The 57,671-nt window shown below is 66.7% G+C and carries 46 protein-coding genes, 2 pseudogenes and 2 riboswitches (1 of these 50 cut by a window edge); of the genes and pseudogenes, 34 read left to right on the top strand and 14 right to left on the bottom strand.

Annotated features, from left to right (window positions below):
- Complete coding sequence (locus K307_RS25010) at nt 1-942, bottom strand: LysR substrate-binding domain-containing protein (protein ID WP_042883565.1); 942 nt, start codon at nt 940-942, stop codon at nt 1-3.
- Nucleotides 943-1,080: 138 nt separating this feature from the next.
- Here K307_RS25010 and K307_RS25005 point away from each other — a divergent pair, with 138 nt between their 5' ends.
- From K307_RS25005 to K307_RS24890, 24 genes are all read left to right on the top strand, one after another.
- Nucleotides 1,081-2,076 carry a tripartite tricarboxylate transporter substrate binding protein BugE gene (locus K307_RS25005; RefSeq protein ID WP_042883564.1) on the top strand — a complete coding sequence of 332 codons (996 nt, stop codon included), beginning with the start codon at nt 1,081-1,083 and terminating at the stop codon, nt 2,074-2,076.
- A 3-nt stretch (nt 2,077-2,079) separates the two neighbouring features.
- The gene (locus K307_RS25000; RefSeq protein WP_042883563.1) at nt 2,080-2,964 is read left to right on the top strand and encodes an N-formylglutamate amidohydrolase; all 885 of its coding nucleotides are present in this window, start codon (nt 2,080-2,082) and stop codon (nt 2,962-2,964) included.
- Nucleotides 2,965-3,174: 210 nt separating this feature from the next.
- A complete protein-coding gene (gene mnmG / locus K307_RS24995; protein WP_042883562.1) occupies nt 3,175-5,160 on the top strand; it encodes a tRNA uridine-5-carboxymethylaminomethyl(34) synthesis enzyme MnmG in 1,986 nt (661 codons plus the stop codon).
- 21 nt (nt 5,161-5,181) lie between these two features.
- Complete coding sequence (rsmG, locus tag K307_RS24990; RefSeq protein ID WP_051975175.1) at nt 5,182-5,868, top strand: 16S rRNA (guanine(527)-N(7))-methyltransferase RsmG; 687 nt, start codon at nt 5,182-5,184, stop codon at nt 5,866-5,868.
- A gap of 101 nt (nt 5,869-5,969) precedes the next feature.
- The gene (locus K307_RS24985; RefSeq protein WP_042883560.1) at nt 5,970-6,743 is read left to right on the top strand and encodes a ParA family protein; all 774 of its coding nucleotides are present in this window, start codon (nt 5,970-5,972) and stop codon (nt 6,741-6,743) included.
- A 14-nt stretch (nt 6,744-6,757) separates the two neighbouring features.
- Entirely contained in the window at nt 6,758-7,660 is a 903-nt protein-coding gene (locus tag K307_RS24980; RefSeq protein WP_042883559.1) for a ParB/RepB/Spo0J family partition protein, read from the top strand.
- Nucleotides 7,661-8,018: 358 nt separating this feature from the next.
- Nucleotides 8,019-8,522: an ATP synthase subunit I gene (locus K307_RS24975; RefSeq protein WP_042883558.1), complete on the top strand. Its 504-nt coding sequence runs from the start codon at nt 8,019-8,021 to the stop codon at nt 8,520-8,522.
- A 233-nt stretch (nt 8,523-8,755) separates the two neighbouring features.
- A complete protein-coding gene (atpB, locus tag K307_RS24970; protein ID WP_042887385.1) occupies nt 8,756-9,622 on the top strand; it encodes a F0F1 ATP synthase subunit A in 867 nt (288 codons plus the stop codon).
- Between the two features lie 61 nt (nt 9,623-9,683).
- Entirely contained in the window at nt 9,684-9,950 is a 267-nt protein-coding gene (gene atpE / locus K307_RS24965) for a F0F1 ATP synthase subunit C (protein WP_013958389.1), read from the top strand.
- A 99-nt stretch (nt 9,951-10,049) separates the two neighbouring features.
- A complete protein-coding gene (locus K307_RS24960) occupies nt 10,050-10,520 on the top strand; it encodes a F0F1 ATP synthase subunit B (protein WP_042883557.1) in 471 nt (156 codons plus the stop codon).
- 2 nt (nt 10,521-10,522) lie between these two features.
- Nucleotides 10,523-11,065: a F0F1 ATP synthase subunit delta gene (locus tag K307_RS24955; RefSeq protein WP_042883556.1), complete on the top strand. Its 543-nt coding sequence runs from the start codon at nt 10,523-10,525 to the stop codon at nt 11,063-11,065.
- Nucleotides 11,066-11,104: 39 nt separating this feature from the next.
- Nucleotides 11,105-12,646: a F0F1 ATP synthase subunit alpha gene (gene atpA / locus K307_RS24950; protein WP_042883555.1), complete on the top strand. Its 1,542-nt coding sequence runs from the start codon at nt 11,105-11,107 to the stop codon at nt 12,644-12,646.
- A 73-nt stretch (nt 12,647-12,719) separates the two neighbouring features.
- Nucleotides 12,720-13,595, top strand: a complete 876-nt coding sequence (gene atpG / locus K307_RS24945) for a F0F1 ATP synthase subunit gamma (RefSeq protein WP_042883553.1) — start codon at nt 12,720-12,722, stop codon at nt 13,593-13,595.
- Nucleotides 13,596-13,628: 33 nt separating this feature from the next.
- Nucleotides 13,629-15,032 carry a F0F1 ATP synthase subunit beta gene (gene atpD / locus K307_RS24940; protein WP_042883552.1) on the top strand — a complete coding sequence of 468 codons (1,404 nt, stop codon included), beginning with the start codon at nt 13,629-13,631 and terminating at the stop codon, nt 15,030-15,032.
- A 97-nt stretch (nt 15,033-15,129) separates the two neighbouring features.
- Nucleotides 15,130-15,546, top strand: coding sequence for a F0F1 ATP synthase subunit epsilon (locus K307_RS24935; RefSeq protein ID WP_042883551.1), 417 nt, complete (start codon nt 15,130-15,132; stop codon nt 15,544-15,546).
- Nucleotides 15,547-16,248: 702 nt separating this feature from the next.
- Complete coding sequence (locus K307_RS24930) at nt 16,249-16,689, top strand: CoA-binding protein (protein WP_042883550.1); 441 nt, start codon at nt 16,249-16,251, stop codon at nt 16,687-16,689.
- A 66-nt stretch (nt 16,690-16,755) separates the two neighbouring features.
- Nucleotides 16,756-17,706: an alpha/beta hydrolase gene (locus K307_RS24925; RefSeq protein ID WP_042883549.1), complete on the top strand. Its 951-nt coding sequence runs from the start codon at nt 16,756-16,758 to the stop codon at nt 17,704-17,706.
- 90 nt (nt 17,707-17,796) lie between these two features.
- Nucleotides 17,797-18,888, top strand: coding sequence for a uroporphyrinogen decarboxylase (hemE, locus tag K307_RS24920; protein ID WP_042887384.1), 1,092 nt, complete (start codon nt 17,797-17,799; stop codon nt 18,886-18,888).
- Between the two features lie 524 nt (nt 18,889-19,412).
- Nucleotides 19,413-21,740: a primosomal protein N' gene (locus tag K307_RS24915; protein ID WP_051975174.1), complete on the top strand. Its 2,328-nt coding sequence runs from the start codon at nt 19,413-19,415 to the stop codon at nt 21,738-21,740.
- Nucleotides 21,741-21,926: 186 nt separating this feature from the next.
- Entirely contained in the window at nt 21,927-25,904 is a 3,978-nt protein-coding gene (gene putA, locus K307_RS24910) for a trifunctional transcriptional regulator/proline dehydrogenase/L-glutamate gamma-semialdehyde dehydrogenase (RefSeq protein ID WP_042883548.1), read from the top strand.
- Nucleotides 25,905-26,060: 156 nt separating this feature from the next.
- Nucleotides 26,061-27,212, top strand: a complete 1,152-nt coding sequence (locus K307_RS24905) for a branched-chain amino acid ABC transporter substrate-binding protein (RefSeq protein WP_042883547.1) — start codon at nt 26,061-26,063, stop codon at nt 27,210-27,212.
- Nucleotides 27,213-27,372: 160 nt separating this feature from the next.
- Entirely contained in the window at nt 27,373-29,337 is a 1,965-nt protein-coding gene (locus K307_RS24900) for a tetratricopeptide repeat protein (protein WP_042883546.1), read from the top strand.
- Nucleotides 29,338-29,496: 159 nt separating this feature from the next.
- Nucleotides 29,497-30,720: a cation:proton antiporter gene (locus K307_RS24895; RefSeq protein ID WP_042883545.1), complete on the top strand. Its 1,224-nt coding sequence runs from the start codon at nt 29,497-29,499 to the stop codon at nt 30,718-30,720.
- Entirely contained in the window at nt 30,720-31,835 is a 1,116-nt protein-coding gene (locus K307_RS24890) for a YbdK family carboxylate-amine ligase (RefSeq protein WP_042883544.1), read from the top strand. The genes K307_RS24895 and K307_RS24890 overlap by 1 nt, the downstream gene beginning before the upstream one ends.
- 721 nt (nt 31,836-32,556) lie before the next feature.
- Here K307_RS24890 and K307_RS46565 read toward each other — a convergent pair.
- Nucleotides 32,557-32,670, bottom strand: a pseudogene (locus tag K307_RS46565) (two pore domain potassium channel family protein); the annotation flags it as partial.
- A 331-nt stretch (nt 32,671-33,001) separates the two neighbouring features.
- Between K307_RS46565 and K307_RS24885 the strand changes: the two are divergent.
- The 6 genes from K307_RS24885 to K307_RS24865 all read left to right on the top strand — a co-directional run bounded on the left by K307_RS24885 (nt 33,002) and on the right by K307_RS24865 (nt 39,327).
- Nucleotides 33,002-33,904 (top strand): patatin-like phospholipase family protein, encoded by a 903-nt coding sequence (locus K307_RS24885; protein ID WP_230626100.1) that lies wholly within the window; start codon nt 33,002-33,004, stop codon nt 33,902-33,904.
- A 2-nt stretch (nt 33,905-33,906) separates the two neighbouring features.
- The gene (locus tag K307_RS24880) at nt 33,907-34,347 is read left to right on the top strand and encodes a hypothetical protein (protein WP_042883543.1); all 441 of its coding nucleotides are present in this window, start codon (nt 33,907-33,909) and stop codon (nt 34,345-34,347) included.
- A complete protein-coding gene (locus K307_RS48045; protein WP_155301279.1) occupies nt 34,344-34,874 on the top strand; it encodes a hypothetical protein in 531 nt (176 codons plus the stop codon). Before K307_RS24880 ends, K307_RS48045 begins: the two co-directional genes overlap by 4 nt.
- A gap of 300 nt (nt 34,875-35,174) precedes the next feature.
- Nucleotides 35,175-35,867: an HNH endonuclease gene (locus K307_RS46560; RefSeq protein ID WP_230626098.1), complete on the top strand. Its 693-nt coding sequence runs from the start codon at nt 35,175-35,177 to the stop codon at nt 35,865-35,867.
- A gap of 322 nt (nt 35,868-36,189) precedes the next feature.
- On the top strand, nt 36,190-37,806 hold the full coding sequence (locus K307_RS24870) for an MFS transporter (RefSeq protein ID WP_042883541.1): 1,617 nt from the start codon (nt 36,190-36,192) through the stop codon (nt 37,804-37,806).
- A gap of 411 nt (nt 37,807-38,217) precedes the next feature.
- The gene (locus tag K307_RS24865; RefSeq protein WP_042883540.1) at nt 38,218-39,327 is read left to right on the top strand and encodes an aromatic ring-hydroxylating oxygenase subunit alpha; all 1,110 of its coding nucleotides are present in this window, start codon (nt 38,218-38,220) and stop codon (nt 39,325-39,327) included.
- Between the two features lie 385 nt (nt 39,328-39,712).
- Here K307_RS24865 and K307_RS24860 read toward each other — a convergent pair whose 3' ends face one another.
- From K307_RS24860 to K307_RS24820, 9 genes are all read right to left on the bottom strand, one after another.
- A complete protein-coding gene (locus K307_RS24860) occupies nt 39,713-40,561 on the bottom strand; it encodes an alpha/beta hydrolase (protein ID WP_080745221.1) in 849 nt (282 codons plus the stop codon).
- A gap of 10 nt (nt 40,562-40,571) precedes the next feature.
- Nucleotides 40,572-41,045 (bottom strand): OsmC family protein, encoded by a 474-nt coding sequence (locus K307_RS24855; RefSeq protein ID WP_042883538.1) that lies wholly within the window; start codon nt 41,043-41,045, stop codon nt 40,572-40,574.
- Nucleotides 41,046-41,072: 27 nt separating this feature from the next.
- Entirely contained in the window at nt 41,073-41,810 is a 738-nt protein-coding gene (locus K307_RS24850) for an MBL fold metallo-hydrolase (protein WP_042887381.1), read from the bottom strand.
- 79 nt (nt 41,811-41,889) lie between these two features.
- A complete protein-coding gene (locus K307_RS24845; protein WP_042883537.1) occupies nt 41,890-43,266 on the bottom strand; it encodes an L-serine ammonia-lyase in 1,377 nt (458 codons plus the stop codon).
- Nucleotides 43,267-43,315: 49 nt separating this feature from the next.
- On the bottom strand, nt 43,316-43,867 hold the full coding sequence (locus K307_RS24840) for a DUF421 domain-containing protein (protein WP_042883536.1): 552 nt from the start codon (nt 43,865-43,867) through the stop codon (nt 43,316-43,318).
- Nucleotides 43,868-43,971: 104 nt separating this feature from the next.
- Nucleotides 43,972-46,902: an aminomethyl-transferring glycine dehydrogenase gene (gene gcvP / locus K307_RS24835; protein ID WP_042883535.1), complete on the bottom strand. Its 2,931-nt coding sequence runs from the start codon at nt 46,900-46,902 to the stop codon at nt 43,972-43,974.
- A 98-nt stretch (nt 46,903-47,000) separates the two neighbouring features.
- Complete coding sequence (gcvH, locus tag K307_RS24830) at nt 47,001-47,381, bottom strand: glycine cleavage system protein GcvH (protein ID WP_011299457.1); 381 nt, start codon at nt 47,379-47,381, stop codon at nt 47,001-47,003.
- Nucleotides 47,382-47,480: 99 nt separating this feature from the next.
- Nucleotides 47,481-48,608, bottom strand: coding sequence for a glycine cleavage system aminomethyltransferase GcvT (gene gcvT, locus K307_RS24825; protein WP_042887380.1), 1,128 nt, complete (start codon nt 48,606-48,608; stop codon nt 47,481-47,483).
- Nucleotides 48,609-48,708: 100 nt separating this feature from the next.
- Nucleotides 48,709-48,833, bottom strand: a riboswitch (glycine riboswitch).
- Nucleotides 48,834-48,854: 21 nt separating this feature from the next.
- A riboswitch (glycine riboswitch) is annotated at nt 48,855-48,941 on the bottom strand.
- Between the two features lie 96 nt (nt 48,942-49,037).
- The gene (locus K307_RS24820) at nt 49,038-49,265 is read right to left on the bottom strand and encodes a glycine zipper 2TM domain-containing protein (protein WP_042883534.1); all 228 of its coding nucleotides are present in this window, start codon (nt 49,263-49,265) and stop codon (nt 49,038-49,040) included.
- A 273-nt stretch (nt 49,266-49,538) separates the two neighbouring features.
- On the opposite strand from K307_RS24820, the gene K307_RS24815 reads away from it, so the two are divergent.
- Nucleotides 49,539-51,635, top strand: a complete 2,097-nt coding sequence (locus tag K307_RS24815) for a UvrD-helicase domain-containing protein (RefSeq protein WP_042883533.1) — start codon at nt 49,539-49,541, stop codon at nt 51,633-51,635.
- 231 nt (nt 51,636-51,866) lie between these two features.
- Here the strand turns inward: K307_RS24815 and K307_RS24810 are convergent, their stop codons facing one another.
- Entirely contained in the window at nt 51,867-52,373 is a 507-nt protein-coding gene (locus tag K307_RS24810) for a Spy/CpxP family protein refolding chaperone (RefSeq protein ID WP_042883532.1), read from the bottom strand.
- A 249-nt stretch (nt 52,374-52,622) separates the two neighbouring features.
- Between K307_RS24810 and K307_RS24805 the strand changes: the two genes are divergently transcribed.
- Together K307_RS24805 and K307_RS24800 are read left to right on the top strand one after the other, a co-directional pair.
- Nucleotides 52,623-53,360 carry a response regulator gene (locus K307_RS24805; protein WP_155301277.1) on the top strand — a complete coding sequence of 246 codons (738 nt, stop codon included), beginning with the start codon at nt 52,623-52,625 and terminating at the stop codon, nt 53,358-53,360.
- Nucleotides 53,357-54,490 (top strand): ATP-binding protein, encoded by a 1,134-nt coding sequence (locus K307_RS24800; RefSeq protein ID WP_042883530.1) that lies wholly within the window; start codon nt 53,357-53,359, stop codon nt 54,488-54,490. The genes K307_RS24805 and K307_RS24800 overlap by 4 nt, the downstream gene beginning before the upstream one ends.
- Here K307_RS24800 and K307_RS24795 read toward each other — a convergent pair.
- Entirely contained in the window at nt 54,476-55,609 is a 1,134-nt protein-coding gene (locus tag K307_RS24795; RefSeq protein ID WP_042883529.1) for an ABC transporter substrate-binding protein, read from the bottom strand. The genes K307_RS24800 and K307_RS24795 overlap by 15 nt on opposite strands.
- 206 nt (nt 55,610-55,815) lie before the next feature.
- Between K307_RS24795 and hemN the strand changes: the two genes are divergently transcribed.
- Entirely contained in the window at nt 55,816-57,294 is a 1,479-nt protein-coding gene (gene hemN / locus K307_RS24790) for an oxygen-independent coproporphyrinogen III oxidase (RefSeq protein WP_042883528.1), read from the top strand.
- A gap of 55 nt (nt 57,295-57,349) precedes the next feature.
- On the opposite strand, the pseudogene K307_RS24785 reads toward hemN, so the two are convergent.
- Nucleotides 57,350-57,671, bottom strand: a pseudogene (locus tag K307_RS24785) (transposase); its annotated part runs 62 nt beyond the window's last position; the annotation flags it as partial.

Raw genomic sequence — 57,671 nt, 5'->3', positions numbered from 1 at the left:
TCAGTGATCCGCTGCATATTTTCCCGGGTCGACGTCGGTATCTTGCTTCGCCGTCTCCAACAGCCACTCCCGAAAGCGGTTCAGCGCCGGATGATCGCGCCGTTCTTTGGGGGCACACAGGAAATAGCCGCGCATCAGCGTAATTGGCAGATCGAACGGTGCCACCACGCGGCCGGCGGCGAGTTCATCGCGCACCAGGCAGCGCTGCAGCACTGCCACGCCCATATCCGCGCGCACGGCCTGGATCAGGATCGAAACCTGGTCGAAACCTGTGGATAACGTCGTCGGCGCAGCGTTGGGTACGCCTGCCGCGTGCAGCCAGTTCTGCCAGTTCGCCGGCGCGGTGGTGTGGTAGAGCAGGGGCTCCTGCAGCAACTCAGCCGGCGACTGCCAATGGCCTGCCGCGCGACGCGCGCGAGCGCGGTCCGGGTGGCAAACTGGGACCAGTTCACGTCCAACCACATAGTCGACCAACAGGCCCGGCCACTTGCCGGCTTCGCCCGCCAGGATGGCGGCATCTGGCGCCGGGCCGGAGAAGTCCTCATCGCGCTCGTATGGCACGAAGTCGAGTCTGATGTCCGGATGGCGGCGGTGGAAGTCAGGCAGCCGCGGCACCAGCCAGACACTGGCCAGTGTCGGCACGACCGACAGTGTCAGGTGGTGCCGTCGGTCGCCGGCGAGCAGGGCGGCGCTGGCGTTCTCGATCGCGGCCAGCGGCTCGGCCACGGCGTCCAGCAGTTGCTTGCCGGCGTCGGTCAGCAGCAGCCGGTGGGCATTGCGCTGGAGCAGCGGCTGGCCAAAATGCGTTTCGAGCCTGGCGATGGCGCGGCTGATGGCCCCTTGCGTCACGCACAGCAGTTCGGCCGCACGGGTGAAGCTGCCCAGCCGTGCCGCGGCGGCGAAGGCATGCAACTCGGACATCGATGGGGAACGCAGCCGCATGGCGGGGCAGGGCAGCCAAGGCTGGCTGCGCAGGATGATCTTTGGTAATGCAAACGTGCAATATAGTCGTTTGTGCCGACCCGGTAAACGGCTGACACTCGCCCGGTTCATTGCACAAAACCAACAGGAGAAATCCCCATGATCCGAGCCAGGATAACCCGCCGCCAGCTGCTGCTGTCCGGTACCGCGGCCGCTGCCACGCTGGCGTTTGCCGGCAGCGCTTTCGCGCAGGCCAACTACCCGACGCGCCCGATCCGCCTGATCGTGCCGTTCGCGGCAGGTGGCTCCACCGACCTGTCGGCGCGCCTGGTGGCCGAGTTTGCCGGGCGCGAGCTGGGCCAGTCCATCGTGGTCGAGAACAAGGGCGGCGCCGGCGGCTCGCTGGGCATGGAGCAGGTGGCCAATGCCGCGCCGGACGGCTACACCATCGGCATGGCCACGGTCAGCACGCACGGCTCCAACCCCGCGGTGTACCCCAGGCTGAAGTACGACCCGGTCAAGGACTTCGCCCCGGTCACCAACGTGGTGGCGATCCCCAGCGTGTTCGCGGTGCATCCCAGTGTGCCGGCCAAGACCATGCAGGAGTTCGTTGCCTTGGCCAAGGCCAACCCGGGCAAGTACAGCTTTGCTTCGCCCGGCGCCGGCTCGCTGGGCCACGTCAACATCGAGAACTTCATGATGCTGGCCAAGATCGACCTGCTGCATGTGCCGTACAAGGGCGCCGGCCTGGCGCTGAATGATGCCGTGGCAGGGCAGGTCAATGCCATCACCGACAACCTGTCGTCCACGCTGCCCCACGTGAAATCGGGCAAGCTGCGCGCGCTGGCGGTGCTGGGTGCGTCGCGCTCTGCACAGTTGCCTGGCGTGCCGACCTATGCCGAACTGGGCTTCAAGGATATGGGCGATGGCGGCTGGTTCGGCATCGTGGCGCCGGCGAATACGCCGCCTGCGATCGTCGCCAGGCTGAACCAGGCCATCCACAAGGCCATGCAGAACCCGGAGTTCAAGCGCAAGGTCGAGGAGTCGGGCGGCACGCTGGTGCCGACCACGCCCGAGCAGTTCAAGGCGCAGATCCAGCAGGCCATGGCGCGCTATGCCCGCGTGGCCAAGGCGGCGGATATCAAGCTGGACTGACGCATGGCTGAAGCGACGAACCTGACGACCAACGAGACCGCCGCGCTGCCCCCGGTGATCGTGCGCCTGCCGGAAGGGGAGGCGCTGCCGCTGGTGTGCGACTCGCCGCACAGCGGTACCGCGTACCCGGCGGACTTCGGTGCCGCCATCCCGGCGGCCCGCCTGCGTGGCGGCGAGGATACGCACGTCGATGCGTTATGGGATGCCGTGCCGGCCGCAGGCGGTACGCTGCTGGCGGCGACGTTCCCGCGCGTCTATATCGATCCCAACCGGATGGCCGACGACATCGACCCGGACCTGCTCGACGGCCCCTGGCCGACGGCGCTGGCCCCGGGCCCGAAGACGCAGCTGGGCTATGGCCTGATCTGGAGCCGGGTCGATGCGGGCACGCCGATCTACGACCGCCGCCTGTCCGTGGCCGAAGTGCAGGCCCGTATCGACCGCTACTACCGGCCGTACCACGCTGCGCTGGCCGAAGCGGTGGAGAGTGCCTGGCAGCGTTTCGGCACGGTGTGGCACCTGAACCTGCACTCGATGCCGAACAACGCCTATGAGCGGCTCAAAATCGACAGCCCGCATCCGCTGGCGGACTTTGTGCTCGGCGACCGGGACGGCACCACATGCGAGCCGGGACTGGTCGACCTGATAGCAGGGGAGTTGCGCGGCATGGGCTACACGGTGGCCTGCAATGATCCCTACAAAGGCGTGCAGCTGATTGCCCAGATCGGGCGGCCAGCCGAGCGGCGCAACAGCCTGCAGATCGAAATCCGGCGTCCGCTATACATGGACGAGGTTGGCCGGGAGCGCAATGGCGGGTTCGCCACGCTGCAACGCGACCTTGGCAAGCTGACCGGGCAGGTTGCGGCCTATATCCGCGCCCAACTCTGAGGCGCTTGTTCCACGTGAAACATCAGCCGGGCCTTGTGCCCGGCCTTTTTGTTTCACGTGGAACATAGCGTGGTTTCGGAGCGACTCCCCAGGTACCGCCGACGCCATGTTTCACGTGAAACATGGTTACCATCGAAAAGCCTCCAGTCGATTGCCGCTATAATTCGGCATTCCCGAATTTTCCCGCCAGCCTCCCGGAGGAGGTGTCCCATGCTTTACCCAACAGAGTTCGATGTCATCGTCGTCGGTGGTGGTCACGCCGGCACTGAAGCTGCACTCGCGGCTGCCCGCATGGGCTGCCAGACGCTGCTGCTGACCCATAACATCGAGACGCTGGGCCAGATGAGCTGCAACCCGTCCATCGGCGGCATCGGCAAGGGGCACCTGGTCAAGGAAGTGGATGCGATGGGCGGCGCCATGGCTGCCGCCACCGACGAGGCCGGCATCCAGTTCCGCATCCTCAACTCCAGCAAGGGCCCGGCCGTGCGCGCCACGCGCGCCCAGGCTGACCGCGTGCTGTACCGCAAGGCGATCCGTACGCGGCTGGAGAACCAGCCGAACCTGATGCTGTTCCAGCAGGCGGTGGACGACCTGATGGTCGAGGGCGACCGCGTGGTCGGTGCCATGACCCAGGTCGGCATTGCCTTCCGCGCCCGCGCGGTGGTGCTGACCGCCGGTACCTTCCTGGACGGCAAGATCCACGTGGGGCTGGACAACTACACCGGCGGCCGCGCCGGCGACCCGGCTGCGGTGTCGCTGTCGGCGCGCCTGAAGGACCTGAAGCTACCGCAAGGGCGCCTGAAGACTGGCACGCCGCCGCGCATCGACGGCCGCACCATCGACTTCTCGGTGATGGAAGAGCAGCCCGGCGACCTGGATCCGGTGCCGGTGTTCTCCTTCCTGGGCCGCCCGGAGCAGCACCCGCAGCAACTGCCGTGCTGGATCACCCACACCAACAGCCGCACCCACGACATCATCCGCGGCGGGCTGGACCGCTCGCCAATGTACACCGGCGTGATCGAAGGGGTAGGGCCGCGCTACTGCCCGAGTATCGAGGACAAGATCCATCGCTTTGCCAGCAAGGAAAGCCACCAGATCTTCCTGGAACCCGAGGGCCTGACCACCAACGAGTTCTACCCGAACGGGATCTCGACCAGCCTGCCGTTCGACGTGCAGCTGGAGCTGGTGCACTCGATCCGCGGGCTGGAGAACGCGCACATCCTGCGCCCCGGCTATGCGATCGAGTATGACTACTTCGACCCGCGTGGCCTGAAGGCCTCGCTGGAGAGCAAGGCAATCCGCGGCCTGTTCTTTGCCGGCCAGATCAACGGCACTACCGGCTATGAGGAAGCCGCCGCGCAGGGCCTGCTGGCGGGTATCAATGCCGGCTGCTACGTGCGCGAACGTGACGCCTGGACGCCACGCCGCGACCAGGCCTATCTGGGCGTGCTGGTCGACGACCTGATCACCCGTGGTGTGACCGAACCGTACCGGATGTTTACCAGCCGCGCGGAATTCCGCCTGAGCCTGCGGGAAGACAATGCCGATATGCGCCTGACCGAGGTCGGTCGCGAACTGGGCGTGGTCGACGATGCGCGCTGGGATGCCTTCAACCGCAAGCGCGACGCTGTTTCACGTGAAACAGAGCGCCTGAAGAGCACGTGGGTGAACCCGGCGATGCTGCCGGCTGAAGACGCCGTGCCGCTCCTGGGCAAGCCGATCGAGCGCGAGTACAGCCTGGCCGACCTGCTGCGCCGGCCGGAGGTCCGCTATGCGTCGCTGATGGCACTGCAGGGCGGCCGCCATGCGCCGGAGACGCCGCTGGACGCTGACGTCATGCTGGCCGAGCAGATCCGCGAACAGATCGAAATCGGCATCAAGTACCACGGCTATATCGCCCGCCAGGCAGCCGAGGTCGACAAGCTGGAAGCCAATGAATCGACGCGCCTGCCGGAAGGGCTGGATTACACCGAGGTGCGCGGCCTGGGCTTCGAGGTCAGCCAGAAGCTGAACCAGCACCGTCCGGAAACGCTGGGTCAGGCCTCGCGCATCTCCGGCGTGACACCGGCTGCTATCTCGCTGCTGTTGGTACACCTGAAGAAGAAGGGCCTGGGTCGCGCGCGCGCCGAGGCGGTTGCAGGTACTGGCACTGAGGCGGGTACCGATGCTGGCAGCAACTCGCAAGAGGCAGCCTGAGTGGCCGGTCCGCGACACACCATGACCGACGACGCCGCCCAGCGTCGTCGCCTCGAGGCCGGTCTGGAATCGATCGGCCTGGCCCTGGCGCCGGCCCAGATCGACAAGCTGTTCGACTACCTGGCACTGCTGCGAAAGTGGAACAGCGTCTACAACCTGACCGCGATCCGCCATCCTGATGAGATGCTTACGCATCACATGCTGGATTCGCTCGCCGCGGTGCCCGCGCTGGCCGAAGCCGCGCGCGCCGCAGCGCCAGGCACGCCGGCGTGGGGCAGGGTGCTGGACGTTGGTTCGGGCGGCGGCATGCCCGGCCTGCCGCTGGCGATCGCCTGCCCGGACCTGTCGGTGCTGATGGTCGACATCGTGCAGAAGAAGACCGCCTTCTTGACCCAGTGCCGTGCCCAGCTCGGACTAGCCAATGCCGCCGCGCACTGGGGGCCGGTGGAAAAGCTGGAAGACGCAGACGGCTATGCCGTGATCACGTCGCGCGCGTTCGCCGAACTGACAGACTTTGTGAACCTGTCGGGCCATCTGCTGGCACCGCACGGCAAGCTGATTGCCATGAAGGGTGTTTATCCACAGGCCGAGCTCGACCGCATGGAAGCGGCCGGCCTGATGACGCAATGGCAGGTCGATGCCGTGCCCCGGCTCACCGTGCCGGAGCTGGACGCCGAGCGCCACCTGGTGGTGTTGTCGCGGCGCTGAAGCGCGCAAGCAGGACCTACGCCGCGACGCTGCAACGGCAGCGCCGCGAACTGCCAGCCCCGGGCTGGCCGGATGAATTGAAGCAGGAGCCGCAGGAGCTTATGGCCAAGGTATTCGTGATCGCAAACCAGAAGGGCGGGGTAGGCAAGACCACCACCACGGTGAACCTCGCCGCCGGCCTGGCCGCGCAGGACCAGCGCGTGCTGCTGGTCGACCTGGACCCGCAGGGCAATGCCTCGATGGGCTCCGGCATCGACAAGCAGGCGCTGGAACACAGCGTGTATCAGGTGCTGGTTGGCCTGGCCAGCGTCACGCAGGCGCGCCAGCGTTCCGAGACCGGCAGGTACGACGTGCTGCCCGCCAACCGCGAACTGGCCGGCGCCGAAGTGGAGCTGGTCGAGCTCGACCAGCGCGAACGCCGGCTCAAGCAAGCCATCGACGAAGTCGACGACCAGTATGACTTCGTGCTGATCGACTGCCCGCCGTCGCTGTCGCTGCTGACGCTGAATGGCCTGTGTGCGGCACACGGCGTGATCGTGCCGATGCAGTGCGAGTACTTTGCGCTGGAAGGGCTGTCGGACCTGGTCAACACCATCAAGCAGGTACACGCCAACCTGAACCGCGAGCTGAAGGTGATCGGCCTGTTGCGCGTCATGTTCGATCCGCGCGTCACGCTGCAGCAGCAAGTGTCGGCGCAGCTCGAATCGCACTTCGGCGACAAGGTCTTCAAGACCATGATCCCGCGCAATGTGCGCCTGGCCGAGGCGCCGTCTTATGGCATGCCGGGCGTGGCATTCGATCCGTCGTCCAAGGGCGCCAAGGCGTACCTGGACTTCGGCGCCGAGATGATCGCGCGCGTCAGGCAGCTGGGCTGAAGGGGAGGGTGAGCATGAGCACGGTAAAGAAGAAGGGCTTGGGCCGCGGCCTCGAAGCGCTGCTGGGCGGGCCCGCGGAGATCGTGGAATCGGTCAAGCAGGAGGGCGCGCCCACCGTGCTGCGCCTGGACCAGCTGCAGCCGGGCAAGTACCAGCCGCGCACGCGCATGGACGAAGGCGCGCTGCAGGAGCTGGCAGCGAGCATCCGCGCACAAGGCCTGATGCAGCCGATCCTGGTACGCCGCGTCGCCGAACCGGATCGTTACGAGATCATCGCCGGCGAACGCCGCTTCCGCGCCTCGAAGCTGGCGGGCCTGGACAAGGTGCCGGTGCTGGTCAAGGACGTGGCCGACGAAGCCGCCGCCGCGATGGCGCTGATCGAGAACATCCAGCGCGAAGACCTGAACCCGCTGGAAGAAGCGCAGGGCATCATGCGCCTGATCCGCGAATTCAAGTTTACGCATGAGCAGGCGGCGGAGTCGGTCGGGCGCTCGCGCAGCGCGGTATCGAATCTGCTGCGGCTGCTGAACCTGGCCGCGCCGGTACAGACCATGCTGATGGCGGGTGATCTCGACATGGGCCATGCGCGCGCGCTGCTGGCCGTCGACGGCGCCAACCAGATCACGCTCGCGAACCAGATCGTCAACAAGCGGCTGTCTGTGCGCGAGACCGAAAAACTGGTGACGTCAACGCTCAAGCCGTTCGACCTGAAGTCGCTCAAGCAGAAGGGCGTCAATAACATTCGCGACGTAGCGCGGCTGGAAGAAGAACTGTCGGATGAGTTGGGGCTGGCGGTGCAGATCCGGGTGGGCGCGCGCGGCAAGGGCCAGCTCACCATCCACTTCAACGACAACGACGCGCTCGAAGGCGTGCTCGCGCGCTTGCGCGAGTCGCGGGCAGGGCAGCGGGTTGCCTGATTTTTAATCAGGCAATTCCCAGAGCATTTCCACACGCAATTCGGTGCGATAAACGGCCATCGCCGCGATGACTGTTGCGTGCACGCCGCAGTGGAAAATTCAACGGCCGGTATACGTACCGCGTGCCCGTTAATCCACCATCATGCGCAGGGTTCGCTGCGCAATCCAATTACGTCAAACATTATTGCTGCGCAATTTTTACGCAGCCATCATGCAATCGTGATGGCAACCGTTGTGCGCAATGCACTGCAAGCTAACTGTAAGCAGATTGACGCGCATCAGTAGTTCCCCTTAAAATCGTGCGGTTTGAATTCTGGCCGGGCCGAAAAGTTCCGGTCTGGAATGAGGCAGGAAGGTAGTGGTTCGAGACCGTCAGCAGCGAAGCGCCGGGTCCCGTCACGAGGATGACTGGGACGACTGGAAAGAGGGCGCAGACCGAGAGGAAGAGGCGGTCGATCCGCTGACGCGCGCCGACGCGGAAAGGCTGTTTGGCGAGCGCGCGCTGCATCCGTCGCGCATGACCCCGGGCAAGGTTGTCCTGGCGCAGGTGATCGTCACCTTGCTGTCGGCACTGTGCTGGGCGCTGTTCGCGAAAGAGCCAGGCCCGTACGGCTGGTCGGCGCTGTTCGGCGGCGTGGTGTGCTTCGTGCCGAGCGGGTTCTTCGCGTTCCGGCTGTGGCTGGCGCGCGACCGGGCTTCGATCGGCGGGCTGGTCCTGGGTGAGGCGATCAAGGTCTTTGCCACGGCGGCACTGCTGGTGCTGGTGGTGGTGCTGTACCGGGATCTGCGTTGGGTGCCGATGCTGGTCACGTTCCTGCTAGCGCTCAAGACATATTGGGTGGTGGCCCTGGTGATCCGCTAAGGCCGGCCGCTCGAAGACGGTGCTTCCTCGGGAAGTGGGGCACCAAGACGGAATATCAAGAGTTTCCCGTGACGGTTTCACAGTGGTGACACCGGACACGGCCAAGGTTGGACCCCGCTTGCATCGCGGTGACCGGCGAATCCGCCGAAGGCGATGCAAGACGCGTACCGGGCGTTGGCCACAGAGTGGCGGCGCACGGCCTGAAGATTTCGCAATATACCGTTCGTATCGACATGTCTGATGCTACCCAAGGCGCCGAACACGCGCTGACACCCTCCGGCTATATCGCCGAACACTTGCAGAACTTGAACTCGGTCGGCGGCAAGCAGGCGTCGGTGGTCGATTTCTCCGTGATCAACTACGACACGGTGTTCTGGTCCGTCCTGTGCGGCGCCATCGCCTTGCTGGTCCTGTACTTTGCCGCGCGCCGCGTCACCGCCGGCGTGCCGGGCCGCTTCCAGGCCTTCGTCGAGATGATCGTCGAGATGGTCGACGACCAGGCCAAGGGCATCATCCATGGCGACCGTTCGTGGATCGCGCCGCTGGCGCTGATGGTGTTCTGCTGGATCACCATGATGAACGCGATCGACCTGATCCCGGTGGACTGGGTCAACGGCCTGAATCACGTCCTCGGCATCTTCCACCTGCATATCCCCCACCACCGCGCAGTGGCCACGGCCGACCTGAACGGCACCCTGGGCATGTCGTGCTCGGTGCTGGTGCTGATGATCTACTACAGCTTCAAGATCAAGGGCACGGGCGGCTTCATGCACGAGCTGTTCTCGGCCCCGTTCGGCGCCAAGTGGTACCTGGCCCCGTTCAACCTGGTCCTGAACCTTATCGAATTCCTGGCCAAGGCCGTTTCGCTCGGCATGCGGTTGTTCGGCAACATGTACGCCGGCGAACTCGTGTTCCTGCTGATCGCGCTGCTGGGTTCCATCTGGACGTTCAGCGCCGACCTGTCCGCGCTGGGTTTTGTCGGTCACGTGCTGGCCGGCGCAGTCTGGGCGATCTTCCACATCCTGATCGTCCTGCTCCAGGCCTTCATTTTCATGATGCTGACGCTCGTGTACATCGGCCAGGCTCACGATCACCACTGATTTCCGGTTTTTGGTTTTTTGGTTTTTTGGTTCTAAGTCTCTCTAAATTAAAGGAGTCATCATGCAAGCATTTCTCGCCAACATCCAGGGTCTGACCGCCATCGGTATCGGCATCATCATCGGCCTGGGCGCTATCGGCGCCTGCCTGGGTATCGCCCTGATGGGTGGCAAGTACATCGAAGCCTGCGCACGTCAGCCTGAGCTGATGAACCCGCTGCAAACCAAGATGTTCCTGCTGGCTGGCCTGATCGACGCGGCATTCCTGATCGGCGTGGGTGTTGCAATGCTGTTCGCCTTCGCCAACCCGCTGCTGGCTGTCATCAAGTAATTCTTTTCGGTCTGCATGATGCTGACGGGCGGCGCGGGCCACCAGCCTGGCCGCCTTTTGTGCATTTATCTGTAGTTTGATTACCGAAAGGAACACACCATGAATCTGAACGCAACGTTTTTTGCGCAGATGGTCGTGTTCTTCATCCTGTGGTGGGTTGTTGCCAAATTCATTTGGCCGCCGCTGGTGAAGGCGCTCGACGAACGCGCAACGAAGATCGCCGATGGCCTCGCCGCTGCCGAGAAGGGCAAGGCCGAGCTCGAACTCGCCAACAAGCGTGTGGACCAGGCCCTGGCCGAAGCCCGCACCGAAGGTGCCCAACGCGTCGCTGACGCCGAGAAGCGCGCCCAGCTGACGGCAGACGAGATCAAGCAGCACGCCCAGGCAGAAGCCGCACGCATCATTGCCCAGGCCAAGGCCGAAGCCGATCAACAGGTTACCCGCGCGCGCGAATCCCTGCGCGACCAGGTTGCCGTGCTGGCCGTCAAGGGTGCCGAGCAGATCCTCAAGCGTGAAGTGAACGCGCAGGTCCACGCCGACCTGCTCAATCAACTCAAGGCTGAGCTCTAATCATGGCAGAAACCGCAACCATTGCCCGTCCCTACGCTGAGGCGCTGTTCCGCGTCGCCAGCGAGTCGAGCGCAGGCAATCTGGGTGCATGGTCCGAACTGGTGTCGGAAATGGGGCAGGTTGCCGCCAATCCCGACATGAAGGCGATCGCCGGCGATCCGAACGTTCCCGGCGAAAAGCTGGCCGAACTGTTCCTGTCGGTGCAGAAGTCCCCGCTGAATGACGAGGCTCGCCGCTTCGTCAGGCTGCTGGTGGATAACGGCCGCCTGACGGTGATGCCGGAAATCGCCGAGCAGTTCCATGTGCTCAAGAACGCCCGCGAGGGGTCGTCGGATGTCGAGATCACCAGCGCATTCCCGCTGGAAGGTCCGCAGTTGAACGACCTGGTCGCTGCACTCGAACGCAAGTTCGGCCGCAAGCTGTACGCGAAGGTGGCGGTGGACCCGTCCCTGATCGGCGGCGTGAGCGTCAAGGTCGGCGACGAAGTGCTCGACACTTCCGTGCGTTCGCGCCTGGCTGCCATGCAAGCCACGCTGACCGCCTGACCGCCCCGGCCGACGGATTGAAGAATTAGGAGCATTGTGATGCAACTGAACCCCTCAGAAATCAGCGAGCTGATCAAGACCCGCATCTCGGGCCTTGGCGCTGAAGCTGAAGTGCGCAACACCGGCACGGTGATTTCCGTGACCGATGGCATCTGCCGCGTGCATGGCCTGTCTGGCGTGATGCAGGGCGAGATGCTGGAATTCCCCGGCAACACCTTCGGCCTCGCGCTGAACCTCGAGCGCGACTCGGTCGGCACCGTGGTGCTGGGTGACTACGAACACATTTCCGAAGGCGACACGGTCAAGTGCACCGGCCGCATTCTGGAAGTGCCGGTAGGCAAGGAACTGCTGGGCCGCGTGGTCAACACGCTGGGCCAGCCGATCGACGGCAAGGGCCCGATCAACGCCAAGGAAACGGACGTGATCGAGAAGGTCGCCCCGGGCGTGATCGCGCGTCAGTCGGTGAGCCAGCCGGTGCAGACCGGCCTGAAGTCGATCGACTCAATGGTGCCGATCGGCCGTGGCCAGCGTGAGCTGATCATTGGCGACCGCCAGACCGGCAAGACCGCCGTGGCCGTCGACACGATCATCAACCAGAAGGGCAAGGGCATGTACTGCGTGTACGTCGCCATTGGCCAGAAGGCTTCGACGATCTCCAACGTGGTGCGCAAGCTGGAAGAGCACGGCGCGATGGAATACACCGTCGTCGTGGCCGCCGCCGCTTCGGATTCGGCCGCCATGCAGTACCTGGCTGCCTACGCCGGCTGCACGATGGGCGAATACTTCCGCGACCGCGGTGAAGACGCGCTGATCGTCTACGACGACCTGACCAAGCAAGCCTGGGCCTATCGCCAGGTGTCGCTGCTGCTGCGCCGCCCGCCGGGCCGCGAAGCCTACCCCGGCGACGTGTTCTACCTGCACTCGCGCCTGCTGGAGCGCGCTGCCCGCGTGAACGCCGACTACGTCGAGAAGTTCACCAACGGCGCGGTCAAGGGCCAGACGGGTTCGCTGACCGCGCTGCCGGTGATCGAAACGCAGGCCGGCGACGTGTCCGCATTCGTTCCGACCAACGTGATCTCGATTACCGACGGTCAGATCTTCCTGGAAACCGACCTGTTCAACGCCGGTATCCGTCCCGCTATCAATGCCGGTATCTCGGTGTCGCGCGTGGGTGGTGCCGCCCAGACCAAGGCGATCAAGAGCCTGTCCGGTGGTATCCGTACCGACCTGGCCCAGTACCGTGAACTGGCTGCGTTCGCGCAGTTCGCTTCGGACCTGGACGATGCCACCCGCAAGCAGCTCGAGCGCGGCCGCCGCGTGACCGAACTGCTCAAGCAGCCGCAATACCAGCCGCAGCAGGTGTGGCAGCTGGCAGCATCGCTGTTCGCCGCCAACAATGGCTTCCTCGACAACGTGGAAGTGAAGGACATTCTGCCGTTCGAGAAGGGCCTGCACGACCACCTGAAGACCAAGTTCGCCGACCTCGTCAACCGCATCGAAGACTCGAAGCAGCTTTCGAAGGAAGATGAGCCCGCCCTGCGTGCCGCGATCGAGGATTTCAGGAAGTCCGCCGCGTTCTAACCGCGAGATTCCCCGACACCGCCGCCGCGCCTGCTGATGCCGGCGCGGCGATGGTGCGGATGGAGAGGAAGATATGGCCGGAACGAAAGAGATTCGAACCAAGATCAAGAGCGTGCAAAACACGCGCAAGATCACCAAGGCGATGGAGATGGTCGCCGCGTCCAAGATGCGCAAGGCGCAGGAGCGGATGCGCACTGCCCGTCCCTATGCCGAGAAAGTACGCAACGTCGCGGCGCACCTGGCTACGGCCAACCCCGAATTCAAGCACCCTTTCATGCAGGAGCGCGAAGTCAAGCGCGTCGGCATGATCGTGGTCACGACCGACAAGGGGCTGTGCGGCGGTCTGAACACGAACGTGCTGCGCGCGGTCACCAACGAGCTGAAGAGCCTGCAAGGCCGCGGCGTGGACGTGCACGCGACCGCCATCGGTACCAAGGGCATGCAGTTCCTGGGCCGTATCGGCGCCAAGGTGGTTTCGCATGTGGTGCAGCTCGGAGACACCCCGCATCTGGAAAAGCTGATCGGTGCGGTCAAGGTCCAGCTCGACGCGTTTGCCAACGGTGAAGTCGATGCGGTGTACCTGGCGTACACCAAGTTCATCAATACGATGAAGCAGGAACCGATGGTCGAGCAGCTGCTGCCGCTCGCCGCCGACAAGCTGGCCCAGACCGAAGAGGAAAAGCGCGCCTACTCGTGGGATTACATCTATGAGCCCGACGCCCAGACCGTGGTGGAAGAACTGTTGGTCCGTTATGTCGAAGCACTGATATTCCAGGCCGTGGCCGAAAACATGGCGTCCGAGCAGTCGGCGCGCATGGTGGCCATGAAGTCGGCATCCGACAACGCCAAGAACGTGATCGGTGAACTGCAGCTGGACTACAACAAGACCCGGCAGGCGGCGATCACCAAGGAACTGTCGGAAATCGTCGGCGGTGCGGCAGCCGTCTAAGGCGTCAAGAATTCAAGCTATCGGAGATACGAAATGAGTATCGGAAATATTGTGCAGTGTATTGGCGCCGTGGTGGACATCGAGTTCCCCCGCGACGCGCTGCCGAAGGTGCACGACGCGTTGGTGCTGGAAGACAGCAGCGAAGCCTCGTTCGCCGAGAAGGGCCTGACCTTCGAAGTGCAGCAACAGCTGGGTGACGGCGTGGTGCGTACCATTGCCCTCGGTTCGTCCGACGGCCTGCGCCGCGGCATGAGCGTGAAGAGTACCGGTGCGCCGATCTCGGTGCCGGTGGGCATCGGCACGCTGGGCCGCATCATGGACGTGCTCGGCCGTCCCATCGACGATGCCGGCCCGATCGATTCGAGCGAGAAGCGCGCGATCCACCAGAAGGCCCCGAAGTTCGACGAACTGTCGCCGTCGGTTGACCTGCTGGAAACCGGCATCAAGGTGATCGACCTGGTCTGCCCGTTCGCAAAGGGCGGCAAGGTGGGTCTGTTCGGTGGTGCAGGCGTGGGCAAGACCGTCAACATGATGGAGCTCATCAACAACATCGCCAAGCAGCACAGCGGTCTGTCGGTGTTTGCCGGCGTGGGCGAGCGTACCCGTGAAGGGAACGACTTCTACCACGAAATGAAGGACTCCAACGTGCTCGACAAGGTGGCCATGGTGTTCGGCCAGATGAACGAGCCGCCGGGCAACCGTCTGCGCGTGGCGCTGACCGGCCTGACCATGGCCGAGCGCTTCCGTGACGAAGGCCGTGACATCCTGTTCTTCGTAGACAACATCTACCGTTACACGCTGGCCGGTACCGAAGTGTCCGCGCTGCTGGGCCGTATGCCTTCCGCAGTGGGCTACCAGCCGACGCTGGCCGAGGAAATGGGTAAGCTGCAAGAGCGTATTACCTCGACCAAGACCGGCTCGATTACGTCGATCCAGGCCGTGTACGTGCCTGCGGATGACTTGACCGACCCGTCGCCTGCTACCACCTTCCTGCACCTGGACTCGACCGTGGTGCTGTCGCGTGACATCGCTGCGCTCGGTATCTACCCCGCCATCGACCCGCTCGACTCGACCTCGCGCCAGCTGGACCCGCAGATCGTCGGTACGGAACACTACGAGGTGGCCCGCCGCATTCAGCAGACCCTGCAGCGCTACAAGGAACTGCGCGACATCATCGCGATTCTGGGCATGGACGAACTGTCGCCGGAAGACAAGCTGGCAGTGAACCGCGCCCGTAAGATCCAGCGTTTCCTGTCGCAACCGTTCCACGTGGCAGAAGTGTTCACGGGTTCGCCGGGCAAGTACGTGCCGCTGAAGGAAACCATCCGCGGCTTCAAGATGCTGGTCGAAGGCGAGTGCGATCACCTGCCCGAGCAGGCGTTCTACATGGTCGGCTCGATCGACGAAGCCTTCGAAAAGGCCAAGAAGCTCCAGTAAGCCTTGCTTTGTTGCTCCTGCCTCGCGGCAGGGGTGACGGCTGGCCGCCATGTGCGTCCGGCCGTCTGAAGCGAAGGTGTTGGAGAAAGGATCTGATATGGCAACCATTCTTGTAGACGTCGTCAGCGCGGAAGCGTCGATCTTCTCCGGCCAGGCGAAGTTCGTGGCGCTGCCGGGCGAGTCGGGTGAGCTGGGCATCCTGCCGGGTCACACGCCGCTGATCACGCGCATCCAGCCGGGTGCGGTGCGGATCGAGAAGGAAGACGGCAGCGAAGAGTTCGTGTTCGTTGCCGGCGGCATTCTCGAAGTCCAGCCCAAGCACGTCACCGTGCTGGCCGACACCGCCATCCGCGGTGGCGACCTGGACGAAGCCAAGGCCCAGCAAGCCAAGCGTGCAGCCGAGGAGCTGATGCAGAACCGGAGCAGCGACCTGGACCTGGCCCGCGCCCAGAGCGAACTGGCCGTGGCCGCCGCACAGCTGGCTGCCATCGCCCGCCTGCGTCGTAAGAAGTAAGAACAGAGCAGCACCGTCGCATTGTTGTTTTTTCGATGCGACATTTAAAAAAGGCAGCCGCGAGGCTGCCTTTTTTGTGGGCACAGCGATATGCTTTCGACTCGCCTGGACAAAAAAAAGCGCGCGGGCCGGGGAGGCTCCGCGCGGACGGGAAAATCCCTTCGAGGGGTCAATTCGAAGGAACGGGTTCGGTCCAGGTCGACAATCAAGGCGCAACGGATACTCAATATCCGCACACAGGCCGCAAAGGCCACGCGCTGCAACGGTCTTCCTGGTGCTCCGGTCCAGCGGCATCTTTGCTGGATCGGAAAATCGGGTTACTGCTACAAAAAGGCTTTCTTCACCACGCCCCTTTAGGTCTGCACAGCCTTTGTTTGCCGGGGCGCCGCACCCGGACAGCGGGTGTGTCAATGCATTGTGGGGGAAACTCCCCGGCATGGCAGTAACAAAATGTATCGTTTTGCAAGAAGTTGAAAGCTGGCGGTGTCAAGATCCGGCGCGTTCGCCACATTTTTGCACGTTGTCGCCACGTTCGACGCCGTAACGTGCAGCTACCTTATCAATCCCGGCAGGTTTTCCGTGTTCGATCTCGCACCATCCCCTGCGTGACGATTCGCGGTTACGATTCGATACGTCGTGCCCGATGCTGCCCACGCCGGCCGCATCCGGTGCTAGCCGACTTGTCCACATGCCGGAGACGCAATGCCCCCCGAGATGCAGCAAGCGATACAAGCCATGCTGGCGATGAAGACCGTGGCCGTGGTCGGCCTGTCCGACCGTCCGGAGCGCCCCAGTCACGAAGTGGCCGAATTCCTGCAGGGCCACGGCTTCCGAATCGTGCCGGTCAATCCGCGCCACGCCGGCGAGCGCATCCTGGGGGAGACCTGTTACGCCACGCTGCGTGAAGCGGCCGACGCTGCGGCTGCGGCGGGGGCACCCATCGAGTGGGTCGATATCTTCCGCCGGGCCGAGGATACGCCGCCCGTGGTCGACGAGGCCATCGCCATCGGCGCGCGCGGGGTCTGGCTGCAACTGGGCATCGTCAACGACCAAGCCGTGCGCCGTGCCGCCGACGCCGGCCTGCTGGCGGTACAGGACTGCTGCAGCAAGATCGAGCTGACACGCCGGCTTGGCCTGGACTGAAGCGAGCCGGGCAAGTTATCCACAATCCTGTCCCACCTTTTTACCGATTTTCCCCCGCCACCTACCATGGCCATCGATCCGCAACTGCTCGCCTACTACCGCCGCCTCGCTGACCGCTACGCCGGGGAGCCGGTCCCGGCCGACATCCCCGCGCACCGCGCCCGCTTTGCCGAGATCGCGGCCGCGTCGCTGCTGCCGGACCCGGAGGGCATCGCGGTGCAGGACCTGGAGCTCGCGCTGGCAGGCCGCACACTGGGGGCGCGGCTGTTCCGCCCACAAGGCGTGGCGGCGCCGCGGCTGATCGTCTACTTCCATGGCGGCGGCTGGGTGATCGGCTCGGTGCAGACGCACCACACCGTGGCCGCCTTGCTGGCCGCCGATACCGGCTGCGCGGTAGCCAGCGTCGACTACCGGCTCGCGCCGGAGCACCCTTACCCGGCACCCAGCGACGACGCCGCCGACGCGGTGCTGTGGCTCGCCGGCCAGCGCCAGGCGCTCGGCCTGGCACCGGACTTCCTGGCGGTGGCGGGCGACAGCGCCGGCGGCCACCTGGCCGCGCAGGCCGCCCAGCAGCTAAACGGGGGCGACGCGGTGCGGGTCGACGCCCAGTTGCTGATCTACCCGGTGACGGCGCCGGTACTCAGTTCCGAAAGCTACCGCGCTTTCGCCGAAGGCCCGGGCCTGACGCGCGACGAGATGGCGTGGTTCTGGACCCAGTTCATCGGCACCGAGGCCCTGGCCCAGGGCGCCGCGCACCCAGACCCGCGCGTGCACCTGATGGCCGCGCCGCCGGTGCGCCCGCCCGCGACCGTGGTGGTGGTGGCCGCGCACGACGTGCTGCGCGACGACGGCCTCGCCTATGCCGATTTCCTGGTGCGCCATGACGCCCCGGTGATCACCATCGAGGCCGGCGGTATGTCCCACGGCTTCGCGCGCCTGCAGCCCGAGGCCGAACGCGCGCGCGCATGGATGCGGCGCGCCGCCGCCGCCTTTGCCGACCTGCTGGACGACGCCTGAGCGAATTCCCGCGGATTCCCGGACAGGCGGCCCGCAAAGCCCCGGCGCGGTGCGGCCATCCCTTAGAATGGCGGTCTTACGAGGATGACCATGACCGCACTGCAGAACGATACCTTCCTGCGCGCGCTGCGCTGCCAGCCCACCGAATACACGCCGCTGTGGCTGATGCGCCAGGCAGGCCGCTACCTGCCCGAATACAACGCCACGCGCGCCCGCGCCGGCAGCTTCCTCGGGCTGGCCAAGAACCCGGCCTACGCCACCGAGGTCACCCTGCAGCCGCTGGACCGCTATCCGCTGGACGCGGCCATCCTGTTCTCCGACATCCTGACCGTGCCTGACGCGATGGGCCTGGGCCTGTCGTTCGCGCAGGGCGAGGGCCCGCGCTTTGCGCACCCGCTGCGCACCGAGGCCGACGTGCAGAAGCTGGCCGTGCCCGACATGACGTCGCTGCAGTACGTCTTCGACGCCGTCAGCGAGATCCGCCGCGCGCTGGTGCAGGACGGGCGCCAGCGCGTGCCGCTGATCGGCTTCTCCGGCAGCCCGTGGACGCTGGCCTGCTATATGGTCGAAGGCGGCGGTTCGGACGATTTCCGCACGGTCAAGGCGATGATGTACGGCCGCCCGGACCTGATGCATCGCATCCTCGAGATCAATGCCGAAGCCGTCACCGCCTACCTGAACGCGCAGATCGAAGCTGGGGCGCAGGCCGTGATGATCTTCGACACCTGGGGCGGGGCGCTGGCCGACGGCATGTACCAGGCCTTCTCGCTGGCCTATATGCGCCGCGTGCTGGCCGGCCTGAAGCGCGAGCACGACGGCGAGCAGGTACCCGCGATCGTCTTCACCAAGGGCGGCGGCCTGTGGCTGGAGGCGCTGGCCGACACCGGTGCCGATGCGATCGGGCTGGACTGGACCGTCAACCTGGCCCAGGCGCGCCAGCGCACTGGCGGCCGCGTGGCGCTGCAGGGCAATATCGATCCCACCGTGCTGTTCGCCCCGGAAGCGGCGATCCGCGAGCAGGTGCGCGGCGTGCTCGACAGCTACGCCGCCGGCGGCGGCAGCGACGGCCATGTGTTCAACCTCGGCCACGGCATCTCGCAGTTCACGCCGCCCGAGAACGTCACCGTCCTGGTCGATGAAGTGCATCGCCACAGCCGCAAGTTGCGCGTCGCGCAGAAGTGACGGTGCCGGTGTGCGTGGGGGCAAGCCATTGCTGACGCGCCCCGCGCTGCAACGAACCGGCGCGCTGCTGTGCCCGGTGCTGCCGGAGGCGCGCCGCTACTGCTGTCAAGTAAACTTTTTCGCCAGCATTCGCCAAAAAGGTGCTCGGAGTTGATTGGCGGCACTTGACTTATGCACACCGATAGGTTTGCCGCAGTGCAAGACGAAGCCACCCTCTAACCTATCCGGGGGATGTTTGCAAGGTCTTGATTTTTAAGGATTTGGAAGATTTTCAAAGCATGGGGCGATGCCGGTGAATTCCCTTGTTTTGCGGGGCTTTCGGGTTCCCCGGCGCGACTTTTCAACAAAGTTATCCACAGGGGCGGTGGAATTAGTGGAAAACCAGTCATCTATCATCGACTTAGGGCCACATTTGAAGTTTTACTTTAAGTTGATGTTGCGCCGCACACAAAAACCCCCCGCCCACGCCCTGCGCCGCTCTCTGCACAGCGTGTGGGCAAAGGCGGTGCACCAGGAATGGACGCATGGCGCACGCTAGCGGCGCCATCCCTCTCCTTGAGCTCGACACGGCACCCGCCGGGGCCGTGGCGCCGGCTGCCGGCGCTCAGTCCATCGTCCGGGTCGCGCTGGACACACCCGCCGACGACTGCTTCGACTACCTCGCCACGCCCGACATCGCCCTTGGAGACGTGGTGGTGGTGGCATTCGGCCGCCGCAGCCTGGTGGGCGTGGCCGTGGCGCGCGCCGATGGCTCCGATGTGCCGGCCGAGCGCCTGCGCCCGGTGGCGCAGCGGCTGGACTGGATGCCGCCGCTGCCGCCCGACTGGATCGAGCTGGCCGCCTTTGCCGCGCGCTACTACCAGCGCCGGCTGGGCGAGGTGATGCTGCCGGCCCTGCCGCCGGCGTTGCGCGAGGCCGAGAGCTGGCCTGGCCTGGGCCAGCGTGCCCGCACCGACGAATACCGCCTGCTCCCCGGCCGCGCCGATGACCTGCTGGCCGCCGTGCCGCCGCGTGCACGCAGCGTGCGCGCGCTGGCGCAGGCACTGGCCGACCGCGCCGCCACCACCGGCGAGCCGCTGGCGCTCGCCGACGCACGCGTGCTGTGCGCGGCCGCGCCGGCCCGGCTGGCCGAATGGCAGGCCGCCGGCTGGGTCGAGGCCAGCCGTACCGCACGCCCGCTGCTATCGGTCGACCCGGGGCAGCCGCCATCCGTGGCGCCCGCGCTGCACGACGAGCAGCGCGCTGCTGTCCAGGCTATCGCCGAGGCCGAAGCCTTTGCCCCGTTCCTGTTGCACGGCGTCACCGGCAGCGGCAAGACCGAGGTCTACCTGCATGCGATGCAGGCGGTGCTGGAACGCGATCCGCAGGCCCAGGTATTAATGCTCGTCCCCGAAATCAACCTGACGCCGCAACTCCAGGCCCGCATCGCCGCGCGCTTCCCGCACCTGCCGCTGGCCGTGCTGCACAGCGGCCTGGCCGACCAGGAGCGCAGCCTGCAGTGGCTCGCCGCCCACCGCGGCGAGGCGCGCATCGTGCTGGGCACGCGCATGGCCGTGATGGCCTCGCTGCCGGCGCTGGCGCTGATCGTCGTCGACGAGGAGCACGACACCTCCTACAAGCAGCAGGAAGGGCTGCGCTACTCCGCGCGCGACCTGGCGGTGTGGCGCGCCAAGCAGCGCGGGATCGCGGTGGTGCTGGGCTCGGCCACGCCGTCGATGGAGACCTGGTGGCGGGCAGGGCAGGGCACTTACCGCAAGCTGGTGCTGCGCGAGCGCGCCCAGGCCGACGCTGCGCTGCCGGCCGTGCGCCTGGTGGACCTGAACCAGGAGCGCCAGCGCCAGCGCGCGCTGTTCGAGGGCCTGTCGGTGCCGCTGCTGGAAGCCATCGACGCGCGCCTGGCGCGCGGCGAGCAGAGCCTGCTGTTCCTGAACCGCCGCGGCTACGCCCCGGTGCTCGCCTGCGACAGTTGCGGCTGGCTGTCGGGCTGCCCGCGCTGCTCGGCGTACCTGGTGCTGCACCGGCCCGAGCGGCGCCTGCGCTGCCACCATTGCGGGCTGGAAGCGCCGGTGCCGCACCACTGCCCGGACTGCGGCAATGTCGATATCGCGCCGCTCGGGCGCGGCACGCAGCGCATCGAGGAGGCGCTGGCGGCACGCTTCCCGCAGGCCCGCATCGCCCGCATCGACGCCGATTCGACGCGGCGCAAGGGCAGCGCGCAGGCGATGTTCGACGAGGTCCACGCGGGCGAGGTCGATATCCTGGTGGGCACGCAGATGGTCGCCAAGGGCCACGACTTCCAGCGCGTGACGCTGGTGGGGATCGTCCATCCCGACGCCGCCATGTTCAGCCACGACTTCCGCGCCGCCGAGCACCTGTTCGCCTCGCTGATGCAGGTTGCCGGCCGGGCAGGGCGCGCGGGCCTGGCGGGCGAGGTACTGATCCAGACCCGCTACCCGGACACCCCGGCATTGCAGGCGCTGACGCGCCACGACTATGATGGATTCGCGGCCAGCCAGTTGCGCGAGCGGCGCCAGGCCGGGTTGCCCCCGTTCTGCTTCCAGGTGCTGGTGACCGCCGAACATGGCCAGCTGGAACGGGCGCTGCAGTTCCTGCAGGTGGCGCGCCGGCATGCCGATACCTGCCAGCTCGCGGCCGAGGTGCAACTGCATGACCCGGTGCCGATGTCGATGGTTCGCATCGCCAACCGGGAGCGCGCGCAGATGCTGGTCGAGGCCGCTTCACGCCCGGCGCTGCAACGGTTTGTGGCCGAGTGGGTACAGACTTTCGCAGAGGTAGGAACGGAGGCCAAGGGGGTGCGCTGGCAGCTGGAAATCGATCCGCTGCGGATCTGATCCATGCTGGCTGGTGCAACCTCGGTATTAGGGTTTTCGATAGGGTTGCACCGGGTTGCACCTTGATGATTCCCGGGAGTAAGATCGCCCCAGCTCACAGGCTGCGGCCGGTCGCGCGCCCCTGCCATTCCGGCACAGACGCGGTAGCACCGGCGGCGGCCTCCCGTCTTACGGAGATTTGCCCGCATGGCCACCACCACCCTCGGCGTCAAGCTCGACGACGCCTCGCGCGATCGCCTCAAGCGCGTCGCCCAATCCATCGACCGCACGCCGCACTGGCTGATCAAGCAGGCCATCTTCACCTACCTGGAGCAAGTCGAGCGCGGCTACCTGCCGCACGAGACCAGCGCCGCAGGCTCGGCGGAGTCCGATGGCCCGGATGCCGCCGAGCCGGCGCATGCCGACGGCGCGCCGCAGGCCTTCCTGGAGTTCGCGCAGAGTATCCAGCCGCAGTCGGTGCTGCGCGCAGCCATCACCTCGGCCTACCGCCGCCCGGAAACCGATTGCGTGCCGGTACTGCTGGAGCAGGCCCGCCTGCCGCAACAGCAGGCCGACGCCGCCATCAAGATGGCCAAGACGCTGGCCACCCGGCTGCGCGAGCAGAAGGTCGGCACCGGACGTGAAGGGCTGGTGCAGGGGCTGATCCAGGAGTTCTCGCTGTCCTCGCAGGAAGGCGTGGCGCTGATGTGCCTGGCCGAGGCACTGCTGCGCATCCCCGACAAGGCCACCCGCGATGCACTGATCCGCGACAAGATCAGCGGCGCCAACTGGCAGTCGCACCTGGGCCAGAGCCCGTCGCTGTTCGTCAACGCCGCCACCTGGGGCCTGCTGCTGACCGGCAAGCTGGTGGCCACCCATACCGAATCCGGCCTGACCAAGGCGCTCACGCGCATCATCGGCAAGGGCGGCGAGCCGCTGATCCGCAAGGGCGTGGACATGGCGATGCGCCTGATGGGCGAGCAGTTCGTCACCGGCGAGACCATTTCCGAGGCGCTGGCCAACGCGCGCAAGTATGAGGCGCAGGGCTTCCGCTATTCCTACGACATGCTGGGCGAAGCGGCCATGACCGAGGCCGATGCCGCGCGCTACCTCGCTTCGTACGAGCAGGCCATCCACGCCATCGGCCAGGCCTCGCGCGGGCGCGGCATCTATGAAGGCCCGGGCATCTCGATCAAGCTGTCGGCGCTGCACCCGCGCTACAGCCGCGCCCAGCACGAGCGCGTGGTCACCGAGCTGTACGAGCGGCTCAAGTCGCTGACGCTGCTGGCGCGCCAGTACGACATCGGCATCAATATCGACGCCGAGGAAGCCGACCGCCTGGAGATCTCGCTGGACCTGCTCGAGCGCCTGTGCTTCGAGCCCGAGCTGGCCGGCTGGAACGGCATCGGCTTCGTGGTGCAGGGCTACCAGAAGCGTTGCCCGTTCGTGATCGACTACCTGATCGACCTGGCCCGCCGCAGCCGCCACCGTCTGATGATCCGCCTGGTCAAGGGTGCCTACTGGGACAGCGAGATCAAGCGCGCCCAGGTCGAAGGGCTGGAGGGCTACCCGGTCTACACGCGCAAGGTCTACACCGATGTGTCGTACCTCGCCTGCGCGCGCAAGCTGCTGTCGGTGCCGGACGCGATCTACCCGCAGTTCGCCACGCACAACGCGCATACGCTGGCGGCCATCTACCAGATCGCCGGCCACAGCTACTACCCCGGCCAGTACGAGTTCCAGTGCCTGCACGGCATGGGCGAGCCGCTGTACGACCAGGTGGTGGGGCCCACCGCCGACGGCAAGTTCAACCGTCCGTGCCGCATCTACGCCCCGGTCGGCACGCATGAGACGCTGCTGGCCTACCTGGTGCGCCGGCTGCTGGAGAACGGCGCCAACACCTCGTTCGTGAACCGCATTGCCGACGACACCATCTCGCTGGACGAGCTGGTGGCCGACCCCGTCGCCGTGGTCGAAGCCATGCATCGCGACGAGGGCGGGCTGGGCCTGCCGCACCCGCGCATCCCGTCGCCGCGCACGTTGTACGGCAAGAGCCGTCCCAACTCGGCTGGCATCGATCTCGCGAATGAACACCGGCTGGCCTCGCTGTCGTCGGCGCTGCTCGCCGGCACCAGCGAACGCGCCGTAGCCGAGCCGCTGCTGGGCGTCGAGATGCCGCGCGCTGCCGACGCCATTACCGCGCCGGTGCTGAACCCGGCCGACCACCGCGACGTGGTGGGCCATGTCACCGAGGCCAGCCAGGCCGACGTCGACGCCGCGCTGCAGGCCGCGGTCAATGCCGCACCGATCTGGCAGGCCACGCCGCCCGACGTGCGCGCCGCCGCGCTGGAACGCGCCGCCGACCTGATGGAAGCCCAGATGCAGTCGCTGATGGGCATCATCATGCGCGAGGCCGGCAAGACCTTCTCCAACGCCATCGCCGAAGTGCGCGAGGCGGTCGACTTCCTGCGCTACTACGCCGCCGAGATCCGCCGCAGCTTCGACAACGACACCCATCGCCCGCTGGGCCCGGTGGTCTGCATCAGCCCGTGGAACTTCCCGCTGGCGATCTTCACCGGCCAGGTGGCCGCGGCGCTGGCCGCCGGCAACCCGGTGCTGGCCAAGCCCGCCGAACAGACCCCGCTGATCGCCGCCGCCGCGGTCCGCCTGCTGCGCGAGGCCGGCGTGCCGGCCGGCGCGGTGCAGCTGCTGCCAGGCCGCGGCGAGACCGTCGGCGCCGCGCTGGTGGGCGATGCCCGCGTCAAGGGCGTGATGTTCACCGGCTCGACCGAGGTCGCGCGCATCCTGCAACGCAATGTCGCCGGGCGCCTGGACGCTGCCGGCCGCCCGATCCCGCTGATCGCCGAGACCGGCGGCCAGAACGCGATGATCGTCGACTCGTCGGCGCTGGCCGAGCAGGTGGTGGGGGACGTGGTCAACTCCGCCTTCGACTCGGCCGGCCAGCGCTGCTCGGCGCTGCGCGTGCTGTGTCTGCAGGAGGACGTGGCCGACCGCGTGCTGGAAATGCTCAAGGGCGCCATGCAGGAACTGAACATGGCCAACCCGGACCGCCTGTCGACCGACGTCGGCCCGGTGATCGACGAAGAGGCGCGCGCCAATATCGTGCGCCATATCGACGCCATGCGCGCCAAGGGCCGCCGCGTCCACCAGGCCGATCTGAACGCGCCGCAGACCGCAAGCTGCCGCCACGGCACCTTCGTGCCGCCGACGCTGATCGAGCTGGACAGCCTCGAGGAACTGAAGCGCGAGGTGTTCGGGCCGGTGCTGCATGTGGTGCGCTTCCCGCGCACGGCGCTGGACACCATGGTCAGCCAGATCAACGGCACTGGCTACGGCCTGACGCTGGGCATCCATACCCGCATCGACGAGACCATTTCCTTTATCGTGAGCCGCGCCCATGTGGGCAACCTGTACGTGAACCGCAATATCGTCGGCGCGGTGGTGGGCGTGCAGCCGTTCGGCGGCGAAGCGCTGTCCGGCACCGGCCCGAAGGCTGGCGGCCCGCTTTACCTACACCGGCTGCTGTCCGTATGCCCGCAGGACGCGGTGGCGCGCTGCGTGCGCGCGGCCGATGTCAGCAGCAGCGCCGAAGCGGTTGGCCCGGATGACGAGGCCGCGCGTGCCGCCGAAGCCTTCCGCACCTGGGCGCGCGCCGAGCTGCCGGAAGTGGCCGCCGCCTGCGAACGCCTTGCCGAGGCCTCGCCCTCGGGCCTGGCCGTGACGCTGGCCGGCCCCACCGGCGAGCGCAACACCTACACGCTGCTGCCGCGCGAACGCGTGCTGTGCCTGGCCGCGCAAGAGGCCGACCTCGCGCTACAGCTGGGCGCCGTGCTGACCGTCGGTGCCGAGGCGGTCTGGCCGGAAAACCCTGTCGGCCGGGGGCTGTTTGCGCGCCTGCCTAAGGGCGTACAATCGCGCGTCCGTATGGTGGCCGACTGGACCGCTGCGGATACCGGATTCGATGCAGTGCTGCACCACGGCGACTCCGACCAGCTGCGCACGGTGTGCGAGCAGGTGGCTGCGCGCCCCGGCCCGATCATCGGCGTGCAGGGCCTGGCGCAAGGTGAACCGAATGTCGCGCTCGACCGTTTGCTGATCGAGCGCTCGCTCTCGGTCAACACCGCGGCCGCGGGCGGCAATGCCAGTTTGATGACGATCGGCTGAGGCAACCCCGGCCCTCGTCTTGTCGAAGCGCGCGGCGGTGGCGGCGATCCCGCCCCGGCGCGCATACGAAGAACGGCGCGGCACTGCCAATCCCGCGCCTCCAACAATGCCGGCAACGGCACCACATCGGCACCATTTGGGACCCAAGGAGATCTGATGAGCTCGACATTCCACAAGACGGCAGTGACCGTTGCCCTGACCCTGGCTGGCCTGACCGCCGCCTCGGCCGCGTTCGCGCAGGCCCAGGAAATCAAGCTGGGCTTTGCCGCACCGATGACCGGCGGCCAGGCGCAGTACGGCAAGGACATGCAGAACGGCATCGTCCTCGCGATCGAGGACATGAACGCCACCAAGCCCAAGATCGGCGGCAAGGAAGTCAAGTTCGTGCTGGTCTCCGAAGACGACCAGGCCGACCCGAAGACCGGCTCGGTGGTCGCGCAGAAGCTGGTGGACAACGGCATCCAGGGCATGCTCGGCCATTTCAACTCGGGCACCACCATCCCGGCGTCGATGGTCTACAACCGCGCCGGCATTCCGCAGATCGCCATGGCGACCGCGCCTGAGTACACCAAGCAGGGCTTCAAGACCACGTTCCGCATGATGACCTCCGACACCCAGCAGGGTTCGGTGATCGGCGCCTTCGTGGTGAAGAAGCTGGGCGCGAAGAACATCGCCATCGTCGATGACCGCACCGCCTACGGCCAGGGCCTGGCCGACGAGTTCGAGAAGGCCGCCAAGGCCGCCGGCGGCAAGATCGTGCGCCGCGAGTTCACCAACGACAAAGCGGTGGACTTCAAGGCCGTGCTGACCAACATCAAGCGCAGCAACCCGGACATCATCTTCTACGGCGGCGCCGAGACCCAGTCCGCGCCGATGGCCAAGCAGGTGAAGGAACTGGGCATGAAGGCCCCGCTGGTGTCGGGCGAGATGTCCAAGACCGACAACTTCCTGAAGCTGGCCGGCCCGTCGGCCGAAGGTACCGTGGTGTCGCTGGCCGGCCTGCCGCTGGACCAGATGCCGGGTGGTTCTACGTACGAGAAGAAGTACGAGAAGCGCTTCGGCTCGAAGGTGCAGACCTACTCGCCGTACGCCTATGACGGCGCCACCGCGATGATGACGGCGATGGTCAAGGCCGGGTCGGCCGATCCGGCGCGTTACCTGCCGGTGCTGGCTGCGACCAATATGCAGGGCGTGACCACCAAGACGCTGGCCTATGATGCGCGCGGCGACCTGAAGGATGGTGGTATCACCGTCTACAAGGTGGTTGGCGGCAAGTGGACCGTGCTGGAAACGGTTGGCGGCAAGTAAGCTTTCGGTACTGCCTGCGAAACGCCACCTTCGGGTGGCGTTTCGCATTGTCGGCGGCTGTGCTCAAGAAAAGACGGGCGCTGCCGGTTGTTGTCCGGATGCGGATCCCACCATTGGCGCATAATCCCGCACTCGCACAATTTATCCATAGGAGCAGTACGTGTCCCAGCAGGAAGCCAGCTACGACCACGCCATCGGGCTAGCCAACCAAGGGCGCTTCGCCGAAGCCCTGCAGATCGCCGACCAGCTGTCGCAGGCCCGCCCCGAGGTGGTCGATTTCGTGACACTGCGCGCGCGGCTGCACTTCGACAACGGCGACGCCGCCGCGGCGCTGGCGGTGCTGGACCAGGCGCTGGCGCGGCTCGACACGCTGCCGCTGCAGCCGCCGCACCGCTGGGCCTCGCGCGGGGTGATCGCGCACCGCTACGGCGCCATGCTGATGAGCCTGGGCCGCGACGCCGAGGCGCGCCCGTGGCTGCACGAGGCGGCGCAGCGCAGCGGCCTGCTCTCGGGCGACTGGCCCGCGCACTTCCACGCCGGCTTGGTGGCCCTGCGCATGGGCGACATGGCCGCCGCGGCGCGCTACTGGTATGACCTGATGGTGCGCAATCCGGACCTGGGCGCCGAGGATATCGCGCCGCTGGTGCGCGACTACATCGGCCGGGCCGAGGCCGCCGGCGTGCCGGTCGAGCCGCTGATGCGGGTGTGCCTGGGCCGTGTCGCCCTGGACAACCCGCATCTGCTGGATCTCGACCCCGACGCCGGCGACGCCGTGGCTGCCGACCAGGCCGCCCGCGTGCTGGCCGAACAGCCGGACCACCCCGAGGCGCGCCGCCTGCGCGCGCCGCTGCGCTGGGGCGTCGGCGACACCCAGGGCGCGCTCGACGACCTCGCGGTCTACCTGCGCCAGGTGCCCGACCCGCAGAGCCAGGTACGCGAACTGGCGTGGCGCCACCAGCTGGCGCAGGCCGGCGACGGCGCCCAGCAGGCCGAGCGCGAGCCGTGGCTGCGCTTCAACCTGACCGACAAGTCCGACGACGGCGCCGCCTACCACCGCGCCGCCATGGCGCTGGGCGAGTTCATTGACGAGGTGCCGGCCGCCGAAGCCGCGCTGCGGCCCGTGCTGGTGCAGGGCTGCCGCAACGGCGTGGCGCGCTTTGACCAGTATTTCGCCACCGGCCAGGGCGATGCCGCCGGCCATGGCGGCAATGCCGACCCGCATGTCTATTCGCTGCTGTGCCGGCTGCTGGCGCGCAGCCTGCCGGCCGATGCCGCGCACCTGGAAGAGCGCATCGCGCTGCACCGCCAGGGCATGGCCGCCAGCGAGTTCATCGACCACTGGATCGACCTGCTCGACTGCCACGCCGGCGCGGGCCAGCACCAGAAGGTGGTGGAACTGGCCGGCGAAGTGCTCAACCGCTATCCGCTGGAGCGCAACCCGGCCGACGTGACCTGGGCCTTCAGTCGCCTGATCGCGGCGTGGAAGGCAATGGGCGGCGCCGAGCCGACCGAGGCCGCGCGCGCCGCCATGATGCACATGGACGCCCGCCTCGATGCGCTGCCGGTGGAGGCGCGCAGCGAGGCCGCGCACCCGATGGCCCACGCGCGGGCGCACTATGCCGCGCTGCTGCAGGCGCGCATGGCGGGCATGGACGAGCATGACCGCGCCGATGCGCTCGCCGGGATCGAAGCCCAGCAGCGCCGCGCGCTGCTGGTGGAGGATGCGTGGCTGTACAACCGCTTCGGCCAGGTCTGGCGCGACGCGGGCGAGCCCGAGCGCGCGCTGCCGCTGTTCGAGCAGGCCGTGGCGCTGACCGAGGGCGATCCGTTGGACCAGGCTGGGCCGCGTATGCAGCGAGGACTTATCCACAACGCCGCGCAGCGGCACGATGCTGCCATGGCGGACTTTGTCGCGGCGTTTGCCGTACGTGACGACTGGGACGCAGAGGTGTACCTGCGCGCGGTCCTGTCCGCACTTGGCCTGGACCAGCGGGAGACGGCGCTGGCGTACTTCGAGAAGGCGCGCGCCCACGGCGCCGCGCAGGGCGCAACGCGCACTTTGTACGGGCAGGTCGAAACGGCGCTGAAGGCCACCCGGCCGAAGTGGAAAGTGTGGGGCGTCTGAAACGTCTCACGGCCTCTCCGAACCGCCTGACCGTGTAACGAATGTAAAAAACGCCATCCCGGAGATGGCGTTTTTTACATGCAATTGACCGAAGTAGCGGGTTGGTTTGGTGCGGTGTCGGACAATCACTGACATGGATTGTGATGTGCTTACATTACCATGTCGACCATGAATGGACTAAGCCAACTTTTCCCCACTCTCCCGCTCGCGCCAGGTGGCCTTTTCTGGGTCGGACTGGCGCTGGTCGGCGCCGGCCTCGCGGGCGAGGTCAGCCGCCGCTGGCTGCGCTTCCCGCGCATCGTCGGCTATGCCGTGGCGGGCCTGTGCGCCGGCATGCTGGGCCGCGGCATCGTCGACGAGAACATGATCAACCAGACCCGTATCCTGATCGATATGGCCCTGGCGCTGGCCTTGTTCGAACTCGGGCATCGCCTCTCTCTCACCTGGCTGCGCGCCAACCGCTGGCTGCTGCTGACCAGCGCCTTTGAAAGCCTGCTGACCTGGGGCCTGGTGACGGCGGTGCTGCAATGGATCGGCGCCTCGCCGGGCGTGGCGATCCTGGCTGGCGGAATCGCGGTTAGCACCTCGCCCACCATCGTGCTGCAACTGAAGAACGAATTGCGCGCCGAAGGGCAGGTCACCGAACGCCTGATGGCGATGGCCGCGCTCAACAGCATCTACGCCGCCGCCATCGTGCAGGTCGCCACCGGCTGGCTGCATTCCGAGTACGGCAACCTGGGCGCGGCGTTGCTGCACCCGCTCTACCTGCTGGTGGGCTCGTGCCTGCTGGCATGGGTGGTGGGCAAGATCGGCCACGCCATCTATGACCGCATGTCGGCCGACGATCACTACAGCTTCCTGGTGCTGGTGGGCCTGGTGCTGTTCACGCTCGCGCTGACCCGGGTACTAAAATTGTCGATGCCGCTGACGCTGATGCTGGCTGGTGTGGTGTTCAAGCACCAGGACAGCCAGCCGCATGTATGGCCGCCGCACTTCGGCAGCGCGGGCAGCCTGCTGATCATCGTGATGGTGGTGTCGCTGGGCCTGCCGCTGACCGCGCATGACTGGGCCGTGGGCGGCATCTACGCCGTCGTGCTGGTGCTGCTGCGCCATACTGCCAAGCTGGCCGGCGTGGTCTCGCTGGGTTCGTTCTCGGGCCTGAGCCTGCGCCAGTGCATGGCGCTGGGGCTGGCGCTGGCGCCGATGTCGGGCCTGGCATACCTGCTGATGAGCGACGTGGCACGCCTTTACCCGGGAACCGGACAACCGCTGGCCGCCATCATCCTGTGCGCGCTGGCAATCGAACAACTGCTCGGCCCCGTGATCGCGGCCTGGGCGCTGCGCTACGCTGGCGAGGTTCGCGGCAATGGAGGAGGGCGCTGATGTCTCTCGAACCGTTCAAGCATTCCGAGGCACTGACCTTCGGCGTGGAGCTGGAGCTGCAGCTCGTCAACCGTCATGACTATGACCTGGCGCCATTCGCGCCCGACCTGCTGCGCGCGCTCAAGGGCGCCGAGCATGCCGGCGACATCAAGCCGGAGATCAGTCCGTCGATGATCGAGATCAGTACCGGCATCTGCCACAGCTACCAGCAGGCGCTGGAAGAGCTGACCACCATGCGCGACCTGATGGTGGCGGCCTCGCACTCGCTCAACCTGGGCATCGCCGGCGGTGGCACGCACCCGTTCCAGCAATGGTCCGACCGCACCATCTCGAACTCGCCGCGCTACCAGTACATCTCCGAGCTGTACGGCTACCTGGCCAAGCAGTTCACCGTGTTCGGCCAGCACGTGCATATCGGCTGCCCGAGCGCGGACGAGTCGCTGTTCCTGCTGCATGCGATCGGCCGCTACGTGCCCCACTTTGTCGCGCTGGCGGCGTCGTCGCCCTATGTGCAGGGCGTGGATACCGGCTTTGCCTCGGCGCGGCTGAATTCCGTTGCGGCCTTCCCGATGAGCGGGCGCGCGCCGTTCCTGCTGACGTGGGACGCCTTCACCGCATACTTCGAGAAGATGCGCAACACGGGCGTGATCGAGAGCATGAAGGACTTCTACTGGGATATCCGGCCCAAGCCGGAATTCGGCACCATCGAAGTGCGCGTGATGGATACGCCGCTGACGGTGCAGCGCGCCTGCGATATCGCCGCCTATATCCAGATGCTGGCGCGCTACCTGCTGCTGTCGCGCCCGTTCATGCCGCAGGAAGACGACTACCTGGTCTACACCTTCAACCGCTTCCAGGCCTGCCGCTTCGGGCTGGACGGCGAATACGTGCATCCCAACGAGCTGACGCGCATGCCGATCGCCGACCACATCCTGTCGATCTGCGACGCGCTGGTGCCGCATGCCGAGGCGCTGGGTTCGCTGGAAGCGCTGGCGAATATCCGCGCGCTGGCCGGGCGCCGCGAAGGCGATGCCGAATGGCTGCGACAGGTCGATGCGGATGCACGCAGCCAGCGCGAAACCGTGCGCAAGGCGTGCGAGCGCTGGGCAACCTGAGCCTGCGCTGCGCTACTGCACGCCGTTTCCCTTAACGCTGTAGCCGCGCCCCTGCATTGTAGGAAACCGGATCAGCTGGACTACGAGCGCTTTTGCTGGACTGGAAATCCGGAATAAGCTGGACTACCGTGCAACTCCCGTGACGCGAGCCAGGACCTGACGGTCCGGTCCACCGTCACCTCTGGCTGACTTAAGCAGCGGACGGGGTCAAGATATCGGCGAGGCGGCCGTCATACGGGGCAACTCCATTTCCTGTCTGGGCCATGCGTTACATACCGATCCGAGACCAGCACCTCGCTATCCTAGCCAGCGACCGCGATGCCTGGCGGGCACGGGTGGAAGGAAGATTTGACGTCGAAGGTCTCATTCGGGCATGCGTTCCGGATGCCGCCACTTGCGATCCAAGCGTTGTGGCCGACGCGATCCGGGAGTGGTTCGATAGTTTCGATGACGGCATTCCGACATGGCGGCTGGCTTCGCAAGATCGATAAAAAGGCCCGCACCGGGGGACCGCACCGGGGGCTACCACACTTGGCCCGCCGCCGCGACCGAGACAGCCTGACTGCCGCCAGCGTCAGGCAACCGGCCATCTCCGGTCGTTAGCCGGCCCATCAGAGCAGACGGTTGAGCGATCATCTCTGTAAAAGGCTTTGGCTCGCCACCTGCTAAAAACTCAAGGGAACCCCAAAAACTCTCCGGCCCCGGCTTCTGCCTTCCTGACCTACGGCCGTTCGCCCTGTGGCAGCTTGGCCATGTTGTGCTTGATCATCTCCATCACCGCTGCGGTCATCACCGACGTCGAGACGCCGAACATCAGGATCCCATTGGCCGCTTCGCTGCTGGGCCGCCCCCAGGCCGGTGCCCGAACTGCCGGAACTGGCGGAAAAGGAAGGTGCGATTACGCTGATCGAGACCGGCGGGAACCCTATAGAGTGCGGATAAAGACGTACTGATCCGATATCCCAGGGACGCCAACGAGGCTTGGCTTCTTCCCATTCCGAATCGCATCGGATTCTGCATGCGGTTGCGCCGCCATTTGGCGTTGCCATGGGAGCCACACCGGCTTTCCGACTATTCTAATTAGCGGTAGCAACCGATTTCCAGAAAGCCAAGTTTGCACACTCGCTCGTGACAGCGAGGCATGCATGGGCTGATCCGGAGGAACCATGACACGATTGCCGACGCCTGCATGGCTGATACTTGCGTTGTTGCTCCTGCTGGGCGGCTGCGCCAGCCGGCCGGTCAACCCGCCGATCGCCCACGCTGACCCCAATGCCGGCTATCGATTTTTTACGCGCCCACAGTATGCGACGGACAACGAGAACCTGGTGATTCTGGCCTTCTCGGGCGGCGGAACACGCGCCGCCGCATTCTCGTACGGCGTCCTTGAGTTCCTGCGCAATACCGAAGTTGTCGGACCGACGGGCAAGAGCTCTCGCCTGCTCGACCATGTCGGCGTCATCACCGGCGTGTCGGGCGGAAGCTTTACGGCCCTCGCCTATGGCCTGTACGGCGACAAGCTGTTCGACGATTACGAACAGCGCTTCCTCAAGCGCGACGTACAGGGCGACATCACATTCCGCACGCTCAATCCGGCCTACTGGCCATCCTTTTGGTCGAGCGGGTGGGGCCGCTCGGAGCTGGCGGCGGACCTGTACGACGAGATCTTGTTCCATGGCGCGACGTTCGGCGACTTCAATCGTGGAAACGGTCCGTTCATCATCGCGTCGGCCACGGACATCTCCACTGGGGCCCGCCTGCCCTTTACGCAGGCCACGTTCGACGTGCTCTGCTCGGATCTGAATGCGATTCGGCTTTCCCGTGCCGCTGCCGCGTCGTCGGCAGTACCAGTGGTGCTCACGCCCATTACACTGAACAACTACGGCGGCACCTGCGGCTACGAGCCACCCGCCTGGATCCAGCCATTTGTCGATGCCAGCGACCCGCCCCGTCCGGCTGCGCGTGCAACCCTCATTTGCTGTCTCGGCCGTGGGACACGTTGCTGCCTCGATTGGCCGATCTCCGGTGAAGGTAGATCGCTTTATTCAAGCATTAAAAGGAGGGCATGAGAATGACGCGTCAATCCTTGTACATACTCGCATTGACTGTTGGGCTACTCGCTGATGCAAACGCACAGCAAGCTGTGTACCCCGCAAAGGGGCAGTCACCGCAAACGCAAAAGAGCGACGAGGCCGCGTGCTATTCGTGGGCGGTCCAGCAAAGCGGATTCGATCCGGCCAAGGCGCCGCAGGCTGCCCAGCCACCGACTACGGCAACCGGAACGACCCCGGGTGCGGGAGCGCGCGGCGCGGCGCGTGGTGCGGTCGTGGGTGGAGTCATGGGGGATGCTGGTGCCGGCGCAGCGGCCGGTGCGGTTGCCGGACGTGGGCAAAGCCGCAGGCAAAACGCCGCTACTGCGCAGCAAGGTCAGGCCGCGTCGCAGCAACAGCAACAGGCCTTCGCCAATGCGCGCGCCGCCTGCCTTGAGGGACGCGGGTACACCGTCAAATGAAGTCGGCGTTGGCGTCATTCCCATTTTGCTGCAAACCGAAGGGACATATTCTTAGCCAATCCCACCGGTCGTTGAGCTGGGCACAAGGGGATCGCGAGTTGATCCTGCATGGCAATCACGCGGAACACGGCGCCAGCCGAAACCTTGTGCCCGGAAGCCATTCAGGCTTCGGCAAGGTGTTTGAGGCGGGCAAGCTGACGCTGGGGTTCGTCGCTGTCGGTGGACAAAACTTTGCACAAATCTGGCACTTCGGACGCGTCTCGCACACGACTATCCAGCCCGGCGGTGAGGCGTCCAGAAGTGCGAGTTCGAAGGTCGCGCAAGGGGCAGTCGCATTCGAATACGACGGGGATGGTAAACCAGGATTCCTCCCGGCCTGTGAGCCGAAGCCTTTAAACGAATCGAGGGGCGCGCAGATTCAAGGCAGCAAAAGCGACCGCGCCGCTGAGGGCGTAGTCACGGGTGTGGCATACCCGGCGGAGGGCGGTAGCTCAGCAGGCCGGCGAAAAGCCGATGACGCGTTTTGATGACTCTACCCCTACGCTGCCGCGGTAGCTGGGAAAACGCAAGCTCTTAAACGTATTCGAACCATCTCGCCGCATGCAGACCTGGCCGGCCTACGACGGCGTGACATGACGAATCAATCTAAGCCATTCATGCCCCGCGGAGATATACGATATTGTCACACGTCGGCCGAGCACGAGCCGCCCGACGATAGGACCGCCCTTTCCACCTGAAAGGCTTCGGTGAGTGACCGCCCCGTTGGTCGGCTAGATACGGCAGCGACGGCGAATCTTCGGGAGTGGGCGCTCAAGCTCGAGCGATTTGTGGAGACCGAGCGCGACGAAGAGGCGCGTGACCGCGCAAGAAGCCAGGCGAAACGTGCGCGCCAGCTTGACGAACTGCTGCGAGATACCGCCGCTGGCGACGGTACGGTTCGTGTGATCGTTGTCGAGGGGGATATGGCCTCGGAAGAGCAGATGGGTCGCGAATCGTCAGTAGTCCGACTGCGGCATCTTGACCCTGAATCTTGGCGCATAGTGAGCTACGACAAGCTAAGCAGCGCCTGCCTTCTGCATCGAGGTGGCCCAAAAGAGGCCACTACGGAACCCGCGGCCAACCTGGCATACGACGAACTGCTTTACGAAGACCAGCACGGAACGCCAGGCACAGATACGCCTCGCAGGGCCGCGGTCTCGGGGACGGCCTACCTACGCGACCCCGCGGTCCGTGCGAGCGTTCTGGAGCGTTCGAACGGGCGCTGCGAATATTGCGATGCGCCTGGGTTCCGGACGGGCAAAGGGCGCCTTTATCTGGAAACACATCACGTCATTCCCCTTTCCGAAAATGGAAAGGACCGGGTCTGGAATGTCGCTGCGCTGTGCCCGAATCACCACCGCGAAGCGCATTCAAGAGAGCTGGCTCCTGTAATCAGGAAAGCGTTGCTCGAATTCCTTGCAGATACGTTTCCACTTGCGTCCCGAAACAGCGAAAACACAGACCTCGTGCAGACGCACTGATAATCGCTGACTATTTCAGCAGCAGCGCCCGGCGGCGCTTGCGACACGGTCTCACGCATGATGCTTTCGTAACACCGGACCACTCCGTTAGCTGCCCTTAAGTCCTTGACGGAGCGCCGGCGGCAGTGGGTCGCCTGATTCGACGCGCTAAATGAAACGGACTGCGCAACTGGCGGGCGCCGCGGCCGAACGCTTGCTTGTCTCGCTCGAAGACTCCGCTGAATGTGTAGCGCGTCGCGCTCACACGCACCCCGGCAGCCGTACCTGCGGTCCCGCGCTCCCGTTACTATGCTAGTCACCATCGACCGGCACGGGAGCGAGCTTGGCCAACCCGGATATTCTCGATAGCGACCCAAAGACCGCGCACGTCGTCGCTGCGCAAGCAAGCCCGTGCGACGAGCTCGTCATCCGCACGCAGCCCACCGCGGTCGACCGTCCGTGCCGGCGCAAGCGTCTAGCGCTCGCTGCGACGATCCTCGGCTCAAGCATGGCGTTCATCGACGGCTCCGTCGTCAATGTCGCGCTGCCCGCCATTCAGAGCGAACTCGGCGCGAGCGTAGCGGCAATGCAGTGGATCGTTAACGCCTACCTGCTCTTTCTCGGGTCCCTTGTGCTGGTGGGCGGATCGATGGGCGACAAGCTCGGCCGCCGCACGGTGTTCATCGCGGGCATCGGGGTCTTCACGCTGGCGTCGGCCGCTTGCGGGCTCGCGCCGAACGCGAGTTGGCTGATTGCCGCGCGCGCTGTGCAGGGCATTGGCGCGGCGCTCTTCGTACCCAGTAGTCTCGCGATCATCGGCGCCGTATACGAAGGCGAAGCGCGCGGACGGGCAATCGGCACCTGGGCGGCCGTCGGGGCGATCACGTCGGCGGTGGGGCCGGTGGCGGGCGGCTCGCTCGTCGACGCATTATCGTGGCGCGCGATATTCTTCCTCAACGTCCCCCTTGCAGCGGTGACGATTGCGCTGGCGATTTCGTCAGTGCCGAATAGCCACAAGCTCGATGCGCCTCAACGGTTGGACTGGCCCGGCGCGCTGAGTGCCACAGCGGGGCTCGCCGCCCTAGCCTATGGCCTGACCCAGGCGTCGGCGCGCGGCTTCGCGCATCCGCTCGTACTGTGCACGATCGGCGCCGGCGTGCTCGTGCTGGCCGCATTCGTGATGATCGAAGCGAACAGCCGTCACCCCATGATGCCGCTCGACGTGTTTCGCTCGCGCGATTTCACCGGCGCCAACCTCGTCACACTGCTGCTCTACTTCGGTCTGGGCGGCGCACTGTTCTTCCTGCCGTTCACGCTGATACGCGCACATGCCTACACCGCAACCGAAGCGGGCGCGGCGCTGCTGCCGGTGCCCGTGATCATCGGCTTGCTCTCGCGCTTCACCGGCAGCCTGACGAGCCGCTTCGGTTCGCGGGTCCTGTTGAGCGCTGGCCCGTGCGTCGCCGGAATCGGGTTCGTGATGCTGGCGTTGCCGTTCGTGCGCGGCAGCTATTGGGCCGGATTCTTCCCGGCGCTCGCCGTGCTCGGGCTCGGCATGACGATCACCGTCGCGCCACTCACAGCGACTGTGATGGGCTCGGTGCCGGGCGACCACGTAGGCGTCGCATCCGGCATCAACAACGCGGTTGCACGCGTGGCGAGCCTGCTGGCAATTGCGGTGCTCGGCATCGTGTTCGTGTGGTCGCACCAAGCGGCGCTGTCGGCGCGGCTTGGTGAACTGCACGTTCCTCAGGACGCACGCCAGACCGGGCAGTTGCTGGAGCCGGACATGCAAGCCGGGGCGGCAGCAGGCGACACCCATAAGCCACCTCAGACACCCGTGGCGCTGGCGGAAGCCGAAGCCATCGCTGACGCGCTGCGCGCCGTCGCGCTGGTGTCCGCCGTTTGCGCGTTCGCCGGAGCGGGTGTCGCGGTGGCGACCATGCAGCCCCGCAAGTGATGTGCTTCGCGTCGCCGGACGCGTCATCGATACGTCGATCTCCGCAGAAACGTCCCGGCACTCCCGCTCGCCGAAGGAAGGCTCTCTCCCTCCCCGCAATTGGCCGACATCGGCCAGTTTCGGCCGTTGCCCGGCGCTATAGCGCGGACAGTTGAGCGTCGGCTCCGTACCAGGCACCGGACGCTCGCCGCCTCAATACCCCGTCACGGTGTCGGCCATACCAGCCCTACTAGAATGCGGGGTCGATTGACCGAAGGTGGCCATGACCTTCAGCCTTCCAAGCACACCATAGAAAGAACGGGATTCGGTGAGTTCGGCAGACTTCGCGTAAACTGCGCCAGATCCCCCGTTCGCTAATTGGTCGGCTTGTGGCGACGGTCGAAGCTCCCGTTATGCGAGGAGGCGTCACGCATGCATGCAATGCCTTTGCCGGATAGCAGTGCCATCGACCCGCACGCAAACGCGCCCGTGCGCGACCTGCGCCGTGTGCCCATCCATCCCGATCACTGGTTTCCGCTGGCCTGGTCGAATGAGGTCAAGCGGGGCAAAGCCCTCGGGGTGCATTTTGCCGGCGATCCGATCGTGCTGGTTCGTACCGAGTCCGGTACGATATTCGCACTGGAAGATCGTTGCGCACACCGGCAGGTGCCACTGCACGCGGGCGTGGTGGAAGGCGAGTCCATCCGCTGCGGCTATCACGGCTGGACTTATGACTGCACCGGCCGCTGCGTCGATGTGCCATACCTCGGGCGTGAGCGCCTGCCCAACGGCGTGCGTGCCTATCCCTGCCGCGAGGTGCACGGCCTCATCTTTGTCTTTCCTGGCGATGTGGCGCTTGCCAAGGAGCGGCCGCTGCCCGCTCTGCCATCGGTGACGGACAAGGCGTACAAGACGCGTCGCTTTGGCCGCGAGGTCAAGTGCCACTACTCCTTCATGCACGAGAACCTGATGGATATGAACCACCAGTTCCTACACCGGCGGCAGATGGGGCAGATGCGCGCGCGCTCGCTGGGCCGCCGTCGCGGCAAGGACTGGGTGGAAGTGGACTACACGTTCGCGCGCATGGAAGGCAAGCAGCCTGTGGGCGAGGCGCTGGTGTTTGGCGCCACCAAGAAGAACGGCGACCGGGACGACAAGGACGTGATGACGGTGCGCACCGGATATCCGTACCAGACCCTCCAGATCCGCTCGGGCGACGGCACGTTAGTGATGGACCTGTGGATCGTCTACGTGCCGCTGGATGCGGCGCAGCGCACCAACCGGACGTTTGGCCTGCTTTCCATCCGCAAGCCCGGCATTCCGTTTGCACTGGACCTGGCATGGCCGCTGCTGGTCTGGTTCACAGAACGCATCTTCAGGGAGGACCGCTGGATCGTCGAGCGCGAGCAAGAGGCCCACCACAAGCAGGGAGCCGACTGGAACCACGAGGTATTTCCGGTCATCATCGAATTGCGAGACGTGCTGCGCAACTGCGGCGGCCGCGCCACGATCCCGATCCGCGAGGTGGGCGACACGGCCTGACGGCGAGGCCAACGGGGACTAGGGTGTCGAGATGGCGGTTGTACTTTGGAAGCGGCCGTTCACCTGCCGGTACTCGCAACGGCTATAACGGGTCGGTAAGAGCCAGTGGACAGCCGGGTGGTAGGGCACCATAACAAGTTCGCACTTCGCGGATGGAACGGAGAGCGAAGCGTGTGCGCAAAAAAGCGCCTGCAGCGCAGTCCAGCAAATTCGCGCTTCTTTTCACGGCAGTCCAGCTAATTCCGGTTCTAAGACGGCCGACGCGAGCCGTTCTGTGAAGGCCAGTATTGCAGTGCGCAGGGCTAAGTCAAATCAGCGTTTTGGCGGTGCGATGTTATTTGTTTGCAGGGCGAGTGCCAGGTGCATGCCGGCGCACGCCACGCGCTTAACGGGGCGCCAGCAGGAACGCGACTGCGTCCTGCCACCATGCGGCATCGACATGCCCGGTCCAGTCGTTGTGCCCGGCGCCGTCGATCACCGCCAGACGACGGGGTTCGCCCAGCGTCTCATAGAGCGCCTTGCCGAAGCGTGCCGGCACGATGGTGTCGCGTTCGGCAACCGCGACCATCACGGGGCGGCCGAAGCCTGCCAGGTTGGCCGCGCTGTCGTAGCGGTCGCGCAGCACCCAGCCGGCCGGCAGCCAGGGATAGTGATGCGAAGCAATATGCGCGAGCTTGTCCCATGGCGTGATCAGCAGCACGCCGGCAACCTTGTCGCGCTGGCGCGCCGCGGCCGCTGCAGCCACGCCTGCGCCCAGCGACTCGCCGATCAGCAGCAGCGGGCCGCCGAACTGGCGCCGGGCCAGCGTAATGGACTGTTCCGCGTCTTCCACGAAGCTGCGCTCGCCGAGCGCGCCCGGGCGCGGGCCGTATGCCGGGTACTCGGCGAGGATCACGCGAATGCCCAGTTTCGTCAGCGCGCTGGCGTAATAATCGCGATGCCCGGCGTGCCCTGCATTGCCGTGAAAGACCATGGCGGTAGCGCGCGCGGCTCCGGCCGGCTCGGCTACCAGTCCGCGAAAGTCCTCCGGCCCCGGCCAGGCACGCAGCCCGGGCGAGACCATGTCATCGACCGACGCCTTGTCGGGGAAGTAAAGGAAGTGATCCTGCAGCATGCCGATTCCGGTGAGCAGCACGAGGCCAAGGGCAAGCCACCACATTGGCCGAACGCGGGCCCGCGTGGCCCGCGGTGGCGCCAGTCGCGCTGAAGCTTGCGCCGGGACCTTGGCGGACATGGCAAGCGGGCTACGCGCCGGCGAACACCGGCTCGCAGCGCACCTCGGTCCTGACCGAATTGGCGATAAAGCAGGCGTCGTGCGCGGCGTGGTGCAGCGCGTCGAGTTCTTCGCGCGTCGGGTCGCGCTTGCCGCCGAAGGTCACCTGCGGGCGCAGCGTGACCACCGTCATCGCCATCTGGCCCTCGGCATTCTTTTCCATCACGCCGCTGGCCGCGTCGATATAGCGGTCGACGATAAAGCGCTGCTTCGCCGCCAGCGACAGGAACCACAGCATGTGGCAGCTCGACAGCGAGGCAATGAACATCTCCTCCGGATCGACCGCGCCCGGATCCGACATCGGCAGCGGCACCACATGGGGCGATGAGGAACCCGGGACTTCCACGCCGCCGTCAAAGCGCAGCACATGCCGGCGGCTGTAGCGGTTGCCGGTGAAATCCTGGCCGTCGCGTTGCCACAGGACTTCGGCGGTGTATGCGGACATGCGGTGATTCCTGATATTGGGCAGACCTCAGGCACCGTGCGGCACGCTTTCGCCGTCGCGCAGGCCCAGGCGCTGGTTGGCCGGTACCGCAACGTCGATCAGCTTCGGCCGCGGCAGGTTCAGGTTGCGCATCATCTCGACGAACTCCTCGCGCGTGCGGCCGGCGACGCGGCTGTTGTGCGCGCGTTCCTGGCCGATGGTGGAGGAGGTGCGGCCCTTGTAGTCATGGGCCGGATAGACCTGCGTATCGTCGGGCAGTGCGAAGAGCTTCTTGGTCAGGCTGTCGTACAGCGTACCCGCATCGCCCGACTGGAAATCGGTGCGGCCGCAGCCGTCGATCAGCAGCGCGTCCCCGGTGAAGACGCGGCGCACGATGCCGTCGGGCGTGGGTTCTTCCCACAGGTAGCTCATGCTGCCGGCAGTGTGTCCCGGCGTATGGATCGCGCGCAGCACCTGCGTGCCGAATGCGACAGTGTCGCCATCGATCAGCTGTTTCTGCGCGGGCTTGATATCGCAGCCGGACGGGGCTGCCGTGTGCGCGCCGGTCTGCAGCGCGAGGTGGCCGGCCGAGGTGATGTGGTCGGCGTGAGCATGGGTCTCGATGACCCACGCGAGGTGCGCGCCGGTGTCTTGCAGCAGCGCCATGTCGCGTTCCAGCTGGTGGTCGACCGGGTCGATCAGCAGCGCTTCTCCGGTGGCGGCGTCGATCAGCAGGTAGGTGAAGGTGGACGAGGTTTCGTCGAACAGCTGGTGGAATGTCTGCATGGCTGTCCTCTTCTTTTTGCGATCGGGGAACGCCGCCATGATACGCCGGGCCATGCCGTTGAGCACTAGCAGAAGGCGGTCAGCACTCCACAATATTGACCGCCAGCCCGCCCCGCGCCGTCTCCTTGTATTTCGTCTTCATATCGGCCCCGGTCTCGCGCATGGTCTTGATCACCGAATCGAGCGATACATAGTGCGTGCCGTCGCCGCGCAACGCCATGCGCGCCGCATTGACCGCCTTGACCGAAGCCATCGCATTGCGCTCGATGCACGGGATCTGCACCAGCCCGCCGACCGGGTCGCAGGTCAGGCCGAGATTGTGCTCCATGCCGATCTCGGCGGCGTTCTCCACCTGCGCGGGCGTGCCCCCCTGCACCGCCGCCAGCGCACCCGCAGCCATCGAACAGGCCACGCCGACCTCGCCCTGGCAGCCGACCTCGGCGCCGGAGATCGACGCATTGAGCTTGTAGAGCAGCCCGATCGCGCCCGCGGTCAGCAGGAAGTCGACCACGCCTTGCTTGTTTGCGCCCGGCACGAAGCGGTCATAGTAATGCAACACCGCCGGGATGATACCGGCCGCGCCATTGGTCGGCGCGGTGACCACGCGCCCGCCGGCGGCGTTCTCTTCATTGACGGCGATGGCGTAAAGGTTGACCCAGTCCATCACCGAAAGCGGATCGGACAGCGTGCGCTCGGCGCGCTCGGTCAGGCTGCGGAACAGCTCCGGCGCGCGCCGCTTGACCTTGAACGGGCCCGGCAACTCGCCGTCGGTGCGGCAGCCGCGCGCCACGCACGCCTGCATTACGTCCCAGATATGCAGCAAGCCGCTGGTGACCTCTTGCTCGCTGCGCCACGTCAGCTCGTTCTCCATCATCAGCCGCGCGATGCTCTTGCCGCTGGCGTTGGCCATCTCCAGCATGTCCTTGCCGCTGCGGAACGGGTGCGGCATTTGCTGCGCGGCCTTGAGCACCTGCGTATTGGGTGCTCCCGCGGTGACCACGAAGCCGCCGCCGACCGACAGGTAGCGCGCCTCTCGCAGCGTTGCGCCGCTGGCATCGAAGGCATGGAACTTCATGCCGTTGGGATGCTCGGCCATGGCCTCGCGGCGATAGAAGGCGATGTGCTCCTTCTCGACGAACGGCACGATGTGCTTGCCCAGCAAGGACAGCTCCCGGCTGGCGCGCAGCGCGGCCAGTTGCGTGTCGATGGAATCGGGATCGACGGTGTCGGGGGCCTCGCCCATCAGGCCGAGGATCACGCCCTTGTCGGTGCCGTGGCCCTTGCCGGTGGCGCCAAGCGAACCGTACAGCTCTGCGCGCACGCTTGCCACCTGCGGCAACAGGCCGTCGCGTTCCAGCCCCTGCGCGAACATCAGGGCCGCGCGCATCGGGCCCACGGTATGCGAGCTCGACGGGCCGATGCCCACCTTGAACAGATCGAAAACGCTGACTGCCACGGAATGTCTCCAGGATGGCCCGTGCGGGGCACTTATGCGTTGTGGATGATCAGACCGGCTCGTCCATGCCGGGATGGGTCCAGATCGTAGGGCTGCCTGTGGCGGTGGTACCCGCGACTGGGGCCTCGCCCTGCGCTCGCTCGCGCTTCTTGACCGAGACCGTGCCGTCGGTTTCCAGGATCGCGAAATGCACCTGGCCGACGCTCTCGCAGCCGGCATGGCGCAGTGCCTTGTTCAGGTCGTCAAAGCTGATGTGCTCGCGGTGCATCACGTCGCGGTAGACCTTGCCGTCGTGCACCAGGACCTGCGGGCGCCCCTCGATCAGGAGCTCCACTTTGCGAAAGCGCCATGTCACGAAGCCCATCATCGCATTGGCGCCGACCAGCGTCACCGCCAGGATCAGCCCCGCGCTGACCGAGTTGTCCCCGGCGTTCATCGCGTTCTGTACCGCATTGGAAATCACCAGCAGCAGCACCAGGTCGAACGGCGTCAGCTGTCCGATCTGGCGCTTGCCCGACAGGCGCAGCAAGCCCAGCACCGCGCCGTAGACGATCAGCCCGCGCAGCACGAATTCCCACCAGGGGGCACTCAGGTTCCACATGCAGCCTCCGCTCAGGACGGGCACCGCACGGCGCGGTGCCCTTCATATCGAGCATAGTGCTTTGGCGGGCGCCCGGTGCCGCGGCGGCCCGCCGGAACTGCACGTCAGTCGACGACGTAGTCGCTCACCGGCACGCAGGCGCAGAACAGGTTGCGGTCACCGTACACGTTGTCGGCACGGCCGACCGGCGGCCAGTACTTCTGCGTGCGCAGCGATGCCACCGGGTACGCGGCTTCCTCCCGCGTGTACTTGTGGGTCCACTCGTCGGCGGTCACGACCGCAGCGGTGTGCGGCGCGTGTTTGAGCGGGTTGTCGTCGCGGTCGAAGGTGCCGTCGGCAACGCGGCCGATTTCCTGGCGGATCGCGATCATCGCGTCGATAAAGCGGTCCAGCTCGTGCAGCGCCTCGCTCTCGGTCGGCTCGATCATCAGCGTGCCCGGCACCGGGAAGCTCATGGTCGGGGCGTGGAAGCCGTAGTCCATCAGGCGCTTGGCCACGTCTTCATTGCTGATGCCGGTGTCCTTCTGCAGCGGGCGCAGGTCCAGGATGCACTCGTGCGCGACCAGGTCGTGCTGGCCAGTGTAGAGCACCGGATAGTACGGCGCCAGGCGCTTGGCGACATAGTTGGCCGCCAGGATCGCGTTCTCGGTGGCGGCGGTGAGGCCGGCCGAACCCATCATCGCGATATACATCCACGAGATCGGCAGGATGCTGGCCGAGCCGAACGGCGCCGCCGACACGCCGCCAATGCCACGGTCGTCACGGCGATAGCCGACGCTGTCCTGGTTGGGCAGGAAGTCCGCCAGGTGCGCGCCGACCGCGACCGGGCCCACGCCCGGGCCGCCGCCGCCGTGCGGGATGCAGAAGGTCTTGTGCAGGTTCAGGTGCGAGACGTCGCCGCCGAACTGGCCCGGCGCGGCAGTGCCGACCATCGCGTTCATGTTGGCGCCGTCGACATAGACCTGGCCGCCGTGCTGGTGCACGATCTCGCAGATCTGCTGCACGCCCTGCTCGAACACGCCGTGCGTGGACGGGTAGGTGATCATGATGGCAGCCAGGTTCTTGCTGTGCTGCTCGGCCTTCTTCGCCAGGTCGTCCAGGTCGACGTTGCCGTCCTCGTCGCAGGCCACCACCACCACCTTCATGCCGGCCATCTGCGCCGACGCCGGGTTGGTGCCGTGCGCCGACGACGGGATCAGGCAGATATCGCGATGGCTCTCGCCGCGGCTGGCGTGGTAGGCGTGGATGATCAGCAGGCCCGCGTACTCGCCCTGCGAGCCGGCGTTGGGCTGCAGGCTCACCGCGGCGTAGCCGGTGGCGGCGCACAGCATGGCCTCGAGCTGGTCGATCATCTCGCGGTAGCCCACGGTCTGGTCCAGCGGCGCGAACGGGTGGATCTGGCTGAACTCGGGCCACGTCACGGGGATCATCTCGCTGGTGGCGTTCAGCTTCATCGTGCACGAGCCCAGCGGGATCATGGTGCGGTCCAGCGCCAGGTCCTTGTCGGCCAGCATGCGCAGGTAGCGCAGCATCTCGTGCTCGGCGTGGTGGGTGTTGAAGACCGGGTGCGACAGGTATTCGCTGGTGCGTGCCAGCGCGGCGGGGAATGCGTCCTGCGTGGCGGCTTCGAGCTTGTCGAAGTCCAGGCCCGCGGGGAGCGGCTTGCCTTGCGTGAAGATTTCCCACAGTGCGACCACGTCGGCGCGGGTGGCGGTCTCGTCCAGCGAGACGCCGACGCGCGTGGCGCTGACATGGCGCAGGTTGATGCCGCGCGCGGTGGCGGCGGCGTGGATGGCTTCGGTGTTGAAGCCGGTTTCCAGCGTCAGCGTGTCGAAGAAGGTGGCGTTGGTGCGCGCGAAGCCGAGCATTTCCAGGCCGGCGGCCAGCGTCGCGGTCAGGCGATGCACGCGCTGCGCGATGCGCTTCAGGCCCTGCGGGCCATGGTAGACCGCGTACATCGACGCCATCACGGCCAGCAGTACCTGCGCGGTACAGATGTTGGAGGTCGCCTTCTCGCGGCGGATATGCTGCTCGCGCGTCTGCAGCGCCAGGCGGTAGGCCTTGTTGCCCTGCGCGTCGATGGTCACGCCGACCAGGCGGCCGGGCATCGAGCGCTTGAACGCATCCTTCACCGCCATATAGCCGGCGTGCGGGCCGCCGAAGCCCAGCGGCACGCCGAAGCGCTGCGAGTTGCCAACGGCCACGTCGGCACCCCATTCGCCCGGCGCGACCACCAGCGTCAGCGCCAGCAGGTCGGCGGCAGCCACCACCAGGCCGCCGGCAGCATGCACGGCGTCGGCGATGGCACGATAGTCGTTGACGTCGCCATTGACGCCCGGGTACTGCAGCAGCACGCCGAAGGCGCCGGCCGCGGCGGCGTCGGCCGCGAGGCCGACCTTGACTTCGATGCCCAGCGGCAGCGCGCGCGTGCGTACCACTTCCAGCGTCTGCGGCAGCACGTCGTCGGCGACGTAGAAGGTGTTCGAGTCGTGCTTGTTCACGCGCTGCAGCAGCGTCATCGCTTCGGCAGCGGCGGTGCTTTCATCCAGCATCGATGCATTGGCGATATCCAGCCCGGTCAGGTCGGTGACCATCTGCTGGAAGTTCAGCATCGCTTCCAGGCGGCCCTGCGAGATTTCCGGCTGGTAGGGCGTGTAGGCGGTGTACCAGGCGGGGTTCTCGAAGATATTGCGCAGGATGACCGCGGGCGTGACCGTGTTGTAGTAGCCCTGGCCGATAAAGCTCTTGAGCACCTTGTTCTTGCCCGCCAGGCCGCGCAGCTTCGCGAGCGCCGCTTCTTCGCTGAGCGGCTCGGTGAATTCGCCCATCGGCATGCCGTCGCGGCGGCGGATGGCGGCGGGGATGACGGCGTCGATCAGCGCGGTGCGGCTGTCATAGCCGAGCACCTTCAGCATGTGCTGCTGTTCGGGGGTATCGGGGCCGATATGGCGGGCGGCGAAGGCGTCGCGCGCCTCCAGTTCGGCCAGCGTGGGCCGGTTACCTTGGGCGGCGTTCATGGGAAGCGGGGCGTTCATTGGCAAGAACCTCGTGGGGGGCGCGTCGGCAGGTGGTCAGCCGGCCGGCGCGCGTCTGTCTGCAGTGGCCGGTCCGCGCGGGACCGGCGCGGCCGGCGTCAGGCGCCGACGCTGGCCTTGTAGGCGTCGGCCGACATCAGGCCGTTGACGTCGTCGGCGTTGGCCGGCTTGAGCTTGAACAGCCAGGCGTCGAAGGCATCGGCGTTGACGCTTTCCGGCGCGGCCGTGGCGGCCTCGTTGACGGCGATCACTTCGCCGGCCACCGGAGCGTAGATGTCGGAAGCGGCCTTCACCGATTCCACCACCGCCAGCGCATCGCCGGCACCGACCGACTTGCCCACTTCGGGCAGTTCCAGGAAGACGATGTCGCCCAGCGCGTCCTGCGCGTGGTCGGTGATGCCGATGGTGAGCGTGCCGTCGGCTTCGACGCGTACCCACTCATGCGACTCGGTGTATTTGAGGTCAGCGGGGAAATTCATGAAGGTTCTCCGGATACAGATCTGTTTCTTGTTGGGTGATGCCTGCCCGGCGAAGCTGCCGGCAGGCGAGGGCGACCGTTGGGTGAGCGGGTTTTCCCCTTAGCTCACGAGTGCCTTGCCATTGCGCACAAACGGCAGTTTAACCACAGTCGCGTTGAGTTTGCGGTCGCGGATCTCCACCTGCACCGTGTCGCCCACGGCCACGCCCTTGGGCAGGCGCGCAAAGGCGATCGACTGGGACAGCGACGGGCTGAAGGTGCCGCTGGTGATCTCGCCGTCACCGACCGCGGTGATCACCTTCTGGTGCGAGCGCAGCACGCCACCCTTGTCGCGGAGGATCAGGCCGAGGAATTGCTGGCGCGAGCCAGCCGCGGCCAGCGCCGCCTTGCCGGTGAAGTCGCGTTCGCTCTGCAGGTCTACGGTCCAGGCCAGGCCCGCGTCCAGCGGCGAGCTGTTGATATCCATGTCCTGGCCGTACAGGTTCATGCCGGCTTCCAGGCGCAGCGTGTCGCGCGCGCCCAGGCCGGCCGGGCGCACGCCCGCGGCGTTCAGCTTTTCCCACACGGCGGCGACGCTCGCGGCCGGCACCACCAGTTCGAAGCCATCTTCGCCGGTGTAGCCGGTGCGGGCGACCATGATCTCGCCGATGGCCGGGTCCTGGACCACGGCGGCGTTAAAGGGCTTGAGGGCATCGGAGGGCTGGGTCGACGGGAAGGTGCTCCACACCTTGGCGCGGGCGTTCGGGCCCTGCACGGCGACGATGGCCAGCGGCTGAACGCCCTCGGGGGCTACGTCTTCACGGCGCGGGGTGATGGTCACGCCGCTGTCGGTGGCGGCATTGCGCGAGCGGATCCAGTCGATATCGCCCAGCGCGGTGCTGGCGTTGACCACCAGGCGGAAGCGGTCCTCGGCGAAGAAGTAGACGATCAGGTCGTCGATCACGCCGCCATTCTCGTCCAGCATGCAGGAGTAGAGCGCCTTGCCCGGCGTTTGCAGCTTGTCGACGTTGTTGGCCAGCAGGCCGCGCAGGAAGGCGCGGGTATTGGCGCCGCTGAGGTCCACCACGCACATGTGCGACACGTCGAACATGCCGGCGTCGCTGCGCACGGCGTTGTGTTCTTCGATCTGGGAGCCGTAGTTGACCGGCATGTCCCAGCCGCCGAAGTCGACCATGCGGGCGCCGAGGGCGCGGTGGATGGCGTTGAGGGGCGTGGCCTGGAGCGTCATGGAATCCTCGGTGGCAGTCTCGGGTTGCGAAAACGAAAAAAGGGCCATCCGCCGCAACGCTCGCCGCGCCAACGATATGGCGTAGCAATCCGCTGCGGCGGATGACCCCTCTGTCCTCGATACCTGAGAGATTACGAGGCGGATCCAGTAGACGCCATCCTCGCGCGCCCCTTCGGTGGGCACGCTCGCCATGAATGGCGGGTGCCGCTCTCCAGAGTGCGGCATGCATCGTGTGCATGTTGCATGCCGATCCGAACGGTCCGTGGTGCCTGAGAGTTTTCGGGTGATACCCCTTCGGCGGCGCAGAGATGCGCGCTCTCCCGGTCGGATGCGCGCAATGTACGGGAGGCCCCGGCCTTTGTCAAACGCGGGCCGGAAGCCGCCCGGCGGCTGTACCCGTTCCTGCGCCCCGCCGCCAGGGGCGGCGAATTACTTCTTCTTGTCGTCGGTGATGACGTTACCAATTACGCCGCCCACCGCCGCGCCACCCAGCGTACCCAGTGCACTGCCTTCGGTGAGGACTGCGCCGCCCACGGCACCCGCGCCCGCGCCGATGGCGGTGTTGCGTTGCTTCGGGGTCATGTCCGCGCAACCGGCAAAGGCTGCGACCGTTGCGCCGATCAGGGCCACCTTGGTCAATGTTTGCAGGGTTTTCATTTTGTTGGCTCCGTGTGATGGTTCATGCATGTCCGAACTGCCGCGTAGGCTGGGGGACACATTAGTTAGATCGGCCCGATCTCCGATCGGCTCCGGCCTTTACGAAGTGTTACGCCAGTGACACAACAGGCGCCGTCAATGCGATTTGCGCTGACTGACCGGGGGCGGCCAGCGTGTTAACATCAGCAGCTTTGCCGCTGCCTCCTTTCGCGGGAGCTGGCGCGTCCCGCCTCTCTTGCCGATTTCCCTTCCGTCTCCAACCGCGCCCCTCGCATGACCCACGGCCTGAACCCCGCCCAATCCGAAGCCGTCCGCTACCTGGACGGGCCTTGCCTGGTGCTGGCCGGGGCAGGCTCGGGCAAGACCCGCGTGATCACTCAGAAGATCGCGCACCTGATCGAGGACAAGGGCTTCGAGCCGCGCCATATCGCCGCCGTCACCTTTACCAACAAGGCGGCCAAGGAGATGCAGGAGCGCATCGGCAAGCTGATGGAGGGCAAGACCACGCGCGAGGGCAAGCGCATTCCCCTGAAGCAGCTGACGGTCTGTACCTTCCACTCGCTCGGCGTGCAGATCCTGCGCATGGAGGCCGAGCACGTGGGCCTGAAGCCGCAGTTCTCGATCATGGATTCGGACGACTGCTTCGGCCTGATCCAGGAGCAGCTCGGCACCACCGACAAGAAGCTGATCCGCGGCGTGCAGAGCACGATCTCGCTGTGGAAGAACGGCATGGTCGACCCGGAGGCCGCGATCGCGCAGGCGGCCAATGCTGACGAGCACCAGGCCGCGCTGGTCTACCGCAACTACGTGGCCACGCTGCATGCCTACCAGGCGGTGGACTTCGACGACCTGATCCGCTTGCCCGCCGAACTGTTCGCGCGCAATGAAGCGGTACAGCTCAAGTGGCAGAACCGGCTGCGCTACTTCCTGGTCGACGAATACCAGGACACCAACGCGTGCCAGTACCAGCTGCTCAAGCTGCTCGCGGGCGGCTCGCACCTGCGCGCGCCGGCCTTTACCGCGGTGGGCGACGACGACCAGGCCATCTACGGCTGGCGCGGGGCCACGCTGGACAACCTGCGCCTGCTGCAGACCGATTTCCCGGACCTGAAGGTGGTCAAGCTGGAGCAGAACTACCGCTCCACCGTGCGCATCCTGGAAGCGGCCAACGCGGTCATCGCCAACAATCCCAAGCTGTTCGACAAGAAGCTGTGGAGCGAGCATGGCATGGGCGACCCCATCGCCATCCACCCGATGAACGACGAGGAGCACGAGGCCGAGTCGGTGGTGTTCCGCCTCTCTGCGCACAAGTTCGAGCGCCGCGCACAGTTCCGCGACTACGCCATCCTCTATCGCGGCAACCACCAGGCGCGGCTGTTCGAGCAGATCCTGCGCCGCGAGCGCATTCCCTACGTGCTGTCGGGCGGCCAGAGCTTCTTCGACAAGGCCGAGATCAAGGACATCTGCGCCTACCTGCGCCTGATCGCCAACCCGGACGACGATCCCGCCTTTATCCGCGCCATCACCACGCCGCGGCGCGGGGTGGGCACTACCACGCTGGAAGTGCTGGGCACCTTTGCCGGGCAGGCAAAGGTGTCGCTGTTCGAGGCGGCGATGATGGGCGGCATCGAAGGCAAGCTGCAGCCGCGCCAGCTGGAACCACTGCGCGTGTTCTGCGAGTCGATGGTGCGGCTGGCCGATCGCGCGGCCAAGGACCCGGCGACCGTGGTGCTCGACGACCTGATGGCAGGCATCCACTACGAGGCTTACCTGTACGACGCGTTTGACGAACGCCAGGCCCAGTCGCGCTGGACCAATACCCTCGAATTCCTCGATTGGCTCAAGCGCAAGGGCACCAAGCCGGAAGCGACGGAAGGCGAGGAGGCCACCGGCTTCGACAACGCCGACGGCTTCGGCGACGAAGGCAAGAACCTGCTGGAGCTGACCCAGACCGTGGCGCTGATGAGCATGCTCGAAGGGCGCGAGGAAGATCCCGATGCGGTGCGGCTGTCGACGCTGCACGCGTCCAAGGGGCTGGAATATCCGCATGTGTTCCTGGTCGGCGTGGAAGAGGGCATCCTGCCCCACTGCCGCGAAGACGAGGACATGACCGACGAGAAGATCGAGGAAGAGCGCCGGCTGATGTATGTGGGCATCACCCGTGCGCAGCGCAGCCTGCAGATCAGCTGGTGCAAGAAGCGCAAGCGCGCGCGAGAGACCTACTCCTGCCAGCCGTCGCGCTTTATCGGCGAGATGAAGCTGGAGGAAGCGCCCGTGCCCAAGGACGAAACCCCGGCGATGAGCCCCAAGGACCGGCTCGGCGCACTCAAGGCGCTGCTGGGCACACCCGGCAAGACTGCCGCGGGCTGAATCCCATTCATCCGCACTACAGCCCCGATACAAATCCCTACCAGCCCGACAAGACGGCACGCGCCGCGCTCCCTAGCATAACGACTGTGCTGCCTGCGCTTGCGCAGGCGTGCTGCGGCGGGCTTGCCCGGCTTTCCTGCCGTACCGGACCTCGCGTTCGGAATTTCCCTGTTCTCCAGCCCCCGGCGCGCAAGCGTGCGGGGGCATTTTTTCATGGCGGCGGGCGCGTACCTACCGCTGCGGTCCGCCCGGCGGCGGCGCCATCATCGCCGCGTGCGGCGGCAGGCCCAGCCAGTGCGCCGCCTCGGGCGAGCCGCGCAGGCGCCTGCGTTGCGCGGGATCGAGGCTGTCGTCCAGCGCCAGCCAGCGTTCGCGCACCGCGCGGCGGTCCTGCTCGAACGCTTCATGCAGGCGCTCCATGGCCTGGACGCGCGGGCGCAGCGGGCCGTCCGGCGACTCGTCCGCGGTCTCGCGCAGGAAGCGGGCGCGCAGTTCGAGCGCGTGCGCCTCGGCTTCGCGCGTGGCACTGCGGGCCGCCTGCCACAGGCGCGCCTGCGCGGGATTCAGGCCGAGCGACTCGGCGGATGCGGGCGCAGGCGGCGCCGATGGCGGCATGGCGCCGGGCGGCGGGGCGGCTTGCAGTGCGCTGGCCGGCAAGGCGACCAGGCAGGCGGCGCACAGCGTCAGCATGGACAGGCCGGCGCGCAGCCGGGCATTCAGGGCGGGTAGGTCGGGCATGGACTTCTCTCCTGTGGGTGGGTAGCTTGCTGGAATGCCGGTCCATGCTAGGGAAGGGCGCGCCGCGTTGCTTGAGCACTTGGTCAGGCCCGTATTGCATTCGCGTACAAGCCAGGCGCCCCGGCCAGGCTCCGTAACAGCGTTGATACAAGGCGGGCACAGTCGGGTCATCGCGGGCTGGTAAAGTGGGGCACCGCCAGTCCCCTCGGCGCCGGCCCCTGCCGCCGGCATATGCCGATCTCGTCGCCTATGGAATTCACCCCCACGCTTCCCATCCGCCTGCTGATCGTCGACGACGATCCCCAGATCCGCACCATGCTGGCCGAATACCTGTCCACCTTCGGCATGCAGGCCGATGGCGTCGAAGGCGGTGTGGAGATGCGCCGGGCGATGGCCGCCACGCCGTATGACCTGGTGATCCTCGATCTGTCGCTGCCCGGCGAGAACGGCCTGGCACTGTGCCGCGAGCTGCGCGCGCAGACCGATGTCGCCGTGATCATGCTGACCGCGCGCGCCGAGCTGGCCGACCGCGTGGTCGGCCTGGAAGTGGGCGCCGACGACTACGTCACCAAGCCCTTCGAGATGCGCGAGCTGGTGGCGCGCATCCACACCGTGCTGCGCCGCAGCCGCGGCAGTGGCACCGAAGCACGCCGTGCCGCCGCGCCCTCCGGGCACGAGTTGCGCTTCGGCGACTGGCGCCTGAACACCACGCTGCGCCAGCTGGTCGACCGCGATGACGTGGTGGTGCCGCTGTCCAACGCCGAATTCCGCCTGCTGCTGGCCTTTGTCGAGCAGCCCAACCGCGTGCTCGACCGCGAGTTGCTGATCAACCAGGCGCGCGGGCGCGGGCTCGACGTGTTCGACCGCAGCATCGACCTGCTGGTGTCGCGGCTGCGCCAGAAGCTGCGCGACGATCCGCGCGATCCCACGCTGATCTGCACTGTGCGCGGCGAGGGCTACGTCTTCACCGCGACGCTCGAAGCATGAGCAAGAGCGGGCGCCTGGCGCGCTATGACTCGATGTTCGTGCGGCTGTTCCTGGTGATGGCCTCGATCATGCTGGCCGTGCACCTGCTCGGCATGACCGTGATCGAAAGCCTGTTCCCGCGGCCGGGGCTGGAGCGCGAGTTGCGCGACGGACCGGGCCGGCCGCCGCCTCCGGGCGAATGGCGTCCAGGTCCGCCGCCCGAAGGCGCCGCCGCCGGCGCGCCGCACCGGCCACCGCCGCCGCCGCGCGGGCCGTGGCCGCCGCACATCGGCCTGCTGCTCCAGGTGGCCGCGATCGTGGCGGCCTCGTGGGGCGGCGCACGGCTGCTGGCGCGCCCGGTGCAGCAACTGGCCAGCGGCGCCGGCCGGCTGGCGCAGGACGTCCATGCGCCGCCGCTCGACGAAAGCACGGGCCCGGCCGAGGCGCGCGCCGCGGCGCAGGCGCTGAACCATATGCAGCAGCGCATCCGCAACCAGCTGGCGCAGCAGTCGCGCTTCCTGGCGGCGGTGTCGCACGACCTGCGCACGCCGCTGACGCGCATGAGCCTGCGCATCGAACGCATGGATGGGATCGAGGGGATCGACGGCAAGCAGGCCGGCGAAGTGCGCTACCGCCTGCGCCAGGACCTGGCCGAGATGAACGGCCTGATCGACGCCACGCTGTACTACCTGCGCGACCGCGATGAAGCCAGCGGACCGCGCCAGCGCGTGGACGTGCTGGCGCTGCTGCAGGCGGTGGTCGACGATGCCGCCGAGACCGGCCACGAGGTCGCGCTCGGCGGGCAGGCGCAGCCGTTGCTTGCGAGCCCGTCCGACCTGCGGCGCGCGGTGGTGAACCTGGTGGAGAATGCGCGGCGCTACGCCGGCGCGGCCAGTATCGTGCTGACCGACAGCGCCGAACGCGTGCTGATCGATATCTGCGACGACGGCCCAGGCATCCCGCCTGACGAACTGCAGCGCGTGATGGAGCCGTTCTATCGCATCGAGTCCTCGCGCAGCCGCGCCACCGGCGGGGTCGGCATGGGCCTGTCGATCGCCGCGGACATCGCCGCGCGCCATGGCGGCGAGCTCACCCTGACCAACCGCCCGGAAGGCGGCCTGCGCGCGCGCCTGTCGCTACCGCGCGCCTGACGCCGCCAGCGTGACGTACTGCGAGCCGCGCTGGCCGTGAGTAAAGTCCAGCGCAAAGTCGCCCACGTCGACCCGCCCCTGCAGCGCCCGCCGCATCTCGGCAGCGCCGCTGCCGCGCAGCCCGGCCAGCGCACGCGCCAGCCACGCCGCACCGATATAGCCCGCCAGCGTTGCCGCCGACGGCGGCTCGTCCAGATACTGCTTCATGCGCGCCACATGCTCCTTCACTACGCGTAGCGTGGCCTGCTGCGGGCCGGGCGCAATCTGCGTCAGCACCATGCCGCCGGTATAGCCACTACCCAGGATCTCGCGCGCGGCGGTGGCGCTGACCGACGACAGCCCGACCAGGAAGCCATACCAGCCCTGCGCGGCCAGCGCCCGGCCCAGCCCGGCATAGGCCAGCGTGTCGCCGGCCACGATCACCGCGCCCGGGCGGGTAGCGGCGATGCGCCGCGCGGCGGCGTCGGGATTGGCATCCAGCGGCACCGCGCGCGTGCCGGTCTGCGCCTCCAGCCGGCCCAGCCACTGTGCGCCCGACGTGCCGCCCGCGGCAAAGTCCCCCGACACCGCCAGCGCGATGCTGGTCAGGCCATAGCTGCGCAGCTGCTTCACCGCCGCGTCCAGCTCGGCCTGGTAATCGGCGCGGGTGAACCAGACGTTCTCCGCCGCCAGCGCCAGCCCCGACAGCGGCGCCACGATCTGCACGCCGCGCCGGTTGAGTTCGGCCGAGGAGGCCAGTGCCGGCAGCAAGCGGTCGCCAGGACCGAACAGCAGCTCGGCGCGCTCAGTGTCGGCAAGTGCCACCGCCTGGGCGAGTGCGCGGCGCGGGTCGGCATCGGCATCGCGGACCACGTGGATGATGCGCACCGGTCCGTTGCCGGCATTGACCGCATCGAACATCACCTTGGCCCCGGCCACGTAGTCGCGTGCCAGGTCGGCCTGCGCGCCAGCGCGGTCGAGCAGGTGGCCGACCACGACGGTGCGGCGCGCGGGCACCTGGGCCTGGCCCAGGGCAGGCAGCGCAAGCCCGGCCGCGGCGGCAAGCAGCAGGCGGCGTTTGGCTGCGGAGGGTCGATGCGCGTGACCGCGCCGCGGGCGGGGCGACAGGAGAATAGGCATGGAATGGGGAGCGGAGATGGGTGAGAGGGGCGGTATTCGCAGGCCGCGCGCAGCGTATCCGGCACGCATGACACAGATGTGACGCACGCCCCCACCAGCGAGGGGCTCGCCGCACATGGGTTCCGCCGCGCTTTGACGACGGTCAACGCGCCGGCCGCGCCGCGGTCCTACGATGGGTCGTCACACACCCGATCCCCCGCGCCCCCATGAAACCGTCTGCCATGACTTCCCCTGCGCTCGACCGTCGCGCGCTGTCCGACTTCCGCGCGCTGGCCAGCCGCATCGATGGCAACGGCCCGCGCTACACCTCGTACCCCACCGCGGACCGCTTCCGCAACGGCCCCGACCTGTCGCTGTACCACGACGCGCTGGACGCCTGCCGCGCCAGTGCGCCGGCACCGCTGTCGCTGTACCTGCATATCCCGTTCTGCGAGAACATCTGCTACTACTGCGGCTGCAACAAGATCATCACCCGCGATCATGGCCGCAGCGCGCGCTACGTCAACTACCTCGGCCGCGAGATGGCGCTGGTGGCGGACAAGCTCGGCGCGCGCCGCCAGGTGCTCCAGTCGCACTGGGGCGGCGGCACGCCGACCTTCCTCGATCCCGACGAGATGCGCCGCGTGATGGCGCTGCTGCACCGGTATTTCGAACTGCCCGCCGACGGCGAGCATTCCATCGAGATCGACCCGCGCCGCGTCGACTACGCGCGCATGGCGCTGCTGGCGGAGCTTGGCTTCAACCGCGTCAGCCTGGGCGTGCAGGATTTCGACCCCGAGGTGCAGCAGGCCATCCACCGCATCCAGCCGTTCGAAGAGACTCGCGCCGTGGTCGACGCCGCGCGCGCGCTGGGCTTCCGCTCGGTCAGCCTGGACCTGATCTACGGCCTGCCGCACCAGACCGCGGCGCGCTTTGGCCGCACCATCGAACAGGTGCTGACGCTGCGCCCCGACCGGCTCTCGGTCTACAGCTACGCCCACCTGCCGCATGTGTTCAAGCCCCAGCGCCGCATCGACGAGAACGCCTTGCCGCCCGCCGGCGAGAAGCTCGACATCCTGGTCTCCACCATCGAGCGGCTGACCGCGGCGGGCTATGCCTATATCGGCATGGACCACTTTGCGCTGCCCGACGACGACCTCGCCATTGCCCAGCGCGAAGGCCGCCTGCAGCGCAACTTCCAGGGCTATTCGACCCACGCCGGCTATGACCAGGTCGGGCTCGGCATCTCGGCGATCGGCGCGATCGCCGGGCGCTATGTGCAGAACGCGCGCACGCTGGACGATTACTACGGCGCGCTCGATGCAGGGCGCCTGCCGCTGGCGCGCGGCATGGCGATGAGCGCCGACGATCACCTGCGGCGCGAGATCATCGGAGACCTGATGTGCAACGGCGTGCTCGACCTGCCGGCGCTGGAAGCCCGGCACGGCATCGATTTCAGTGCGGCCTTTGCGCCTGAGCTTGCCGAACTCGGCGGCCTGGCTGCCGACGGGCTGGTGCAATGCGAACCCGGGCGCATCACCGTGACGCCGCTGGGCCGGTTGCTGGTGCGGCGCGTGGCGATGGTGTTTGACCGCTACCTGCGCGAGGACGCCGCGCGCGCGCCCGAGGCCGCTGCGGAAGCCGCAAATGACGGCTCGCAGCCGATCCGCTTCGTGCCGCGGGCCCGCTACTCGCGCGTGGTGTAGCGCGCCGCACCGCTGCGCCGGACGAAAAAAATGCCCGCGGATGCGGTAATGCCGTTCAGTTAAGGTCCTTTCTGAGGAACCGGACGGTGTAGCGCTTAGGCAGGGCTTTGACCACACGGGGGCACTTACGCCCCCGTCGTTTTTGGACGATCGCCAACTGAAGTTTGGCCCGCATGCGCTGCAGATGGGCCGGCAGCTTGCCTGGGGCCATGCCGGCTGCCCAGGTCAGTTCGCCCTGTATCAGGCGCAAGGCCAGCACAAAGCTCAGGTCGGTAGGCTCGACGCGGGCCTCGAGCGCAGCCTTGGCCATCTCCAGACGTACCAGGTTGTACGCAATCAGTGCCCCCCAGATTTCCTGATGCACGCCCTCAGGCTGG

The sequence above is a fragment of the Cupriavidus necator A5-1 genome, assembly GCF_000744095.1.
Lineage (GTDB): Bacteria > Pseudomonadota > Gammaproteobacteria > Burkholderiales > Burkholderiaceae > Cupriavidus > Cupriavidus necator_A.
This window is presented reverse-complemented; position numbering and strand designations above follow the sequence as displayed.

Bases quoted from the DNA above. Each gene is read 5' to 3' on its own strand.
- K307_RS25010 (WP_042883565.1), bottom strand. From the start codon at position 942: ATGCGGCTGCGTTCCCCATCGATGTCCGAGTTGCATGCCTTCGCCGCC.
- K307_RS25005 (WP_042883564.1), top strand. From the start codon at position 1,081: ATGATCCGAGCCAGGATAACCCGCCGCCAGCTGCTGCTGTCCGGTACC.
- K307_RS25000 (WP_042883563.1), top strand. From the start codon at position 2,080: ATGGCTGAAGCGACGAACCTGACGACCAACGAGACCGCCGCGCTGCCC.
- mnmG (WP_042883562.1), top strand. From the start codon at position 3,175: ATGCTTTACCCAACAGAGTTCGATGTCATCGTCGTCGGTGGTGGTCAC.
- rsmG (WP_051975175.1), top strand. From the start codon at position 5,182: ATGACCGACGACGCCGCCCAGCGTCGTCGCCTCGAGGCCGGTCTGGAA.
- K307_RS24985 (WP_042883560.1), top strand. From the start codon at position 5,970: ATGGCCAAGGTATTCGTGATCGCAAACCAGAAGGGCGGGGTAGGCAAG.
- K307_RS24980 (WP_042883559.1), top strand. From the start codon at position 6,758: ATGAGCACGGTAAAGAAGAAGGGCTTGGGCCGCGGCCTCGAAGCGCTG.
- atpB (WP_042887385.1), top strand. From the start codon at position 8,756: ATGTCTGATGCTACCCAAGGCGCCGAACACGCGCTGACACCCTCCGGC.
- atpE (WP_013958389.1), top strand. From the start codon at position 9,684: ATGCAAGCATTTCTCGCCAACATCCAGGGTCTGACCGCCATCGGTATC.
- K307_RS24960 (WP_042883557.1), top strand. From the start codon at position 10,050: ATGAATCTGAACGCAACGTTTTTTGCGCAGATGGTCGTGTTCTTCATC.
- K307_RS24955 (WP_042883556.1), top strand. From the start codon at position 10,523: ATGGCAGAAACCGCAACCATTGCCCGTCCCTACGCTGAGGCGCTGTTC.
- atpA (WP_042883555.1), top strand. From the start codon at position 11,105: ATGCAACTGAACCCCTCAGAAATCAGCGAGCTGATCAAGACCCGCATC.
- atpG (WP_042883553.1), top strand. From the start codon at position 12,720: ATGGCCGGAACGAAAGAGATTCGAACCAAGATCAAGAGCGTGCAAAAC.
- atpD (WP_042883552.1), top strand. From the start codon at position 13,629: ATGAGTATCGGAAATATTGTGCAGTGTATTGGCGCCGTGGTGGACATC.
- K307_RS24935 (WP_042883551.1), top strand. From the start codon at position 15,130: ATGGCAACCATTCTTGTAGACGTCGTCAGCGCGGAAGCGTCGATCTTC.
- K307_RS24930 (WP_042883550.1), top strand. From the start codon at position 16,249: ATGCCCCCCGAGATGCAGCAAGCGATACAAGCCATGCTGGCGATGAAG.
- K307_RS24925 (WP_042883549.1), top strand. From the start codon at position 16,756: ATGGCCATCGATCCGCAACTGCTCGCCTACTACCGCCGCCTCGCTGAC.
- hemE (WP_042887384.1), top strand. From the start codon at position 17,797: ATGACCGCACTGCAGAACGATACCTTCCTGCGCGCGCTGCGCTGCCAG.
- K307_RS24915 (WP_051975174.1), top strand. From the start codon at position 19,413: ATGGCGCACGCTAGCGGCGCCATCCCTCTCCTTGAGCTCGACACGGCA.
- putA (WP_042883548.1), top strand. From the start codon at position 21,927: ATGGCCACCACCACCCTCGGCGTCAAGCTCGACGACGCCTCGCGCGAT.
- K307_RS24905 (WP_042883547.1), top strand. From the start codon at position 26,061: ATGAGCTCGACATTCCACAAGACGGCAGTGACCGTTGCCCTGACCCTG.
- K307_RS24895 (WP_042883545.1), top strand. From the start codon at position 29,497: ATGTCGACCATGAATGGACTAAGCCAACTTTTCCCCACTCTCCCGCTC.
- K307_RS24890 (WP_042883544.1), top strand. From the start codon at position 30,720: ATGTCTCTCGAACCGTTCAAGCATTCCGAGGCACTGACCTTCGGCGTG.
- K307_RS24885 (WP_230626100.1), top strand. From the start codon at position 33,002: ATGACACGATTGCCGACGCCTGCATGGCTGATACTTGCGTTGTTGCTC.
- K307_RS24880 (WP_042883543.1), top strand. From the start codon at position 33,907: ATGACGCGTCAATCCTTGTACATACTCGCATTGACTGTTGGGCTACTC.
- K307_RS48045 (WP_155301279.1), top strand. From the start codon at position 34,344: ATGAAGTCGGCGTTGGCGTCATTCCCATTTTGCTGCAAACCGAAGGGA.
- K307_RS24865 (WP_042883540.1), top strand. From the start codon at position 38,218: ATGCATGCAATGCCTTTGCCGGATAGCAGTGCCATCGACCCGCACGCA.
- K307_RS24860 (WP_080745221.1), bottom strand. From the start codon at position 40,561: ATGTCCGCCAAGGTCCCGGCGCAAGCTTCAGCGCGACTGGCGCCACCG.
- K307_RS24855 (WP_042883538.1), bottom strand. From the start codon at position 41,045: ATGTCCGCATACACCGCCGAAGTCCTGTGGCAACGCGACGGCCAGGAT.
- K307_RS24850 (WP_042887381.1), bottom strand. From the start codon at position 41,810: ATGCAGACATTCCACCAGCTGTTCGACGAAACCTCGTCCACCTTCACC.
- K307_RS24840 (WP_042883536.1), bottom strand. From the start codon at position 43,867: ATGTGGAACCTGAGTGCCCCCTGGTGGGAATTCGTGCTGCGCGGGCTG.
- gcvP (WP_042883535.1), bottom strand. From the start codon at position 46,902: ATGAACGCCCCGCTTCCCATGAACGCCGCCCAAGGTAACCGGCCCACG.
- gcvH (WP_011299457.1), bottom strand. From the start codon at position 47,381: ATGAATTTCCCCGCTGACCTCAAATACACCGAGTCGCATGAGTGGGTA.
- gcvT (WP_042887380.1), bottom strand. From the start codon at position 48,608: ATGACGCTCCAGGCCACGCCCCTCAACGCCATCCACCGCGCCCTCGGC.
- K307_RS24820 (WP_042883534.1), bottom strand. From the start codon at position 49,265: ATGAAAACCCTGCAAACATTGACCAAGGTGGCCCTGATCGGCGCAACG.
- K307_RS24815 (WP_042883533.1), top strand. From the start codon at position 49,539: ATGACCCACGGCCTGAACCCCGCCCAATCCGAAGCCGTCCGCTACCTG.
- K307_RS24810 (WP_042883532.1), bottom strand. From the start codon at position 52,373: ATGCCCGACCTACCCGCCCTGAATGCCCGGCTGCGCGCCGGCCTGTCC.
- K307_RS24805 (WP_155301277.1), top strand. From the start codon at position 52,623: ATGGAATTCACCCCCACGCTTCCCATCCGCCTGCTGATCGTCGACGAC.
- K307_RS24800 (WP_042883530.1), top strand. From the start codon at position 53,357: ATGAGCAAGAGCGGGCGCCTGGCGCGCTATGACTCGATGTTCGTGCGG.
- K307_RS24795 (WP_042883529.1), bottom strand. From the start codon at position 55,609: ATGCCTATTCTCCTGTCGCCCCGCCCGCGGCGCGGTCACGCGCATCGA.
- hemN (WP_042883528.1), top strand. From the start codon at position 55,816: ATGAAACCGTCTGCCATGACTTCCCCTGCGCTCGACCGTCGCGCGCTG.